The sequence below is a fragment of the Caenispirillum bisanense genome (genome assembly GCF_039523075.1).
Taxonomy (GTDB): Bacteria; Pseudomonadota; Alphaproteobacteria; order Rhodospirillales; family Rhodospirillaceae; genus Caenispirillum; species Caenispirillum bisanense.
Window position 1 is genome coordinate 1 of record NZ_BAAAEP010000012.1, and the last position, 57,044, is coordinate 57,044.

General features: G+C 69.8%; 53 protein-coding genes and 1 tRNA gene (1 of these 54 running past the window's edge). 33 read left to right on the forward strand and 21 right to left on the reverse strand.

The features are described 5' to 3' along the window. The 6 genes from ABD056_RS07450 to ABD056_RS07475 form a co-directional block, all read left to right on the forward strand. Positions 1-912, forward strand: a 912-nt coding sequence (locus tag ABD056_RS07450) for an OmpA family protein (RefSeq protein WP_343865899.1), incomplete at its 5' end; no start/stop codon positions are given. 210 nt (positions 913-1,122) lie between these two features. After that, positions 1,123-2,349 carry an LL-diaminopimelate aminotransferase gene (locus ABD056_RS07455; RefSeq protein WP_343865901.1) on the forward strand — a complete coding sequence of 409 codons (1,227 nt, stop codon included), beginning with the start codon at positions 1,123-1,125 and terminating at the stop codon, positions 2,347-2,349. Further along, positions 2,346-3,638, forward strand: a complete 1,293-nt coding sequence (locus ABD056_RS07460; protein ID WP_343865903.1) for a homoserine dehydrogenase — start codon at positions 2,346-2,348, stop codon at positions 3,636-3,638. The genes ABD056_RS07455 and ABD056_RS07460 overlap by 4 nt, the downstream gene beginning before the upstream one ends. A gap of 65 nt (positions 3,639-3,703) precedes the next feature. Then, on the forward strand, positions 3,704-4,708 hold the full coding sequence (glpX, locus tag ABD056_RS07465; RefSeq protein WP_343865905.1) for a class II fructose-bisphosphatase: 1,005 nt from the start codon (positions 3,704-3,706) through the stop codon (positions 4,706-4,708). 165 nt (positions 4,709-4,873) lie between these two features. Beyond that, positions 4,874-6,655 carry a single-stranded-DNA-specific exonuclease RecJ gene (recJ, locus tag ABD056_RS07470; RefSeq protein WP_343865907.1) on the forward strand — a complete coding sequence of 594 codons (1,782 nt, stop codon included), beginning with the start codon at positions 4,874-4,876 and terminating at the stop codon, positions 6,653-6,655. 82 nt (positions 6,656-6,737) lie between these two features. Next, entirely contained in the window at positions 6,738-7,370 is a 633-nt protein-coding gene (locus tag ABD056_RS07475; RefSeq protein WP_343865909.1) for a glutathione S-transferase family protein, read from the forward strand. A gap of 52 nt (positions 7,371-7,422) precedes the next feature. On the opposite strand, the gene ABD056_RS07480 is transcribed toward ABD056_RS07475, so the two are convergent. After that, a complete protein-coding gene (locus tag ABD056_RS07480; RefSeq protein WP_343865911.1) occupies positions 7,423-7,914 on the reverse strand; it encodes a L,D-transpeptidase family protein in 492 nt (163 codons plus the stop codon). A 234-nt stretch (positions 7,915-8,148) separates the two neighbouring features. Between ABD056_RS07480 and ABD056_RS07485 the strand changes: the two genes are divergently transcribed. The 5 genes from ABD056_RS07485 (at position 8,149) to ABD056_RS07505 (ending at position 12,201) form a co-directional block, all read left to right on the forward strand. Further along, positions 8,149-9,702 carry a replicative DNA helicase gene (locus tag ABD056_RS07485; protein ID WP_343865913.1) on the forward strand — a complete coding sequence of 518 codons (1,554 nt, stop codon included), beginning with the start codon at positions 8,149-8,151 and terminating at the stop codon, positions 9,700-9,702. A 107-nt stretch (positions 9,703-9,809) separates the two neighbouring features. Beyond that, entirely contained in the window at positions 9,810-10,676 is an 867-nt protein-coding gene (locus tag ABD056_RS07490) for a PRC-barrel domain-containing protein (RefSeq protein WP_343865914.1), read from the forward strand. Positions 10,677-10,780: 104 nt separating this feature from the next. Then, a complete protein-coding gene (locus ABD056_RS07495) occupies positions 10,781-11,554 on the forward strand; it encodes a PRC-barrel domain-containing protein (RefSeq protein WP_343865915.1) in 774 nt (257 codons plus the stop codon). 63 nt (positions 11,555-11,617) lie between these two features. Beyond that, entirely contained in the window at positions 11,618-11,818 is a 201-nt protein-coding gene (locus ABD056_RS07500) for a CsbD family protein (protein ID WP_343865917.1), read from the forward strand. A 14-nt stretch (positions 11,819-11,832) separates the two neighbouring features. Beyond that, on the forward strand, positions 11,833-12,201 hold the full coding sequence (locus ABD056_RS07505; RefSeq protein ID WP_343865919.1) for a DUF4112 domain-containing protein: 369 nt from the start codon (positions 11,833-11,835) through the stop codon (positions 12,199-12,201). Here ABD056_RS07505 and ABD056_RS07510 read toward each other — a convergent pair. The 5 genes from ABD056_RS07510 to ABD056_RS07530 all read right to left on the reverse strand — a co-directional run bounded on the left by ABD056_RS07510 (position 12,182) and on the right by ABD056_RS07530 (position 15,986). Continuing rightward, positions 12,182-13,525: a lipid kinase gene (locus ABD056_RS07510; RefSeq protein ID WP_343865921.1), complete on the reverse strand. Its 1,344-nt coding sequence runs from the start codon at positions 13,523-13,525 to the stop codon at positions 12,182-12,184. The two genes, ABD056_RS07505 and ABD056_RS07510, sit on opposite strands and share 20 nt — an antisense overlap. A gap of 4 nt (positions 13,526-13,529) precedes the next feature. Further along, on the reverse strand, positions 13,530-13,694 hold the full coding sequence (locus ABD056_RS07515; RefSeq protein ID WP_343865923.1) for a hypothetical protein: 165 nt from the start codon (positions 13,692-13,694) through the stop codon (positions 13,530-13,532). A 266-nt stretch (positions 13,695-13,960) separates the two neighbouring features. Further along, complete coding sequence (locus ABD056_RS07520) at positions 13,961-14,749, reverse strand: response regulator (RefSeq protein WP_425545019.1); 789 nt, start codon at positions 14,747-14,749, stop codon at positions 13,961-13,963. A gap of 509 nt (positions 14,750-15,258) precedes the next feature. Further along, positions 15,259-15,501 carry an anti-sigma factor family protein gene (locus ABD056_RS07525; protein WP_343865925.1) on the reverse strand — a complete coding sequence of 81 codons (243 nt, stop codon included), beginning with the start codon at positions 15,499-15,501 and terminating at the stop codon, positions 15,259-15,261. A 17-nt stretch (positions 15,502-15,518) separates the two neighbouring features. Then, a complete protein-coding gene (locus tag ABD056_RS07530) occupies positions 15,519-15,986 on the reverse strand; it encodes a sigma-70 family RNA polymerase sigma factor (protein WP_425545020.1) in 468 nt (155 codons plus the stop codon). 270 nt (positions 15,987-16,256) lie between these two features. Here ABD056_RS07530 and ABD056_RS07535 point away from each other — a divergent pair, with 270 nt between their 5' ends. The 4 genes from ABD056_RS07535 (at position 16,257) to ABD056_RS07550 (ending at position 21,019) form a co-directional block, all read left to right on the forward strand. After that, positions 16,257-16,637 (forward strand): hypothetical protein, encoded by a 381-nt coding sequence (locus tag ABD056_RS07535; protein WP_343865929.1) that lies wholly within the window; start codon positions 16,257-16,259, stop codon positions 16,635-16,637. Between the two features lie 77 nt (positions 16,638-16,714). Further along, on the forward strand, positions 16,715-17,716 hold the full coding sequence (msrP, locus tag ABD056_RS07540; protein WP_343865931.1) for a protein-methionine-sulfoxide reductase catalytic subunit MsrP: 1,002 nt from the start codon (positions 16,715-16,717) through the stop codon (positions 17,714-17,716). Continuing rightward, positions 17,707-18,396, forward strand: coding sequence for a protein-methionine-sulfoxide reductase heme-binding subunit MsrQ (locus ABD056_RS07545; protein WP_425545021.1), 690 nt, complete (start codon positions 17,707-17,709; stop codon positions 18,394-18,396). Before msrP ends, ABD056_RS07545 begins: the two co-directional genes overlap by 10 nt. 121 nt (positions 18,397-18,517) lie before the next feature. Further along, the gene (locus ABD056_RS07550; RefSeq protein WP_343865933.1) at positions 18,518-21,019 is read left to right on the forward strand and encodes a sensor domain-containing protein; all 2,502 of its coding nucleotides are present in this window, start codon (positions 18,518-18,520) and stop codon (positions 21,017-21,019) included. A gap of 238 nt (positions 21,020-21,257) precedes the next feature. Here ABD056_RS07550 and rpe read toward each other — a convergent pair whose 3' ends face one another. The 6 genes from rpe to ABD056_RS07580 form a co-directional block, all read right to left on the reverse strand. Beyond that, positions 21,258-21,905, reverse strand: coding sequence for a ribulose-phosphate 3-epimerase (rpe, locus tag ABD056_RS07555; RefSeq protein ID WP_343865935.1), 648 nt, complete (start codon positions 21,903-21,905; stop codon positions 21,258-21,260). 228 nt (positions 21,906-22,133) lie between these two features. Continuing rightward, positions 22,134-23,219, reverse strand: coding sequence for a class II fructose-bisphosphate aldolase (gene fba / locus ABD056_RS07560; protein WP_343865936.1), 1,086 nt, complete (start codon positions 23,217-23,219; stop codon positions 22,134-22,136). 46 nt (positions 23,220-23,265) lie between these two features. Continuing rightward, positions 23,266-25,272, reverse strand: a complete 2,007-nt coding sequence (gene tkt / locus ABD056_RS07565) for a transketolase (RefSeq protein ID WP_343865937.1) — start codon at positions 25,270-25,272, stop codon at positions 23,266-23,268. 74 nt (positions 25,273-25,346) lie between these two features. Next, positions 25,347-26,342: a phosphoribulokinase gene (locus tag ABD056_RS07570; protein ID WP_343865939.1), complete on the reverse strand. Its 996-nt coding sequence runs from the start codon at positions 26,340-26,342 to the stop codon at positions 25,347-25,349. Beyond that, positions 26,339-27,322, reverse strand: a complete 984-nt coding sequence (locus ABD056_RS07575; protein WP_343865941.1) for a class II fructose-bisphosphatase family protein — start codon at positions 27,320-27,322, stop codon at positions 26,339-26,341. Before ABD056_RS07575 ends, ABD056_RS07570 begins: the two co-directional genes overlap by 4 nt. Before the next feature lie 178 nt (positions 27,323-27,500). Continuing rightward, positions 27,501-28,136, reverse strand: a complete 636-nt coding sequence (locus ABD056_RS07580) for a response regulator transcription factor (protein WP_343865943.1) — start codon at positions 28,134-28,136, stop codon at positions 27,501-27,503. Between the two features lie 529 nt (positions 28,137-28,665). Here ABD056_RS07580 and ABD056_RS07585 point away from each other — a divergent pair. The 7 genes from ABD056_RS07585 (at position 28,666) to ABD056_RS07615 (ending at position 37,274) form a co-directional block, all read left to right on the forward strand. Beyond that, entirely contained in the window at positions 28,666-29,712 is a 1,047-nt protein-coding gene (locus tag ABD056_RS07585) for a PstS family phosphate ABC transporter substrate-binding protein (protein WP_343865945.1), read from the forward strand. A gap of 185 nt (positions 29,713-29,897) precedes the next feature. Further along, on the forward strand, positions 29,898-31,295 hold the full coding sequence (gene pstC / locus ABD056_RS07590) for a phosphate ABC transporter permease subunit PstC (RefSeq protein WP_343865947.1): 1,398 nt from the start codon (positions 29,898-29,900) through the stop codon (positions 31,293-31,295). A gap of 75 nt (positions 31,296-31,370) precedes the next feature. Then, on the forward strand, positions 31,371-32,654 hold the full coding sequence (gene pstA / locus ABD056_RS07595; RefSeq protein ID WP_343865948.1) for a phosphate ABC transporter permease PstA: 1,284 nt from the start codon (positions 31,371-31,373) through the stop codon (positions 32,652-32,654). A gap of 8 nt (positions 32,655-32,662) precedes the next feature. Continuing rightward, on the forward strand, positions 32,663-33,514 hold the full coding sequence (gene pstB, locus ABD056_RS07600; protein WP_343865949.1) for a phosphate ABC transporter ATP-binding protein PstB: 852 nt from the start codon (positions 32,663-32,665) through the stop codon (positions 33,512-33,514). Positions 33,515-33,564: 50 nt separating this feature from the next. Continuing rightward, positions 33,565-34,314, forward strand: coding sequence for a phosphate signaling complex protein PhoU (gene phoU, locus ABD056_RS07605; RefSeq protein ID WP_343865951.1), 750 nt, complete (start codon positions 33,565-33,567; stop codon positions 34,312-34,314). Between the two features lie 8 nt (positions 34,315-34,322). Then, complete coding sequence (phoB, locus tag ABD056_RS07610) at positions 34,323-35,024, forward strand: phosphate regulon transcriptional regulator PhoB (protein WP_343865953.1); 702 nt, start codon at positions 34,323-34,325, stop codon at positions 35,022-35,024. A gap of 129 nt (positions 35,025-35,153) precedes the next feature. After that, complete coding sequence (locus ABD056_RS07615) at positions 35,154-37,274, forward strand: catalase (protein ID WP_343865954.1); 2,121 nt, start codon at positions 35,154-35,156, stop codon at positions 37,272-37,274. Positions 37,275-37,353: 79 nt separating this feature from the next. On the opposite strand, the gene ABD056_RS07620 is transcribed toward ABD056_RS07615, so the two are convergent. Next, entirely contained in the window at positions 37,354-37,995 is a 642-nt protein-coding gene (locus ABD056_RS07620; protein WP_343865955.1) for an alpha/beta hydrolase, read from the reverse strand. Positions 37,996-38,273: 278 nt separating this feature from the next. Between ABD056_RS07620 and cysE the strand changes: the two genes are divergently transcribed. The 5 genes from cysE (at position 38,274) to mnmA (ending at position 42,620) form a co-directional block, all read left to right on the forward strand. Continuing rightward, positions 38,274-39,209: a serine O-acetyltransferase gene (gene cysE / locus ABD056_RS07625; protein ID WP_343866001.1), complete on the forward strand. Its 936-nt coding sequence runs from the start codon at positions 38,274-38,276 to the stop codon at positions 39,207-39,209. Between the two features lie 70 nt (positions 39,210-39,279). Then, positions 39,280-39,744: an Rrf2 family transcriptional regulator gene (locus ABD056_RS07630; protein ID WP_343865956.1), complete on the forward strand. Its 465-nt coding sequence runs from the start codon at positions 39,280-39,282 to the stop codon at positions 39,742-39,744. Between the two features lie 98 nt (positions 39,745-39,842). After that, positions 39,843-40,955: a cysteine desulfurase family protein gene (locus ABD056_RS07635; RefSeq protein WP_343865957.1), complete on the forward strand. Its 1,113-nt coding sequence runs from the start codon at positions 39,843-39,845 to the stop codon at positions 40,953-40,955. Positions 40,956-41,046: 91 nt separating this feature from the next. Then, positions 41,047-41,379, forward strand: coding sequence for a ferredoxin family 2Fe-2S iron-sulfur cluster binding protein (locus ABD056_RS07640; RefSeq protein ID WP_343865958.1), 333 nt, complete (start codon positions 41,047-41,049; stop codon positions 41,377-41,379). A gap of 68 nt (positions 41,380-41,447) precedes the next feature. Continuing rightward, positions 41,448-42,620 carry a tRNA 2-thiouridine(34) synthase MnmA gene (gene mnmA / locus ABD056_RS07645; protein ID WP_343865959.1) on the forward strand — a complete coding sequence of 391 codons (1,173 nt, stop codon included), beginning with the start codon at positions 41,448-41,450 and terminating at the stop codon, positions 42,618-42,620. 181 nt (positions 42,621-42,801) lie between these two features. Here the strand turns inward: mnmA and ABD056_RS07650 are convergent, their stop codons facing one another. After that, positions 42,802-43,761: a YihY/virulence factor BrkB family protein gene (locus tag ABD056_RS07650; RefSeq protein WP_343865960.1), complete on the reverse strand. Its 960-nt coding sequence runs from the start codon at positions 43,759-43,761 to the stop codon at positions 42,802-42,804. A 105-nt stretch (positions 43,762-43,866) separates the two neighbouring features. Beyond that, on the reverse strand, positions 43,867-45,162 hold the full coding sequence (locus ABD056_RS07655; RefSeq protein WP_343865961.1) for a patatin-like phospholipase family protein: 1,296 nt from the start codon (positions 45,160-45,162) through the stop codon (positions 43,867-43,869). Between the two features lie 146 nt (positions 45,163-45,308). Between ABD056_RS07655 and ABD056_RS07660 the strand changes: the two genes are divergently transcribed. Next, positions 45,309-45,385: transfer RNA gene (locus ABD056_RS07660), tRNA-Met, on the forward strand. Positions 45,386-45,441: 56 nt separating this feature from the next. On the opposite strand, the gene ABD056_RS07665 is transcribed toward ABD056_RS07660, so the two are convergent. Further along, entirely contained in the window at positions 45,442-46,764 is a 1,323-nt protein-coding gene (locus ABD056_RS07665) for a methyl-accepting chemotaxis protein (RefSeq protein WP_343865962.1), read from the reverse strand. Between the two features lie 459 nt (positions 46,765-47,223). Between ABD056_RS07665 and ABD056_RS07670 the strand changes: the two genes are divergently transcribed. Further along, complete coding sequence (locus ABD056_RS07670; RefSeq protein ID WP_343865963.1) at positions 47,224-47,652, forward strand: DUF4383 domain-containing protein; 429 nt, start codon at positions 47,224-47,226, stop codon at positions 47,650-47,652. 36 nt (positions 47,653-47,688) lie between these two features. Here the strand turns inward: ABD056_RS07670 and ABD056_RS07675 are convergent, their stop codons facing one another. The 4 genes from ABD056_RS07675 to ABD056_RS07690 form a co-directional block, all read right to left on the reverse strand. Beyond that, positions 47,689-49,404, reverse strand: coding sequence for an ATP-binding protein (locus ABD056_RS07675; protein WP_343865964.1), 1,716 nt, complete (start codon positions 49,402-49,404; stop codon positions 47,689-47,691). Positions 49,405-49,496: 92 nt separating this feature from the next. Continuing rightward, positions 49,497-50,735, reverse strand: coding sequence for a multidrug effflux MFS transporter (locus ABD056_RS07680; protein WP_343865965.1), 1,239 nt, complete (start codon positions 50,733-50,735; stop codon positions 49,497-49,499). Between the two features lie 227 nt (positions 50,736-50,962). Continuing rightward, positions 50,963-51,436: a VOC family protein gene (locus ABD056_RS07685; protein WP_343865966.1), complete on the reverse strand. Its 474-nt coding sequence runs from the start codon at positions 51,434-51,436 to the stop codon at positions 50,963-50,965. A 100-nt stretch (positions 51,437-51,536) separates the two neighbouring features. Next, positions 51,537-52,721, reverse strand: a complete 1,185-nt coding sequence (locus tag ABD056_RS07690) for a benzoate/H(+) symporter BenE family transporter (protein WP_343865967.1) — start codon at positions 52,719-52,721, stop codon at positions 51,537-51,539. Between the two features lie 82 nt (positions 52,722-52,803). Here ABD056_RS07690 and ABD056_RS07695 point away from each other — a divergent pair, with 82 nt between their 5' ends. The 3 genes from ABD056_RS07695 (at position 52,804) to ABD056_RS07705 (ending at position 56,303) form a co-directional block, all read left to right on the forward strand. Then, positions 52,804-53,505 (forward strand): GntR family transcriptional regulator, encoded by a 702-nt coding sequence (locus tag ABD056_RS07695; RefSeq protein WP_343865968.1) that lies wholly within the window; start codon positions 52,804-52,806, stop codon positions 53,503-53,505. Positions 53,506-53,638: 133 nt separating this feature from the next. Continuing rightward, positions 53,639-55,963 carry an NADP-dependent malic enzyme gene (locus ABD056_RS07700; protein WP_343865969.1) on the forward strand — a complete coding sequence of 775 codons (2,325 nt, stop codon included), beginning with the start codon at positions 53,639-53,641 and terminating at the stop codon, positions 55,961-55,963. Positions 55,964-56,018: 55 nt separating this feature from the next. After that, positions 56,019-56,303, forward strand: coding sequence for an acylphosphatase (locus tag ABD056_RS07705; RefSeq protein WP_343865970.1), 285 nt, complete (start codon positions 56,019-56,021; stop codon positions 56,301-56,303). Between the two features lie 13 nt (positions 56,304-56,316). Here the strand turns inward: ABD056_RS07705 and ABD056_RS07710 are convergent, their stop codons facing one another. Next, a complete protein-coding gene (locus tag ABD056_RS07710; RefSeq protein ID WP_343865971.1) occupies positions 56,317-56,553 on the reverse strand; it encodes a hypothetical protein in 237 nt (78 codons plus the stop codon). 221 nt (positions 56,554-56,774) lie between these two features. Between ABD056_RS07710 and ABD056_RS07715 the strand changes: the two genes are divergently transcribed. Further along, positions 56,775-57,044 carry the start of a LysE family translocator gene (locus ABD056_RS07715; RefSeq protein WP_343865972.1) on the forward strand. The gene runs 360 nt beyond the window's last position, so 270 of the gene's 630 nt are visible here — the first part of the coding sequence; the start codon lies at positions 56,775-56,777; its stop codon lies off the right edge, out of view.

Consider the following 57,044-nt stretch of genomic DNA (forward strand, 5'->3'; position numbering starts at 1 on the left):
GCCGCCGCTCCGGCCCCGGCGCCGCAGCCGGTGGTGACCGCCCGGCCGTCCGGCACCTCGCCGGTGATCGCCGAATCGAAGCCGGCGCCCCTGGTGGCGACGGCGGCGGCGGCCGAGGCGGTGGAGGGCTCCGACCTCGAACCCGGTCCGGCCGATGCCCCCGGCGCCGTGACGGCGGCGGTGGCCGCCGCGCCGGCTGTCGTTGCCGCCCCCGTTCCCGCACCGGAGCCGCTGGTGAGCGTGCAGCCGGCCCAGCCGCAGCTGCTGGTGGCCGACACCAGCCGCCTGGATGCGGCGGTGGCGCAGGCCTACGGCGGCCGCGCCGCGCCGCGCCCGGTGGAGGTCAACCCGGTGGCCATGACCGGCGCCGTCGGCGTTGCTGCCGGCGGTGGCTATGGCGCCGGCCCGGTGGTCATCGGCGGCGGCCGCGCCCAGCCGGCCATGCAGCCGGCGGTGATGAGCCAGGGCGGCACCGTGGTGGTCGGCGGCATCCAGCCGGCGGTGGTGATCGGCGGCCATGGCGGCGCCGCCGGCGGCACCGCCGTCGCCCTGCCGTCCGGCGACCCGGTGGCGGTGATCCACTTCGAGTTCGGCTCCCGCGCGCTGGATGCCCGCGACCGCCAGGTGATCCGCCAGGTGGCGGACCTGCAGGCGCGCCAGGGCGGCTTCATCAAGGTGGTCGGCCATTCGTCCCGCTTCACCGCCGACATGCCGCAGCAGCGCCACATGCTGGTGAACTTCGAAACCTCCGTCGCCCGCGCCGATGCCGTCGCCGCCGCCCTGGTGCGCGAAGGCGTGCCGTCCGAAGTGGTGGAGGTGGCGGCGCTCGGCGCCAGCGAGCCGCGCTATCAGGAGGTCATGCCCTCCGGCCAGGTGGGCAATCAGCGGGTGGAGATCTTCCTGATCCGCTGACCATCCGGTCAGCATCGGCGGGCGCAAGAATATGTCGCGCATCGCCGTCGCTTCCTTACAGAAACCAGTCGCGCCGATGCGGGCGAGGCTGTAGAAAGGCTCCGGGGGCAGGCGGCCGTTCCGGCCTCGGCGCGTCATCCCCCGCGCGCCCGCGTCCGCGGGCCGGTTCCCCATCTGCAAGGCCGTCGACGTCTTTTTGGACCAAGTGCCATGATCGACCAGGAGTTCCACCGGATTAAGCGGCTGCCGCCTTACGTCTTCGCTGAAGTGAACGCGATGAAGGCCCGAGCTCGCGCCGCCGGTGAGGACATCATCGATTTCGGCATGGGCAACCCTGACCAGCCCACCCCCGCCCACATCGTCGACAAGCTGTGCGAGGCCGCCCGCAACCCGCGCGCCCACCGCTATTCGACCTCCAAGGGCATTCCCGGCCTGCGCCGCGCCCAGGCGGCCTATTACGAGCGCCGCTTCGGCGTCCAGCTGGACCCGGAGACGGAGGTGATCGCCACCCTCGGCTCCAAGGAAGGGCTTGCCAACCTGGCGTCGGCGATCACCAGCCCGGGCGACGTCATCCTGTCGCCGAACCCGAGCTACCCGATCCACGCCTTCGGCTTCATCATCGTCGGCGGCTCCATCCGCTCGCTGCCGGCGGAGCCGGGGCCGGAGTTCCTGGCCGCGCTCGACCGCGCCGTGCGCCATTCGGTGCCGAAGCCGGTGGCGCTGGTCATCAACTACCCGTCGAACCCGACCGCCTACGTCGCCGACCTGGACTTCTACGGCCAGGTGGTGGACTTCTGCCGCCACCACGGCATCTGGATCCTGTCGGACATCGCCTATTCCGAGATCTACTTCGACGACAACCCGCCGCCGTCGATCCTGCAGATCCCCGGCGCGCGCGAGGTGGCGATCGAGTTCACCTCCATGTCCAAGACCTACAACATGCCCGGCTGGCGCATCGGCTTCGCCTGCGGTAACCGCAAGCTGGTGGCGGCCCTGGCGCGGGTGAAGAGCTACCTCGACTACGGCGCCTTCACGCCGGTGCAGGTGGCGGCCACGGCGGCGCTGAACGGCCCGCAGGACTGCGTGGAGGAAATCCGCCAGCTCTACAAGGAACGCCGCGACGTGCTGATCGAGGGCCTGCAGGGCGCCGGCTGGAACGTGCCGTCGCCGCCGGCCACCATGTTCTGCTGGGCGCCCATTCCGCCGGCCTTCGTGCACCTCGGCTCGGTCGAGTTCTCCAAGCTGCTGCTGACCGAGGCCAAGGTGGCGGTCGCCCCCGGCCTCGGCTTCGGCGAGCACGGCGACAGCCATGTGCGCATCGGCCTGGTGGAGAACAAGCACCGCGTCCGCCAGGCGGTACGCAACATCAAGATGTTCCTGTCCAACTACGACAAGGTCCTTGAGGACTCTGAGAAGAAACGGGCGAGCGCAACGTGAAAGAACCGCTGAAAGTCGCCATCGCCGGCCTTGGTACGGTCGGCGCCGGCACCGTCAAGCTCCTGCAGGAGCAGTCCGACCTCATCGCCCGCCGCTGCGGCCGGCCCGTCACCGTCACCGCCGTCTCGGCCCGCACCGCGGGCCGGGATCGCGGCTTCGACATGACCGGCATCACCTGGTTTGACGATGCGGTCGAAATGGCCGACACCGCCGATGCCGACGTGGTGGTGGAGCTGATCGGCGGCGCCGACGGCATCGCCAAGCGCACCGTGCAGACGGCCATCGCCCGCGGCCGCCATGTGGTGACCGCCAACAAGGCCATGCTCGCCCACCACGGCACCCAGCTGGCGCAGGAAGCCGAGGCGGCCGGCGTCGCCCTGGCCTACGAGGCGGCGGTGGCCGGTGGCATCCCGGTCATCAAGACCCTGCGCGAGGGCCTGGCGGGCAACCGCATCACCTCGCTCTACGGCATCCTCAACGGCACCTGCAACTACATCCTCACCACCATGCGCGAGACGGGGCGTGACTTCTCCGACGTGCTGGAGGAGGCGCAGGCGCTCGGTTACGCCGAGGCCGACCCGAGCTTCGACATCGACGGCGTCGATGCCGCCCACAAGCTGTCCATCCTCGCCAGCCTGGCGTTCGGCAGCCCGGTGGACTTCAGCGCCGTCACCGTGCAGGGCATCCGCAACGTCAGCGCCCTTGATATCGAGTATGCCGAGCTGCTCGGCTACCGCATCAAGCTGCTCGGCATCGCGCGGGAGACCGAATTCGGGCTGGAACAGCGCGTCCACCCGACCATGGTGCCCATCGCCAGCCCCATCGCCCATGTGGACGGCGTGTTCAACGCCGTGGTGACGGAAGGCGATTTCGTCGGCCGCACGGTGCTGGAAGGCCGTGGCGCCGGTGCCGGCCCGACCGCCTCGGCGGTGGTGGCCGACATCATCGACCTCGCCTGCGGCCGCCGCGGCTTCACCTTCGGGGTGCCGGCCGGCGATCTGAAGGCGCACCCCGTCGGGTCCATCGAGAAGTTGACCGGCGCCTATTACATTCGCCTCCAGGTGCTGGACGTGCCCGGCGTGTTCGCCGACATCGCCGCCGCCCTGCGCGACGCCCAGGTGTCCATGGAGCAGATCCTCCAGCGCGGCCGCGCCCCCGGCGAGATCGTGCCGGTGGTGATGACCGTCTACGAGACCGAAGCCGCGGCCCTGCGGCAGGCGCTGGAGCGGATCGAGGCCATGGAAGCCGTGGTCGAGCCGCCGCACGTCATCCGCATCGAGGAACTCTGAGGCTCGCCGCAGCTTTCCTTTACCGCATACCAAACCGCCATTGGTTCAAGCCATTAGAGGTCCCCATGTCGGAGCAGAACAGCAGCTTCAACAACGTTCTCGAGCGCAACCTGGCGCTTGAGGTGGTGCGCGTCACCGAGGCGGCGGCGCTGTCGGCCTCGCGCCTGATGGGCCGCGGCGACGAGAAGGCGGCCGACCAGGCCGCCGTCGACGCCATGCGCCGCGCCCTCAACAGCCTCAACATCGACGGCACCGTGGTCATCGGCGAGGGCGAGCGCGACGAGGCGCCGATGCTCTACATCGGTGAAAAGGTCGGCTCCGGCCAGGGCCAGAAGGTGGACATCGCCCTCGACCCGCTGGAAGGCACCACCATCACCGCCAAGGGCGGCCCCAATGCCCTGGCCGTCATCGCCATGGCGGAAGAAGGCGGCTTCCTCAACGCGCCCGACGTCTACATGGACAAGATCGCCGTCGGCCCCGGCCTGCCGGACGACGTGGTCGACCTGGACGCCACCCCGGAAGAGAACCTGCGCGAACTGGCCAAGGCCAAGAAGAGCGACATCGACGACCTGCTGGTCTGCATCCTCGACCGTCCGCGCCATGAAGACCTGATCGCCCGCGTGCGCGCCACCGGCGCCCGCATCATGCTGATCGGCGACGGCGACGTTTCCGGCGTCATCGCCACCACCCAGCCGGAATCGGGCGTCGACATCTACATGGGCTCGGGCGGGGCGCCGGAAGGCGTGCTGGCGGCGGCGGCGCTGCGCTGCATCGGCGGCCAGATGCAGGGCCGCCTGCTGTTCCGCAACGACGACGAGCGCGGCCGCGCCAAGCGCTGGGGCATCAGCGACCTCAACCGCAAGTACAAGCTGCTCGACCTCGCCTCGGGCAACGTCATGTTCGCCGCCACCGGCGTCACCACCGGCGCCATGCTGCGCGGCGTGCGCCGCTGGCACGGCGGCGCCGTGACCCACTCCATGGTCATGCGCTCCAAGTCGGGCACCGTGCGCTACATCGAGGCCCACCACAACTTCGACCGCAAGACCGGCTTCGACCCCGTCGACGGCTGAGACGCGGACCCTTGATCAGGGCAGCACCAGGGCCCGCCGGCAGCCGCCGGCGGGCCCTTTGCCTGTGCGGCGCCGGTGGACGGCGGCGGCCCGGCTGCCTATGATACGACCGGCCCGGCGCCGGCCTCCTCCCGTTCCCGCGTGCGTATCCAGAGAGTGTCCCGCATGACCGCCCTGCCTTTCCTCGGTATCGACCGCTCCGTCAACGGCCGGCGGTGGACCCTGCGGCAGGGGGACGAGCGCATGGCCCTGGCCATCAGCCAGCGGCTGGCCCTGCCGGAGGTGGTGGGGCGGGTGCTGGCGGCGCGCGGCGTCAGCCTGGATGCCGCCCAGAGCTTCCTCCATCCCACCTTGCGCGACCTCATCCCCAACCCCTCCGTCTTCGCCGGCATGGACGAGGCGGCGGAGCGGGTGGCGGTGGCGGTGGAAGGGGCGGAGAAGATCGCCGTGTTCGGCGACTACGACGTCGACGGCGCCACGTCGTCGGCGCTGCTGCTGCGCTTCCTGCGGGCGGTCGGGGCGGACGTGCGCGCCTACATCCCCGACCGCATGGCCGAAGGCTACGGTCCCAATGCGGCGGCGCTGCTGAAGCTGCGGGCCGGCGGCTGCTCGCTGGTGCTGACGGTGGACTGCGGCATCACCGCCTTCGAGCCGCTGCAGGCGGCCCAGGACGCCGGCCTGGACGTGGTGGTGGTGGACCATCACCAGGCCGAGCCGCGCCTGCCGGCGGCGGTGGCGGTGGTCAACCCGAAGCGGCTCGACTGCACCTCCGGCCAGGGGCATCTGGCGGCGGTGGGGGTGGCGTTCCTGCTGTGCGTCGCCGTCAACCGCGCCCTGCGCAACAGCGGCTGGTACGCCGGCGGCCGGCGGGAGCCGGACCTGCGCCAGTGGCTCGACATCGTGGCGCTGGGCACCGTCTGCGACGTGGTGCCGCTCACCGGCCTCAACCGGGCGCTGGTCACCCAGGGCCTGAAGGTGGCGGCCAAGCGCGGCAACGCCGGCATCGCCGCCCTGGCCGACGTGGCAGGGGTGAAGGACCGGCTGGACGCCTATCACCTCGGCTTCATCCTGGGGCCGCGGGTCAATGCCGGCGGCCGGGTCGGCGAGTCCGACCTCGGCACCCGCCTGCTGGCCACCGACGACCGCGACGAGGCGGTGGCGCTCGCCCTGCGCCTGCACGAATACAATGCCCAGCGCCAGGAGATCGAGGCCGCCTGCCTGCTGGAAGCCATCGAGATGGCCGAAGGCACCGCCGCCGCCAGCGACGATCCGCTGGTCTTCGTCCACGGGCAGGGCTGGCATCCCGGCGTCGTCGGCATCGTCGCCAGCCGGCTGAAGGAACGCTACGCCATGCCGGCCTGCGTGCTGGCGGTGGAGGGTGGTCTCTGCAAGGGCTCCGGCCGCTCGGTGCCGGGGCTGGACCTCGGCCGCGCCGTCATTGCGGCGCGCGAGGCGGGGCTGCTGATGGCCGGCGGCGGCCATGCCATGGCGGCCGGCTTCACCCTGGCGGAAGACAAGCTGCCCGCCTTCCGCGCCTTCCTGGCCGAGCGGCTGCGGGCCCAGCTGGACGCCGGCGGCATCGTGCCGACGCTGGAACTGGACGGCGCCATCGACGTCGGCGCCGCCTCGCCCGATCTGGTGGCGACGCTGGCCCAGTGCGGTCCCTACGGCGCCGGCAACGAGGAACCGCGCTTCGTGGTCGCCAACTGCCGGGTGGCGCGGGCCGATGTGGTCGGCTCCGGCCATGTCCGCATGTTCCTGTCCGGGGCCGGCGGCATGGGGCGGCTGAAGGCCATCGCCTTCCGCTGCGTCGACGGCGACCTGGGGCAGGCGCTGCTCAATTCCGCCGGGCGGGTGTTCCACATCGCCGGCACCCTGCGCGCCGACACCTGGCAGGGCCGCACCGAGGCGCAGCTGGTGGTGGACGACGCCGCACCGGCCACCTGAGCCGGCGCCAGACCGGCCCTTACTCCCTTCGGCCCGGTCGGATACTGTGGTGGCATCGTTCACGATCCGCGAGAGCCGATCCATGACCCTGCGCTTCTTCTACTCGCCTGCCGCCTGCTCGCTGGCGCCGCACATCGTGCTGGAGGAAACCGGCGCCGCCTACGAGCCGGTGCGTGTCGCCCTGGCCGAAGGGCAGCAGTATTCCGACGAGTACCGCCGCATCAACCCGCGCAGCAAGGTGCCGGCGCTGCAGCTTGATGACGGGCAGGTGCTGACGGAAACCCACGCCATCATGGCCTATCTGGCCGACACCCACCCGGACAAGGGGCTGATCCCGACCGATCCGCTCGGCCGGGCGCGGGCGCATGAGTGGATGAACCATCTGGCCGGCGGCGTGCATCCGCATTTCACCCGCTTCTTCCGGCCGGAGCGCTTCGTGACCGAGGGCTCCGACCCGGCGCCGGTGCGCGATGCCGGCCTCGCCGCCTTCCGCGCCGCCCTGGCGGAGGTGGAAAGCCGTCTGCCGGAGGAGGGGTTCGCCCTTGGCGCCTACAGCGTCGTCGACGCTCACCTGACGGTGTTCCTGCGCTGGGGCGGCCGCGCCGGCTTTGACCTGGCGGCGGAATTCCCGCGCTATCTGGCGCTGGTGCGGCGGGTGCAGCAGCGCCCGGCCACCCAGCGGGCGCTGGCCATGGAAGACCTGCCGCTGCTGTGACCGGCAGCCCTGGGGCGATGCGGCCGGGCGCCATGGCCCGGCCGCGCCGTCGTCAGGGCAGGATCTCGATGGGGGTGCCGAGGTCGACCAGCCGCCAGATCTCGTCCATGGCGTCGTTGGAAACGGCGACGCAGCCGGCGGTCCAGTCCTTCATGGTCTTGGCCCGCAGGGAGCTTTTGATGGTGGTCGGCTGGCCGTGGATGTAGATGTCGCCGCCCGGGCTCTTGCCGATGGCGGCGGCGGCGGCGCGGTCCTGCGGGTTGGGATAGCTGATGCGCAGCGAGCGGTAGTAGATGCTGTCCGGGTTGCGGAAGTCGATGACGTACCAGCCCTCCGGCGTGCGGCCGTCGCCTTCGTAGCGCTTGTGGCCTTCCGGTTCCCAGCCGAGGGCGATGGGCCAGGTGCGCACCGGCCGCCCCTCCGACAGCAGGGTCAGGCGGCGTTCCGTCTTCTCGACGATGATCTTGTCGATGATCATGGCTGTCGGATTGACCGCGGCCAGGGCCTCGCCGGCCATGGCAGGGCGGGGGGTGGAAACGGTCACGGCTGCGACCGCCGCGCAGGCGCAGACGGCTAGGGTCAGCGTCGCAAGAAAGCGCCGCATGGGCCCGGACTCCCTCGTTTTTTTGAACCTCTCTCTCAGCCGCCGACCATACCGGAAACCGAGTCGTCCGTCATCATCCACATGCGCAGCGGCTGCGACCTTTTCCCTGATTTCCCCGCTATCCACAGGCGGAAGACTGGCCCCGCCGCGGCCAAGGTCTGATAGAGTGGCGCCATGAGCACCAGCCCCCTTCATCTGACCGCCATTGCCGGCGGCGAGGATCTGCACGCCCCGGCCGCCACCCCGGCCCGCGTGCCGCCCCACAATTACGAGGCGGAGCAGGCGCTGCTCGGGGCCATTCTGGTCAACAACCGCGCCTTTGAAAAGGTGTCGGAATACCTGCGGGCGGAGCATTTCGCCCACCCCGCCCACGCCGCCATCTACCGCGCCTGCGGCAAGCTGATCGAGGCCGGCCACACGGTCACGCCGGTGACGCTGAAGACCTACCTGGAGCGCGACAGCGCGGTGCAGGAGGTGGGCGGCATGGACTATCTGGCGACGCTGGTGAACAGCGTCGTCACCATCGTCAACGCGGCGGAATACGGCCGCCAGATCTATGACCTGCACCTGCGGCGGGAACTGATCGACCTGGGCGAGCGGCTGGTCAACGACGCCTATACGGTCGACTTCGAAACCACCGCCCGCACCCATATCGAGACGGCGGAGCAGTCGCTCTACGACCTCGCCACCACCGGCGAGTCCGACAAGGGCTTCGTGGATTTCGCCTCCGCCCTGGCCGGCGCCATCGAAATGGCGCAGAACGCCCACCGCCGGGCGGGGTCGCTGGCCGGCTGCACCACCGGCCTCATCGACCTCGACCGCAAGCTGGGCGGCCTGCACAAGTCCGACCTGCTGATCCTGGCCGGCCGCCCGTCCATGGGCAAGACGTCGCTGGCGACCAACATCGCCTTCAACGCCGCCAAGGCCTTCCGCGAGGAGGTCGACGACAACGGCACCCGCAAGGTGGTGGAAGGCGCCCGCGTCGCCTTCTTCTCGCTGGAAATGTCGGCGGAGCAGCTGGCGACCCGTATCCTTGCCGAACAGGCGGAAATCTCCAGCCACAAGCTGCGCACCGGCGATCTGGACGACGCCGACTTCCAGCGCATGATCCAGGTCAGCCAGGAACTGCAGAGCCTGCCGCTCTTCATCGACGACACGCCGGCGCTGACCGTCTCCGCCCTGCGCACCCGCTGCCGGCGTCTGGCGCGGCAGAACGGCGGCCAGGGCCTCGGCCTCATCATCATCGACTACCTGCAGCTGCTGTCCGGCGGCGGCGGCAAGGGTGGCAGCGCCGAGAACCGCGTGCAGGAAGTGTCGGCCATCACCCGCGGCCTGAAGGCGCTGGCGAAGGAAATGAACGTGCCGGTCATGGCGCTGTCGCAGCTGTCGCGCGCCGTGGAACAGCGCGACGACAAGAAGCCGCAGCTGTCGGACCTGCGCGAATCCGGCTCCATCGAGCAGGACGCCGACGTCGTCATGTTCGTCTACCGCGAGGAATATTACCTCGCCCGCGCCGAGCCCGGCCGCAAGCCGGAGGAAGCGGAGGACAAGTTCCTGGAACGCTACACCGGCTGGCAGGAACGGCTCGCCAAGGCCGCCAACATCGGCGAGGTCATCATCGGCAAGCAGCGTCACGGCCCCATCGGCACCGTGCGCCTGTTCTTCGACGGCAACTACACCAAGTTCGGCAACCTGGTGACGCAGGAGCAGTACGACGACGACGAGTGATCGCCGTGTCGTTTCCGCGGTTCCGGGAAACCCCTGTTCGCGCAAGGACGTTGGTTGGGAAACGAACGCCTGACCCTGGTCGCCAGGGCAGCCCGGAGGTATTTCCCATGCTGCGTACCCTTCTGCTGGCCGGCGCCGTCGCCGTGCCTTTCGCCGCCGGCCCGGCGCTGGCCCAGGTCGGCACCCACGACGCCCCGGCGCCGTCCACCCGCAACCTGCCCGACGAGCGCATCGGCCCCGACGGCAAGAGCTACGGCCAGACGGCGGCCGAGAACCAGCCGCAATCGGTGGACGAGATCGCCAACACCAACCGGTCGGAGGAAGCCGTCACCCACATGGGCGGCGCCATCGGCGCCCGCGGCGACGCCACCTTCGCCCTGCCGGTCAGCGAACTGGTGGGCGATGAGCTGTGGTACGGCCGCGACCTGCCGGCCGGCACGGTGGCCGAGGTCTACTTCGGCGAGGACGGCGCGGTGCAGGTGGCCATCGACGTGCGCGGCGGCGATACCGTGCTGCTGCCGCTGACCGAACTGGAGGTGCAGACCGGCCGCGGTCCTTCCGACTGGCTGCTGGTGACGCCGCAGACACGCGAGGACATCGCCGCCCTGCCGGCCTTCGACCCCGATGACGAAGGCGCCCGCCGCGGCGCCGGCATCGCCCTCTCCGACGAACTGACCGGCGCCGACGTGCGGGTCGGTGACGACGATGAGCTGGGCGAGGTCAAGGACGTGGTGGTCCACAGCCAGCGCGGCCTGGACGGCGTGGTGGTCGATCACGACGGCCGCAGCGTCATGATCCCCGCCGACCAGCTGTCCATCGGCCGCGACGGCGACGACGTGGTGATCGTCAGCCGCCTGGGCAGCCAGGAGGTCGCCACCCTGCCGGAGTTCGCCTTCGGCGACGTGTCGGAAGAGATCACCGCCCCCGATTCCCCCGCCGCCGAAATGGCACGCGAACGTGAAGACGCCAAGTAACACCGCACGTTGAGGCTGTGGCAACGGTGGGGCAGGCTGAACCGGCAGCCTGCCCCTGCCGTTTCCACTGCAGCCGTAGTTTTTTTTCAGAGGAGCCTGCCGCCATGTTGAAGACCCTTCTTCTCGCCTCCGCCCTCGCCCTGCCGGCGGCGCCGGTGCTGGCGCAGCAGGCGGCCCCCGATGCCCCGCCCGAACAGGCCGCCGTGCCCTCGGTGCAGCAGGCGTCGCCCTCGGCCGACGACCTTTATGCCCGCGTCGGCGAACCCGTCTATTCCGCCGACGGGGAGAAGCTGGGCGACCTGGAAGACGTGCGCCGCGGCGCAAGCGGCGAGGTGGAGCACGTGGTGGTTTCCTACGGCGGCCTGCTCGGGATCGGCACGCGGCAGGTGTCGGTGCCGCCGGAGGCCTTCTCCATCCAGACCGGTGGCGACGGCGGCGAGCCGCGTCTGGTGGTGGCCATGGGGCGCGATCAGCTGGAGGCGCAGCCCGAGTTCGACCCCCGCGACGCCCAGAGCCGCGGCAGCCTGCCCGGTCCGACCGAGGGCACCGCCGGCCGCGTGGTGCAGCCGTCGGCGGGCGGCGCGTCCGGCGCCCTGACCCAGCGGGTGGAGCCCGAGCCCGGGCCCGAGGCCGGCACGGCGGCGACGGCGGAAACGGCGGCGACGGCGGAAACGGAGGGCCTCGACACCAACGGCGAGCGCGCCATGACCGACGCCATGGATCGGGTGCAGGATGCCTGGGCGCAGGTGGAAAGCGCCACCGCCGACGGCTGGCAGGCGGCCAAGGAGAATTTCCAGCAGGCGGTCGCCGACCTGGAGCGCACCTGGCAGGACGTGACCGCCGGCGAACAGCAGGCCCAGCAGCCGGAAGGCGATTAAAAAGAACCTCTGCCCCGTTTCAAGTGTTTGTAGAGTAGAGTCTGACAGACACAGGAGTAAGCCATGAACTGGGAACAGGTGCGCGGCAACTGGAACCAGATGAAGGGTAAGGCGAAGCAGCGGTGGGGCGATCTCACCGACGACGACCTGACCCGCATCGAGGGCAACCGCGATGTGCTGGTGGGCCGCCTGCAGGAACGCTATGGCTACGCCAAGGAGCGCGCCGAAGAGGAGGCGGATGCCTTCACCCGCGACCTCAACTGAGCGGACCTCCCCGCGTGACGGAGCATGACGAAGCCGCCGACGCCGACAGGCGCCGGCGGCTTCTGCGTCTGGCCCGCGTAGCCTGGTGGCTGGACGACCGCTTCCGGGTGCCCATCCTCGGCCGCGTCGGGCTGGATGGTCTGGTCGGGCTGGTGCCGGTGGTGGGGGATACGGCGACGGCGCTGACAGCGGCATGGATCGTGGTGGAGGCCCGCCGGCTCGGCATGCCCCGCCGCAAGGTGGCCCTGATGGCAATGACGGTGGGGTTCGACTGGCTGCTCGGCCTGACGCCGCTGGTCGGCGACCTGCTGGACATCCGCTACAAGGCGAACCGCCGCAACATCCGCCGCATCTTCCGCCACTTCAACGAGCCGCTGCCGTGATCTCCTGCCGCGCCGCCGCCACGTCGGCCTGCAGGTCGCGCAGGGCGGCGGTGGCCTCCGCCGGCAGGTCGGCCTGCAGCGCCACGGAGAGCGCCGCCGTCAGGTCGTCCTCGTCGGTCAGCGCCGCCTCCGCCAGGGTGCCGGCCTGATCGCCGCTCAGCAGCGCCTTGAGGCGCAGGGTGAGGTGGGAGAAGGTCTGGCGGTCGGGATCGGGGGCGGAGGGCAGGTCGCCGAGGCCGCGCAAGGCGTCCTCCAGGCGCTCCACCAGCCGGCCGCGACGGTCGGCGATGGCCTCCAGCGCCGCCGACAGGCGGTCGGGCGGGTCGGGGGTGGCGGCGGCGTCGCGCATGTCCTGCACGGATCGCTTCACCGCCACGATGACATCGTCGAGCAGCACCGCCCGGTCGTCGCGCAGCATCATCCTGGTCACTCCTTCCCCCTCGCCCTCGGCCGGCACCAGGACCGGCAGGGCGGCCGGCAGAACCTCGAACACCGCCGGGGTACATGTGGTGACTTCGCCGTCGGTGGCAACATCCATGGGCTCGGCGGTGGTGACGGTGAAGCGGCGGCCCTGGAGGGACAGCGAGCCCTCCAACTGCTCATGCCGCCCGGCCCGCAGCGACGGCAGCGCCAGCACCAGCCGCCACAGGCTCTGCGGCTCCAGGCTGTAGAGGTCGAGGCGGCCGTCGTCGATGGCGCTGTCCTCCGCCACCCGCATGCCGCCGCCGTAGCAGCGGCCGTTGCCGACGGCGATCTGGATGGAGCGCACGCGGGTGATGGCGCCGTCGTCGCCCCGGATCTCGGCGTCGAAGGCCTCGCTGTCGCCGATCAGCTCGCGCACCCGCAGCGGGTAGCTGAGCACCCCCCAGCGGGCCTTCAGGTCGCGGTCCAGCCGGTGCGACAGCCGCGCCGCCACGCCCACCGAGGCGGCGTTGAAGAACAGCTTGCCGTTGACGCGGCCGAGGTCGATGCGGTGCAGCCGCCCCTGCGCGATGGTGCGGCAGGCGGCTTCCGGGTCGGCCGGGATGCCGAGGGTGCGGGCGAGGTCGTTGGCGGTGCCGAGCGGCAGCACGCCGAGGGGCAGGCCGCGGGCGTGCAGGCAATCCACCGCCGCGTTCATGGTGCCGTCGCCGCCGCCCATGATCACCATGTCGACGTCGTGGCCGTACTCGGCCACGATCTCCGCCACATGGTCGCGGGACCGGCTGGTGTGGACGGCGGTGTCGATGTCGCCGCTGTCGCGCAGGATGTCGAGCAGCGGCTGCAGGTCGCCGCGCCCCCGGGAACTGTTCTCGTTGACGATGAGCAGGGCGCGGCGGGCCATGGGGTCACTCCACCGTCGGCGGCTTTCCCTTGGACTGGGCGCCGTCCTCATAGGCGGCGATCTCCCGCCGCAGCGACTCCATGCGCTGCCGCGCTTCCTCGTCGGGCTGGGCGATGTCTTCCAGGCGTTTCAGTTCGCCGCGGGCGGCGTGGTACTGGGTGCTGTCCATCGGGTTCCTCGTGAGCCTGTCACTGAGGAGAAACGGACCGCAGGGCAGCGCCGTTGCCGCCGGATGAGGATGATGAGGCCGGGCAAGAAAAATGCGGCGGTCCGCAGACCGCCGCCAAGGTCGAGGGAATTGGCCTGTCGGAGAGTGTGACGTGATGGGATGCCGTACACGTCGAAACAGAGCCAATGCCATTAGAACAGCGGGGAGGGGATGTTGTTCCGCAAAAAAATTCATCCCTTCTACAAAAATGCCATCCGGGGCGGCGGTCAGGCCGCCGGCACCTGCAGGCTGCGGCGCACCATGGTCTTCAGGGCGTGCGGGCTGAACGGCTTCTGCAGCACCCGGTCGGCCGGCACCGACGGATCGGCCAGGGCCATTTCGGGGAAGGCGGTGACGAACACCACCGGCGCCTTGGACCGGCCGCGCAGGTTGCGGGCCACCTCGATGCCGCAGGGGCCGTCGGACAGCACCACGTCGGCGATGATCAGGTCGGGCTCGCCGCCGCCGAAGGCTTCCATGGCCTCGCTGCCGCTGGTGGCGTAGACGCAGTCGTCATAGCCCATCTCATAGAGGCTCTCGGCGATGTCCATGCCGATGATCTGGTCGTCCTCGATGATCATGGCGCGCAGGCGGCGCTGCGGCTGGACCATGCGGCTGCGGGCGCCCATCAGGGCGCCGGCGGCACGGCCGCGCTGGATGCACAGGATGGCGGCGGCGTCGGCGATGGTGAACCCCTCCAGCGACACCAGCAGCAGCACGCGGCGTTCCAGCGGCGGCAGCGCGAACAGGCGGTCGCGCGTTTCCGCCAGGTCGGCGTCCGCCTCGCAGGCGGCATCGGGGCCGGCAATGGGCTCGGTGGGGGCCAGAACGGCGGAATGGAAGGTGCGGAACAGCGCCACCTCGTCGGCGGCAAAGGGCTTGCCGGCGGCATCGCGCGGCAGCGCCGCCAAGCATGCGGCCACCGCTTCGTCGGCGGCGTGCCGGTTGCCGGTCAAAAGGTAACCATGGCGACGCAGGCGTGGGAGCCTCTCTCGCAAATCAACCGTAGTGAGCATACTCTCAACTCCCCGAGTGACACGTCCCCCGACGTCAGCATCGCCACCGTGATTATGCCGTCCGTTATACGACCCCGCTAACCGGACGGATAGTACCTCCGCGTGGTGGCGTGCTCTACACCCCTTGCCCTGATAGTGTCACCTTCTAACGATCCCTGTCAACGCCGCAAAAATCCTTGGGTTACTGCGGTGCAACATTACACCTTTCGAGGCAGGACGGAGGCCGCTAGGCTACCTGGACGAAAGTCATAGGACTCCAAGGGGTTGGGCGCCTGTCTCACCAGATTGGCGAATTGGAACTGATATAAAGTGCGCATCTGGATAAATGTGATGACGGACATCCGTCGACAGGCGACACTGCATTGCACCATGATCCCGCCCGATGATCCGCAAACGAATCGCGCCCGCCTGCGGGGCAGACGGGCGCGGCACGGAGCGACTCGGGTAGGGCCGGAAGGAGGGCGGAGCAGACGGGTGGGCCGTGGGGCGGCCCGATCGGGTAAGGGCTGCTACTCGTCCAGGCCGAGGGCGGCGAGCAGACGGTCGGGCACCGGCTCGTCCAGGATGTCGGAGCCGAGGTGGCGCAGGGCCTCCTCCTGCGCTCGCAGCACATCCACCCGCTGGCGCACCGCCGGGTCCTGCTCGATCAGCCGTTCCAGCCGCGAGCGATCGGTATCCGACAGGCGTCCCGTCAGATAGTCGTCGATTGTGGCGTCAAGCGCCACGGTGCCCTGAATGATCTGCGAGGTCATCGGTATCCAGCCGTTGTTTATCCTCCCTCCTTGTTTTTCGCGGGGTTGAGGAAGTCCCTTATGTCCTGCCGTGCGCGCGACAGCCGCGACTTCACGGTGCCCACCGGCACGCCGAGCACGGCGGCGGCATCTTCATATTCCAGGCCTTCGACCGCCACCAGCAGGACCACCTCTTTCTGGATGTCCGGCAGGCTGTCGAAGGCACGCTGTACGTCCCGCATGGCCAGCGCTTCTTCCTGACCGCCGGAAATGGCCGAAACCGGCTCCTCGGTCTGCTCTACCATGCGGCGAGCGCGCTTGGTCTCGTTGTACAGCGTGTTTCGCAAAATCGTAAACAGCCACGCACGCATGTTTGTTCCCGGCTGGAAACTCGCCAATGCGCCAATGGCGCGAACGAGACATTCCTGCACCAGATCGTCGGCCCGTGCTTGGTCGCGCACAAGCATCCGGGCGTACCGTCGGAGCCTGGGCAGCTCCTCCAGCATCAGTCGTCTTCGCTCTTCCATCTGTGTGTCCTGATCGGGCCCCATACAGTCGACAGCCGCCGCCCGAACCGGCGGCCCCCGACCGCACCAGCCGGCGCTGCTCGGCCGCGCCGGTGCCAGTCATACTGCACCTTCAGTCTGACGTTCCCCTGACCGAAGGCCAAGCAAAACAGCCTGCCAGGCACCATAATTCAAGCGCTTTGGGAATCAGGGGCTTCATACGGGGTGCAGGAGCGCGTAAGACGTACAACGGACGGAGGGAGATCGACCATGACCGCATCCGCGACGCCAGACCTGCAGGCTGCTCTCGCGCTGGTTGACGATCACGATACCTGGCAGGCCCTGCGGGCGGCGCTGGAGGAACGCCAGCTGGCGGCGCGCATCGGGGCGGGCGGGCTGGAGCAGGTGCTGGCCGCCTGGCAGGCCCGCGCCGCCTGGCGGCTGACCGACGGCCAGCTGGCGCAGGAACTGGGCCATTGGGCGGGCGGCGGCTCCTACGCCGACCACCTGCACGGCTTCAACGCGGTGGCGCCGGCGGTGCTGGTGGCGGAGGCGGAGCGGCGCGGCTGGTTCGTCCGCCGCCTCGGCCCCAAGGCGCTGGTCAACCCGCCGGAGGGCAAGCCGCTGGCGGTGCCGCTCACCACCCTGTGACAGGCGTCACGCGGCTGTGACTCGCGGCGGCGGCGCGGCCGTATCTATATCGGCACAGAGACAGCAGGAGTCGCGCCATGCTCATCCGCCGCCGCCGCCCGTGGGATCTGCCCGCCGACAGCGTCACGCCGAAGGACGTCTACCTCAGCCGCCGCCGCTTCATGGCCGGCGCCGCCGCCGGAGCGGTCGCGGCCGGGGCGGCGCTGCCGGCCGGCCCTGCCGCCGCGGCGGTGGAGCGGCCGGGCCAGCGCCCGGCCCTGGCGCCGCTGCAGGACACCGCCTGGAGCACCCTCGACCGGGCCGACAAGCTCACCCCCTACGACGATGTCACCGGCTACAACAATTTCTATGAACTGGGCACCGACAAGGGCGATCCCAAGCGCCACGCCGGCCGGCTGGTGACGCAGCCGTGGACGGTGACGGTGGACGGCGCCTGCGCCAGGCCGGGGCAGATCGCCTACGACGACTTCATCCGCCCGCACCCGCTGGAGGAGCGCATCTATCGCCTGCGCTGCGTCGAGGCGTGGTCCATGGTCGTTCCCTGGGTCGGCTTCCCGCTCGGCGCCGCGCTGCAACGGTTCGAGCCGACCTCGGCGGCGAAGTACGTGCGCTTCGAGACCATCCACGACCCCGAGATGCTGCCGGCCCAGCGCAGCCGGTCGGTGCTGGACTGGCCCTATGTGGAGGGCCTGCGCCTGGACGAGGCCATGCACCCGCTGACCCTGCTGGCGGTCGGCCTCTACGGCGAGGAACTGCCGGCCCAGAACGGCGCGCCGCTGCGGCTGGTGGTGCCGTGGAAGTACGGCTTCAAGTCGATCAAGTCCATCGTCCGCATCTCCTTCGTCGAGGAGATGCCGCAGACCACCTGGGCGGCCTATGGCGGCGGCAGCGAGTACGGCTTCTACGCCAACGTCAACCCGACCGTCGATCATCCGCGCTGGAGCCAGGCGACCGAACGGCGGCTGGAGGGCGGATCGGTGTTCACCGCCTTCACCCGCCGCCGCGACACGCTGCTGTTCAACGGCTACGACGACGTGGCGCCGCTCTACGCCGGCATGGACCTCGCCAAGTGGTTCTGACCCCCGCCCGGCGCGATGCCCTCGGCCGCTCGCCGCTGCTGAAGCCGCTGGTGTTCGCCGCCGCCCTGCTGCCGCTGGCGGAACTGCTGCTGCGCCTGGGCGGGCTCGGCCTGTGGGGCAGCCTGGGCGCCAACCCGGTGGAGGCCATGGTGCGCTTCAGCGGCGACTGGGCGTTGCGGATGCTGCTGGTGGCCCTGGCGGTGACGCCCCTGCGGCTGCTCACCGGCCTCGGCTGGCTGGCGCGGCTGCGGCGGATGCTCGGGCTGTTCGCCTTCTTCTATGCCGCCCTGCACCTGCTGCTTTATGCCGGGCTCGACCAGGGCTTCGACCTCGGCCGCATCTGGGCCGATGTGGTCAAGCGCACCTACATCACCGTCGGCATGGCCGCCTTCGTGGTGCTGGCGGCCCTGGCGGCGACCTCGCCCAAGGCCATGGTGCGGCGGCTGGGCGGCGCCCGTTGGCAGGCCCTGCACCGGCTGGTCTACCCCGCCGCCGTGCTGGCGGTGGCCCATCATGCGCTGATGGTGAAGGCCGACTATGCGCAGCCGATTCTGCATGGCGTCGTGCTCGCCGCGCTGCTGGCGGCCCGGCCGCTGCTGAAGGGGTGGCGCCGCCGCAGGGTGGAAGGCTCGCCCCCAGGTCTGAACCCTAAGCGCCAGCGCCTATCGCATAGGTCATAACCCGTCCATTCGGCAGTTGTGCGGCGATGGCGGAAGCCTCATCATGCCAACCGGCCGGCCGCGCGTGCTGGGAGCGGCGGGCCGCCTGTTCGTCCGCGGCCTGGGGGTTTAAGAGCGCGGAATGGGATCGTCGTCGCTCATCGGGGAATGGAGCCGCCAGTTCGCTGAACTGGTGGACGACCTCGTCTGCGTCTGCCGCGAAGGCCGCATCGTGTGGATCAACACGGCGGGCCACCGGCTGATGGCCGGCACCACCCCGGATCGGTCGCTGCTGATCGGGCGGCCGTTCCGCGATCTGGTGCACGGCGATTACCGCGACATCGTCGACATGGGCCTCGGCGTGCTGGCCGACGACGGCGGCGCCATGCCGCTGCTGCTGTCGACCCTCGACGGCACGGTGGTCGAGGTGGAACTGAAGGCCAGCCGCGTCGCCCCCAGCCCGCCGTCGATCCTGTCCGGCGACGAGGACGGCGAGGCGGTGCTCATCCACGCCCGCGACGTCACCGAACGGGTGCGGTCCGTCGCCAACCTGCTGGAGAGCGAGCACCGCTACCGCAATCTGGTGGAGATGTCGCTCAACCTCATCGTGGTGGTGCAGGACGACCGGCTGGTGGTGGCCAATGCGGCCGCCCGCACCCTGCTGGGCGGCAGCTGCGCCGACGACCTGCTCAGCCACCGCTTCGCCGAGCTGGTACACGCCGACTATCGCGACATCATCGACCTCGGCCTCGATACCCTGGCCGGCGAGCCGGGCGTGCTGCCGCTGAAGATGGTCGGCCTGGACGGCGCCGTGCATGACGTGGAGGTGCGCGTCATCCCCTTCGGCGCCCGCGGCTACATGATCGAAGGCCGCGACATCTCCGACCGCATGCGCTCCGCCGAGGCCCTGCGCGAGCGCGAGGCAAGGCTGCAGGGCGTGCTGGACACGGTGGCGGAAGGCATCGTCACCGCCGACGAACGCGGCCTCATCCAGTCGGTCAACCCGGCCGCCGAGCGGCTGTTCGGCTGGAAGCGCAACGAACTGGTGGGCCGCAACCTGTCAGTGTTGATGCCGACCCGCTATGCCGCCTATCACGACGGCCATCTGGCGGCCTACCACGGCGGCGGCCAGTCCAAGGCCTTCGCCCGCTCGCGCGAGCTGGAGGGCATGCGCAAGGACGGCACGGTGTTCCCCATCGAGCTGTCGCTGGCGGAAATGCGCATCGGCCGCTCCCGCCTCTACACCGGCGTCATCCGCGACATCACCGAGCGCAAGCGTGCCGAAGCGGCGCTCAAGCGCTACAACGAACAGCTGGAAGCCCATGTCCGCGAGCGCACCGAGGAACTGCGGGCGCTGTCGCGGCAGAGCGAGTCCATCCTGGAAAGCGCCGGCGATGGCATCGTGGCGCTCGACAACACCGGCATGATCACCGTCGCCAACCCGGCGGCGGCGGAGATGCTGGGCTGGGGTCGGGCGGCCCTGGTCGGCAAGGATGCCGCCAACGTCTTCCGTTACGGCGACACCCGCCGCATCGGTCGGGCGGTGCCGGTGCGGGCGGCCCTGCGCCGCGGCATGTTCCACGACCGCACCGAACTGACCCTGCTGCGCCGCGACGGCTCCAGCTTCGAGGCCGAATACGCCTCCGCCCCCATCGAGGACAACGGCATCCGCTCCGGCGCCGTGGTGCTGTTCCGCGACATCAGCGAGCGCAAGAAGGCCGAGGACCGCCTGCGCGTCGCCGCCACGGTGTTCGAGACCACCGCCGAGGGCATCGCCGTCTGTTCCGCCGACGGCACCGTCACCACCGCCAACCCGGCCTTCGCCACCATCACCGGCCATCCGGTGCGGGAGGTGATCGGCTGTTCCGTCGGCGCGGTGTTCGGCTGCGGCGAGTTCGACATGGCGACCATGCTCGCCGGGCTGCACGCCACCGGCCACTGGGTCGGCGAGCAGTGGTCGTGCCGGCCGGGCGGCGACGAATACGCCTCCCGCATCGCCGCCTCGGCGGTGCCGGAGGAAGACGGCGCCGGCATGCATCAGTTCGTGGTGGTGGTCAACGACATCACCCAGCGCAAGCGCGACGAGGAACGCATCCGCTACCAGGCCAACTACGACGCCCTCACCGGCCTGCCCAACCGGGCGCTGTTCCTCGACCGGCTGGAGCACGGCGTGGCGGCGGCGCGGCGCAGCGGGGCGACCGTCGGCCTCATGTTCATCGACCTGGACGGCTTCAAGGCGGTCAACGACACCCTCGGCCACGAGGCGGGCGACGAGCTTCTGAAGGGCGCCGCCGACCGCCTGCGCAACTGCGTGCGCGAAAGCGACACGGTGGCCCGCCTGGGCGGCGACGAGTTCACGGTGATCATGGACAACGTGGAAGGCCGCGCCGGCGCCGCCATCGTCGCCCAGCGCATCATCCGCACCCTGGAAGTGCCCTTCGACCTCGGCGGCCGCGAGGGCCGGGTGTCGGCCTCCATCGGCATCGCCCTGTTCCCCGCCGACGCCGCCGACTGCGAGGAACTGCTGCGCAACGCCGACACCGCCATGTACGCCGCCAAGGCCCAGGGCAAGAAGAACCACCAGTTCTACGAACCCGGCACGGCGGTCGAGGCGGAAACGGTGCAGGCTCCGGCGCCGGCGTGACGGCGGCGGGTTTTCACCACCAAGACACCAAGACACCAAGACACCAAGACACCAAGGATGCGAGGGAGGCGGGGGCCTCCCTCGCGCACCCTCCATTAGTTTTTCGTCTTCAAGCCGGCGGCCACAGCGCACCGCACCGACGAGAAAAGCAATTGGAGGGAGCGAGGGAGGGCCTCCCCTCCCTCGCATCCTTCTTGGTGTCTTTGTGTCTTGGTGGTTCAAAAACTGCCGCGGCGCCTCAGCCCCGCAGCGCCGCGATGTTGGCGGCGTAGGCGTCCGGGCCGCCCTTGAAGACGGCGGAGCCGGCGACCAGGGCCGTGGCGCCGGCGGCGATGCAGCGCTTCGCCGTTTCCGGGTTGACGCCGCCGTCCACTTCCAGCTCGATCGGGCGGGTGCCGATCAGGGCCTTGATGCGGCGGATCTTCTCCACCTGGCTCTCGATGAAGGCCTGGCCGCCGAAGCCGGGGTTGACGCTCATGACCAGCACCAGGTCGAGGTCGTCGAGCACGTATTCCAGCACGCTTTCCGGCGTCGACGGGTTGAGCGACACGCCGGCCTTCTTGCCGAGCGACCGGATCAGCTGCAGCGAGCGGTGCAGGTGGGCGCCGGCTTCGGCGTGGACGGTGATGATGTCCGACCCGGCGGCGGCGAACTCGGGAATGTAGGGGTCCACCGGCTCGATCATCAGGTGGACGTCGAAGGTCTTGGCGGTGTGCGGCCGGATGGCCTTCACGACGCCGGGGCCGATGGTGATGTTGGGCACGAAGTGGCCGTCCATGACGTCCACATGCACCCAGTCGCAGCCGGCGGCGTCGATGGCGCGGACTTCCTCGCCCAGCTTGGCGAAATCGGCGGACAGGATGCTGGGGGCGATCTTGACGGTCATGGCTCTGGCTCTTGGGAAAAGGGTCGGGTGCCGTTTTGAACCACAAAGACACCAAGACACCAAGAGCGTCGGCGCTTGCGGCGTCCGCCACCGCCTTACCGGCGGGGGGCGGGCGGGGCCGCGGCCGCCGGGCCTGGGCGCTCCCTTGGTGTCTTGGTGTCTTGGTGGTTCACCAAAACAGTCCCGCCCCCGGAGCAAAAACCCCGGGGGCGGTGGATACTTGCTAAGTTACTGCGCAGCGACGGCGGCGGCGACGACCTTGGGGTCGAGGTCGCCCTTGGCGTAGCGCTTGGCCATTTCGGACAGCGGGATCGCCTTGATCTTGCTGGCCATGCCGGTGGCGCCGAACTGTTCGTAGCGCTGCTCGCACACCTTCTGCATGGCTTCCTGGGCCGGCTTCAGGTACTTGCGCGGGTCGAACTCGGCCGGGGCCTCGGCGAAGACCTTGCGGATCTGGCCGGTGATGGCCATGCGGCAGTCGGTGTCGATGTTGATCTTGCGGACGCCGTGCTTGATGCCTTCGACGATTTCCTCGACCGGCACGCCGTAGGTCTGCGGCATGGCGCCGCCGTACTGGTTGATGATGTCCTGCAGGTCCTGCGGCACCGAGGACGAGCCGTGCATCACCAGGTGGGTGTCCGGCAGCTTGGCATGGATCTTCTTGATGGTGTCCATGGCCAGGATGTCGCCGGTCGGCTTGCGCGAGAACTTGTAGGCGCCGTGGCTGGTGCCGATGGCGACGGCCAGGGCGTCGACCTTGGTGCGGGCGACGAAGTCGGCGGCCTGGTCGGGGTCGGTGACCAGCATTTCCTTGTCGAGCTTGCCTTCGAAGCCGTGGCCGTCTTCCTTCTCGCCCATGCCGGTTTCCAGCGAGCCGAGCACGCCCAGCTCACCTTCCACCGACACGCCGACCATGTGGGCCATCTCGGTCACCTTGCGGGTGACCTCCACATTGTAGTCGTAGGAGGCGGGGGACTTGGCGTCCTCCTCCAGCGAGCCGTCCATCATGACCGAGGTGAAGTTGGCGGTGATGGCCGACAGGCAGGTCGCCGGGCTGTTGCCGTGGTCCTGGTGCATGCACACCGGAATGTCCGGGTACATTTCGGCCACCGCCATGATCATGTGCTTGATCATGATGTCGCCGGCGTAGGACCGGGCGCCGCGGCTGGCCTGCAGGATGACCGGCGCGTCGCACTTCTTGGCGGCCTTCATGATCGCCAGCACCTGCTCCATGTTGTTCACGTTGAACGCCGGCATGCCGTAGCTGTGCTCGGCGGCGTGATCGAGCAGCTGACGCAGCGAAATCAGAGCCATGGTTGTTACTCCCCGATGAGACTTGGGCCGTTGTCGTGATGTGGCTTCAGCGCCCGAGACGGGCGAGGACGGCATCGGCCACCGCCTGGGCGGTGATGCCGAAGAATTCGTACAGTTCTTCCGCCGGGCCGCTGGCACCGAACTGGCGCATGCCGATGACGGCACCTTCCAGGCCGACGTACTTCTCCCAGCCGAAGGCCGCGCCGGCTTCCACCGCGACGCGCAGAACGCCCTTGCCCAGCACCGCGATGCGATAGTCGGTCGGCTGTTCGTCGAACAGTTCCCAGCACGGCATGGAAACAACGGCGGCCTTCACGCCGACGTTGGCGAGCATCACCTGGGCGGTCAGCGCCAGCTGCACTTCCGAGCCGGTGGCGATGAGGGTGACGTCACGCTTGCCGTCCTCCGGCTCCGACAGCACATAGGCGCCGCGGGCCGACAGGTTCTCGGCGGTGTACTGGCGCACCGTCGGCAGGTTCTGGCGCGACAGGGCGAGCACGCTCGGCGCATCGTCGGTATGCAGGGCGATCTGCCAGCACTCGGCGGTTTCGATGGGGTCGCAGGGGCGCAGCACCAGCACGTTCGGCATGGCGCGCAAGGACGCCAGGTGCTCCACCGGCTGGTGGGTCGGGCCGTCCTCGCCGAGGCCGATGGAGTCATGGGTGCCGACGTAGATCACCCGCTGGTTCATGATCGCCGACATGCGCAGGGCCGGGCGCAGGTAATCGGTGAACACCAGGAAGGTGCCGCCGTAGGGGATGAAGCCGCCGTGCAGGGCGAGGCCGTTCATCATGGCGGCCATGCCGTGTTCGCGCACGCCCCAGTGGATGTAGTTGCCGGCCGCGTGGCCCGGCTCCACCGCACTCATCTGCTTTGTGATGGTGAGGTTGGAGTGGGTGAGGTCGGCGGAGCCGCCGACGATCTGCGGCAGGGCCGGCACGATGTGCTCCAGGCACTGCTGGCTGGCCTTGCGGGTGGCGACCTTCGGCTGTTCCTCGGCGCACTTCTTCTTGAAGTCGTCGAGCGCCCGTTCCCAGCCCAGCGGCAGCTTGCCGGCGACGAAGTCGAAGAAGGCCTCGCGCTTGTCGGCGGGCTCGGCCTGCATCTTGGCTTCCCAGGCGCGGCGGGCTTCGGTGCCGCGGGCGCCGGCGGCGCGCCAGGCGGACAGAACCTCGTCCGGCACCTCGAACGGCGCATGCGGCCAGCCGAGGGCCTCGCGGGTCTTGGCGATCTCGGCCTCGCCCAGGGGCGCGCCGTGAGTCTTCTCCGACCCGGCCAGCGACGGCGAGCCGTAGCCGATGACGGTGCGGCAGGCGATCAGGCTGGGGCGCGGGTCGGCCTTGGCCTTGGTGATGGCGGCGGCGACGGCTTCGGCATCATGGCCGTCGACCGCCTGCACGTGCCACTGGCTGGCCTCAAAGCGCTTCAGCTGGTCGTCGCTGGTGGCCTTGGAGGTGTCGCCGTCGATGCAGATGCGGTTGTCGTCCCACAGCACCACCAGCTTGCCGAGCTTCTGGTGGCCGGCGAAGGAGATCACTTCCTGGCTGATGCCTTCCATCAGGCAGCCGTCGCCGGCGATGCACCAGGTGTAGTGGTCGACCACGTCGTTGCCGAAGCGGGCCGCCATCATGCGCTCGCCCAGCGCCAGGCCGACGGCATTGGCGATGCCCTGGCCGAGCGGGCCGGTGGTGGTTTCCGCGAAGTCGACGTGGCCGTATTCCGGGTGGCCGGCGGTCTTGGCGCCCAGCTGGCGGAAGTTCTGCAGCTGCTCGATGTCGGTGTCGGCATAGCCGAGCAGGTAGGACAGGCTGTAGAGCAGCATGGAGCCATGGCCGGCCGACAGCACGAAGCGGTCACGGTCCGGCCAGCGCGGGCTGGTGGGGTCGACCGTGGCGAAGCGGGTGAACAGCACGGTGGCGACATCGGCCATGCCCATGGGCATGCCGGGGTGGCCGCTGTTGGCCTTCTGCACGGCGTCGATGGCCAGGAACCGGATGGCGTTGGCCATCTTCCGGGTGTCGACGGGGGCGGTGGCGGTGACGGGTTCGGTCATTGGCTGGGTATCCGTGGTGCTGTTCCGTTGGCGGCGCTGGGTTCGTGCGGTGGGGGCTTCTATAGCGCGGATCGTCAGATCGCGTAATGGCCCATGGCGGCCTTCACCAGATGATAGGTGGTGAGCAGCTGCGACAGGGCGAGCGGATGGCTCATCTTGGCGCGGTGTTCGCGGTCGTCCATGAACTGGCCCAGGTCGGCCCGGAGGTGGCCGGTCTCCGGGATCAGGTTCCACAACAGGTCTTCGATGGCCTTGGCCCGCTTGTCGTCGAGATCGGCGGCGATTTCAAGCACGTCCACCGGCTTGCCGTCGATGTCGCGGGCGAGCGTCAGCGAGACCTTGTCCTTGGAGCCTTCCAGGATGGGCGACAGGTCGGGGTGGGGCAGGGTGGGGCGCAGGGTGTGGCGCACCACCAGGTTCGGCCCCACTTCCTCGCGCCGGCCGGCGGGGCGGACGAACTGCACCACCATGTCGGCGAAGGTGCGCTGCGGGCGGATGAACTGCTCGCTCAGCTCGCCGCGGGTGAGCAGCGACTCGCGCACTTCCGATTCCTGGTAGCCGCGCTGGTGGGTGTCGCGGGTGATCTTCCAGTAGACCCGCAGGTCTTCCTCCGGCTCCAGATAGACCTTGACGTCGTAACAGTCGCGCATGGCCCGCGTGGTGTAGCCGTGCAGCCCCTCGACGATCACGTAGTCGCGCGGCTGCACGTAGACCGGCGGCCGCAGGGTGCCGTCGGAATGGTCGTAGACCGGCTTGAGGATGGGCTGGCCCTCGCGCAGCAGCCGGATGTGCTGCTCCATGATGTCCATGTGGTTGGCGCGCGGGTCGAGCGCCGACAGGCCGAGGCGCTTGCGCTCCGCCCGGGCGTGCTTGTGGTAGTCGTCGAGGGCGATGAGGGTGACGCGGTGCTCGCCCAGGATCTGCGCCACGCCGGCGGCGAAGGTGCTCTTGCCGGCGGCGCTGTCGCCGACGATGCCGAGGATGATCGGCCGGTCGGCGATCCGCTTCAGGGTCACCGGCGAGGCCGCCGGAGCGGCGGCGCGGGAGGCGGAGGTCAGCGGCATGGTCATGCCCGCCGCCACGAGGTGACCACCTGCCGGCCGGGGCCGCCGCCGGCGATGAGCAGGCTCTGGGTGCGCATCCCCTCGGCGGTGGCGGTGACGCCGTCCAGCAGCAGGCCGTCGGCGATGCCGGTGGCGCAGAAGTGGATGTCGTCGCTGCCCACCAGGTCGGCGGTGCCGAGCCAGCGGGCGGTGTCCATGCCGGCGGCCTGGACGGCCATGCGTTCGGTGTTGAGCTGGGGGTTGATGCGGCCGAGGAACTCGCCGCCCAGCGCCCGCACGGCGCAGGCGGCCAGCACCCCTTCGGGCGTGCCGCCGGTGCCCATCATGGCGTCGACGCCGGAGTCGGGGATGGCCGCCATCAGGGCGCCGGCGACGTCGCCGGCGGCGTGCAGGGCGACGCGGGCGCCGGTGCGCTGGATGGCATCCACCAGCGCCCGGTGGCGCGGCTTTTCCAGCACGTAGATGGTCAGGGCGGCGACCGGCTTGTCCAGGCAGTCGGCCAGCACCCGCAGCTTCTCCGCCACCGGCGCCGCCGGGTCGATGCGGCCGCGGGCGGCCGGCGGGGCGGCGAACTTCTCCATGTAGAAGGCGGGGCCGGGGCGGAACAGGGTGCCGCGCGGGGCCACCACCAGCACCGACAGGGCATTGTTGACGCCGCTGTCGGTCATGTAGGTGGTGCCTTCCGCCGGATCGACGGCGATGTCCACGGCATCGGCCGAGTCGGCATTGCCCAGGCGCAGGCCGGGCGGCAGCCGGGCGCCGGGGGCGTCGGCGCTTTCGCCGGCCACCACCTCGCCGTTGAGGCCAAGGCCGGTCAGGGCGGCGCGCATGGCCTTGGCGGCGGCGCGGGCGGCGGCCACGCGGTCACCCCGGCGCAGGCCGGCATGGCAGGCCAGCGCCGCCGCCTCGGTGGCGGCGCGCAGGGCGTAGGTGAAGGCCAGCGGCGACGGCTCGCACTCCACGGCAGCGGACGGCCCTTGATCCATCGTCCTTCCTTCCCCGCCGGAGCGTCGTGCGCCCCGGCACCGGGTGGGAGCCCGCCACCCGGCGGAGTGGTCCGCGCGGGCGGGAGGCGATGCGGCGGGACATAGACCTCCGCCCCGCCGAATGCAACACGAAACACCCGCCCGCCGCACGCGCGGCGACAGGCGGCGGGGCGCCCGGTCAGGTGCGCTCGCGGCCCTTCAGGAAGAAGGCGACCGCCTGGGCGCGGTTGCTGACGCCCAGCTTGTCGTAGAGGTTCTTCAGGTGGAACTTCACCGTGTTGAGCGAGATGTCGAGCTTCTCGGCGATCTGCTGGTTGGTGAAGCCGCTGGCCAGCGAGGCCAGCAGTTCGCGCTCGCGCCGGGTCAGGCCGGCAAGCGGATCGGCGCCCAACTGGCTGACATCGACGAAGGGGAACATCATGCGCCCGTCGGCAACGGCGGCCACCGTTTCCAGCAGCTGCGCCGGCGGATCGGACTTGGAGCAGAACCCGGCCGCCCGCAAGGCCATGGCCTGGCGCGGAATATCGGGATTGCCGGAGCCGGTGTAGACGATGACGCGCGGGCTGTCCTGCCGGGTCGACAGCGCTTCCAGCACGCCGCGGCCGTCAAGGTAGGGCATTTCCCACCCGATGATGCCGACGTCGAACTTCATGCGGTCGCAGGCGGCGAGGAAGCGCTCGCCGTCCGGGCACATGTGAAGCAGAGTGAACCGCTCGTCCCCGGCGAACAGCTTGATGAGGCTGCTCTGCAGAAGCGGGTTCTTCTCTGCGATGACGATTTCGATGGGGCGCTTGGATTTCTTGTCGTTGGGCATTCGCCGGCCGCCTGGTTGTGGTCGTGCCTGCCCGAACCCCCTGGTGCGGGCGCCCTTAGGCTACAGCATGAATCCCCGAAGGCAAATGCCGTTATGGACCGAAAGTGCAGGGTCCGCCCGCCCGGAGGGGCAGGAGAGGCGGCGCGCCGAGGCCGGAACGTCGCGTCCGCCGCGGCCTGGCGGGCGGCCGGGGCCGGTCCGATTGCCCGACCGGCGGCGACTCAACGGCCTGCCTTTTCCTCCGGCCTCACCCGATTGTGACAGCGATCCCCGCCGGAGCCGGCGGTGGCGGCGCGGCGGCCCGGCCGGCGGCCCCCAGACAACCGGCGGCTGTTGTCTAACCCGTTGGTCTTGTTGGCATTTTTAAAACGATGGGCGTTGTCACATAAGTTTAAAAGTTCTGTCACAAAGGCGACTCCAATCCTGACTACAGTCTGCCCCACGCCGAGGATCGGTGGCCGCCAGGCCGCATCCCACGGCCCGGCTTCATTAGAGCCCCCTATGCTCGACTGACCAATTGGAGGTCCCTGTGCTCAAGAAGACCCTCGCCCTGGCCGCCGTTGCCACCGTCGCCGTCGCCGGCGCCGCGGAAGCCCGCGACCAGATCCGCATCGTCGGCTCGTCCACCGTCTATCCGTTCACCACGACGGTTGCCGAGAACTTCGGCAAGGCCACCGGCAACAAGACCCCGATCGTCGAGTCCACCGGTACCGGCGGCGGCTTCAAGCTGTTCTGCGCCGGCGTCGGCACCGAGCACCCGGACTTCACCAACGCCTCGCGCCGCATGAAGGCGTCGGAGCTGGAGCAGTGCCAGGCTAACGGCGTCAACGACGTGGTCGAGATGAAGGTCGGCTATGACGGCATCGTCATCGCCAACTCCAAGTCCGGCCCCGATGCCGACCTGACCCGCAAGGACATCTTCCTGGCGCTGGCCAAGCAGGTGCCGGTCGACGGCAAGATCGTCGCCAACCCCTACACCACCTGGAACCAGATCAACCCGGCCCTGCCGGCCGAGAAGATCGAAGTCCTGGGCCCGCCGCCGACCTCCGGCACCCGCGACGCCTTCGTCGAGATGGTGATGGACGTTGGCTGCGAAGCCGCCCTGAAGGCCACCGGCGTCGAAGTCGGCAAGGACGACAAGAAGGCCGTGTGCCAGCAGGTGCGTGAAGACGGCGCCTACATCGAAGCCGGCGAGAACGACAACCTGATCGTCCAGAAGCTCGAGTCCAACCCCAAGGCCTTCGGCATCTTCGGCTACTCGTTCCTTGACCAGAACGCCGGCCAGATCAAGGGCCACAAGGTGGACGGCCAGGAGCCGACCTACGACAACATCGCCAACGGCGCCTACCCGGTGTCGCGTCCGCTGTTCGTCTACGCCAAGGGCGCCCACGTCGGCACCATCCCCGGCATGAAGGAATTCATCGCCGAGTACACCAGCGAGCGCGCCTGGAGCGCCGACGGCTACCTCGCCGACAAGGGCCTGATCGCCATGCCGCAGGCCGAGCGCGAGCAGTTCCGCGCCTCCGCCGAGGGCCTGCAGGCCGTCAGCCTGGAGCAGCTGAAGGCGTCGCACTGATCCGCGACGGAATGGACGCGGTGGCCGGCCGATCTGGCCGGCCACCGTTGCCATGTTCCGGCGGTCCGCCGGCCGCCTGCCGCCCCGGCAGTAATGACTCGACAAGTCGTTCATTGATCCATACTCGTCGCCGAGCCGCATTACCGGCACCCGATCTTACCCCTACACCGGTGTAGCGAGAGGCCATGCAAGCGTTCACCCTCATCGTCGTCCTGCTGGTGCTGACCGTGGTCGGCTTCCGCATGGGACGCGGACGTGCCGTTGCCGTCGTCGGCGGCGAGACGCGCAAGCTTCACTCCCTGCCGAGCTATCACGGCATGTACGTCGCCCTGTGGTGCGGCGTGCCGTCGTTCGTGCTGCTTGGCCTGTGGATGCTGTTCGAGCCCACCATCGCGACGCAGCTGACCCTCGCCAGCCTGCCGCCGCAGGCCTTCGTCGGCGCCGACGGGCAGCCGCTGTCGGAGGCGCGCATCGGCCTTCTGCTCACCGACATCCGCAACACCGCCACCGGCAACATCGCCGGCAGCAGCGATCCGCTGGTGCGCCAGGCGGCGGAATACTACGCCGGCATCCGCTCCACCGGGTCGTGGCTGCTCACCACCGTGGCGCTGTCGCTGGCGGTGGCCGGGGCCGGCTGGGGCTGGAAGCGGGTGTCGCCCGACCTGCGGGCCCGCAACGACGTCGAGCTGGCGGTGAAGGTCTTCATGATCGTCTGCTCGACCATCGCCGTCTTCACCACCATCGGCATCATCCTGTCGCTGCTGTTCGAAAGCGTCCGCTTCTTCGCCCGCGTGTCGCCGGTGGAGTTCCTGTTCGGCACCCACTGGAGCCCGCAGATCTCCATCCGCGCCGACCAGGTGGGCTCGTCGGGCGGCTTCGGCGCCATCCCGCTGTTCGCCGGCACGCTGCTGATCTCGTTCATCGCCATGTCGGTGGCGGTGCCCATCGGCCTGCTGTCGGCCATCTACATGGCCGAATACGCCCCCCGCAAGGTGCGCTCGGTGATCAAGCCGGTGCTGGAAATCCTGGCCGGCATCCCGACCGTGGTCTACGGCTTCTTCGCCGCCCTGACCGTGGCGCCGTTCTTCCGCGACACCGGCGGCCTGTTCGGCCTGTCCATCAGCTCGGAAAGCGCCCTGGCGGCCGGCATCGTCATGGGCATCATGATCATCCCCTTCGTCAGCTCGCTGTCGGACGACGTGATCACCGCCGTGCCCAATGCCATGCGCGAAGGCTCCTACGGCCTCGGCGCCACCAAGAGCGAGACCATCAAGCGGGTCATCCTGCCGGCGGCGCTGCCGGGCGTGGTGGGCGGCATCCTGCTCGCCGTGTCGCGCGCCATCGGCGAGACCATGATCGTGGTCATGGCGGCCGGCCTGTCCGCCAACCTGACGGCCAATCCCTTCGAGGCGGTCACCACCGTCACCGTGCAGATCGTCACCCTGCTGGTCGGCGACCAGGAGTTCGACAGCCCGAAGACCCTGGCGGCCTTCGCCCTTGGCCTGGTGCTGTTCGTGGTGACGCTGGTGCTGAACGTCATCGCCCTCCATGTGGTGCGCAAGTACCGCGAGCAGTACGAGTAAGGAGCCTGGAGCATGGCACCCCGTTCTCCTAAAGCCTATGATCCAGCCGCCACCGTGGCTGCCGAGGGACCGACCGTGAGCCGCAACATCACCGACGTCGTCAACGCCGGGCTCGCCGCCCGTTACCGCGCGGAGAAGCGCTTCCGCGCCTATGGCATCATCGCCATCCTGATCGCGCTCAGCATGCTTGCGACGCTGTTCGCGACCATCATCGCCAAGGGCTACCCCGCCTTCACCACCACCGTGCTGGAACTGCCGGTGACGGTGGAGCGCGAGCTGGTCGCCAATGCCCAGGGCGAGGTGACGCCGGAAAGCATCGCCTTCGCCAACTTCGCCACGCCGCTGCGCGCCGCCCTGGACGCCCAGTTCCCCGACGTGGAAGGCCGGGCGGAGAAGCGCCAGCTCTATGCCATCCTGTCGGACGGCGCCACCTTCGCCCTGCAGGCCATGATCCGCGAGAACCCGGAACTGGTCGGCCGCGAGGTGATCGTCGAGGCGCCGGTGTCGTCGGACTTCGACCTGCTCTACAAGGGCCAGATCGACATCGCGCTGCCGGAAAGCCAGCGCCGCGTCAACGACCGGCAGGTGGCGTGGTTCCAGGCCCTGCAGGACCGCGGCCTGGTCGACTCGGAATTCAACACCATCCTGTTCACCAACGGCGACTCCCGCCAGCCGGAACTGGCCGGCATTTGGGGCGCGGTGGTCGGCAGCTTCTACACCCTGATGGTGACGCTGGCGCTGTCCTTCCCCATCGGCGTGGCGGCGGCGGTGTACCTTGAGGAATTCGCGCCCAAGAACAAGTGGACCGACCTGATCGAGGTGAACATCAACAACCTCGCCGCGGTGCCGTCCATCGTGTTCGGTCTGCTCGGCCTGGCGGTGTTCCTGCAGCTGTTCGGCCTGCCGCGATCGGCGCCGCTGGTGGGCGGCCTGGTGCTGACGCTCATGACCCTGCCGACCATCATCATCGCCAGCCGCGCGGCGCTGAAGTCGGTGCCGCCCTCCATCCGCGAGGCGGCGCTGGGGGTCGGGGCCTCCAAGCTGCAGATGATCACCCACCACGTGCTGCCGCTGGCCATGCCCGGCATGCTCACCGGCACCATCATCGGCATGGCCCAGGCCCTGGGCGAGACGGCGCCGCTGCTGATGATCGGCATGGTGGCTTTCGTGGTCGACATTCCCGGCGGCCCCATGGACCCGGCGACCGTTCTGCCGGTGCAGATCTTCCTGTGGGCCGACAGCCCGGAACGTGCCTTCGTTGCCCGCACCTCGGCGGCCATCATGGTTCTTCTCGCCTTCCTGGTGGTGATGAACGCGGCTGCCGTCCTTCTCCGCAAGAAGTTCGAACGCCGCTGGTAGGACCCGCCATGAACAGCCAAGCCACCGCCGCCCAGGTCCAGACCGACGCCGCCGCCGCCGCGCCGCAGGGCACCGCCGGGTCGCCGCTCGTCGGTCCGGGCGAGAAGGCCAAGGTCTCCGCCCGCAAGGCCAACGTCTATTACGGCGACAAGCACGCCATCAAGGACGTCGCCCTGGACATCAAGCAGAACGAGGTGACCGCCTTCATCGGTCCGTCGGGCTGCGGCAAGTCGACGTTCCTGCGCTGCCTGAACCGCATGAACGACACCATCGACAGCGCCCGCGTCACCGGCACCATCACGCTCGACGGCGACGACATCTACGACCGCCGGGTGGACGTGGTGCAGCTGCGCGCCCGCGTCGGCATGGTGTTCCAGAAGCCGAACCCGTTCCCGAAGTCCATCTTCGAGAACATCGCCTACGGCCCGCGCATCCACGGCATCGCCCGCCACAAGGACGAGCTGGAAGAGATCGTCATGACCAGCCTGGAACGGGCCGGTCTGCTGGCCGAGGTGAAGGACCGCCTGGACCAGCCCGGCACCGGCCTGTCGGGCGGCCAGCAGCAGCGCCTGTGCATCGCCCGCGCCATCGCCGTCAGCCCGGAAGTGATCCTGATGGACGAGCCGTGCTCGGCGCTGGACCCCATCGCCACGGCCAAGATCGAGGAACTGATCGACGAGCTGCGGCAGAACTACACCATCGTCATCGTCACCCACTCCATGCAGCAGGCGGCCCGCGTCTCGCAGCGCACCGCCTTCTTCCACCTGGGCAACCTGGTGGAGTGCGGCGACACCGAACAGATCTTCACCAACCCGCAGCACCGCCTGACGCAGGGCTACATCACCGGCCGCTTCGGCTGAGCCGGTAACCCCCGCCCCGCCGCAGCAGCGGTCGAAGCAGGAGAGGCACCGTGGAACAGCGTCCTTCAGAGCACACGGTCAGCGCCTTCGGCGAGGAGCTGCGCGACCTGGGCGACATGATCGTCCGCATGGGCGGCCTGGCCGAGGCGCAGCTTGCCTCGGCCCTGCAGGCCCTGTCGCGGCGCGACAGCGACCTCGCCGCCCGCGTCGTCACCGCCGACGCCAAGGTCGACGAGATGGAGCAGGAGGTGCACGCCTGCGTCGTGCGCCTCATCGCCCTGCGCCAGCCGGTGGCCGACGACCTGCGCAACGCCGTCGGCGCCCTCAAGATCGCCGCCGACGTCGAGCGCATCGGCGACTATGCCGCCAACGTCGCCAAGCGGGTGCTGGTGCTCAACCAGCTGCCGCTGGTGCGGCCGGTGGCGGCGGTGCCCAGCATGGGGCGCATCGTGCAGGAACTGATCAACGACGTGCTCGACGCCTATGTCGAACGCGACGTGCGCAAGGCCATCGACGTCTGGCAGCGGGACGAGGAAGTGGACGAGCTGCACACCAGCCTGTTCCGCGAACTGGTCACCGACATGATGGAGGATGCGCGCAACATCACCGCCTGCACGCACCTCATGTTCATCGCCAAGAACATCGAGCGCATCGGCGACCACGCCACCAACATTGCGGAAACCATCCATTTCCTGGTCCAGGGCACGCCCCTGCGCGGCCAGCGGCCCAAGGGGGCCGACCAGGACTACAGCCTGCCGGCGCAGGACGCACCGGCCAGGGCCAAGGACGCGACGGAGTAGACGCAGAGATGAAGCCGCTTGTCATGATCGTCGAGGACGAAATCGCCCTCGTCACCATGCTCCGCTACAACCTGGAGAAGGAAGGCTATCGCGTCGTCGAGGCCACCGACGGCGAGGAAGCGCTGACGGTCGCCGCCGAGAACACGCCCAACCTCATCCTGCTCGACTGGATGCTGCCGATGATGTCGGGCATCGAGGTCTGCCGCCAGCTGCGCCGCAAGCCGGCGACCCGCGACGTGCCCATCATCATGGTCACCGCCCGCGGCGAGGAAAGCGACAAGGTGCGCGGCCTCAACACCGGTGCCGACGACTACATCACCAAGCCGTTCTCCATGCCCGAGCTGATGGCCCGCATCGGTGCCCTGCTGCGGCGCTCGCAGCCGGTGGCGCAGAGCAAGGGCGTGCTCACCTACGAAGACATCACCATGGACCTGTCGGCCCACCGCGTCACCCGCGCCGGCCGCTACGTCCACCTGGGCCCGACCGAGTTCCGCCTGCTGCAGTTCCTGATGGAGCATCCCGGCTGCGTGTTCTCGCGCGAGGAACTGCTGAACGCCGTGTGGGGGCCGGACATCTATGTCGAGCCGCGCACCGTCGACGTCCACATCCGCCGCCTGCGCAAGGCGCTGAACGGCGAGACGGAGCAGGACGTCATCCGCACCGTGCGCGCCGCCGGCTACGCCCTGGACGCCAACGCCGTCATCGCCTGAAACGTCGGGCCGGCGGGTGGCCGGCCCGACTTTCGATGTACAACCGTAGTAAGAAAGAGCCGCCGAACCGTCGCGCCGCTCCTGTCGTTGACGCCCTGATTTAGAACTTTTCTGAAAAGGGCTTCAGCGATGGCATCCACCGGCGACAACGGCGGCTACCAGCCGCGCACCTATGGCGATCAGCAGCATCTGGCGGGGCGCGGCGGCGAGACCCACCAGACGGCGGAGGGCACCGGCGGGCCGGCGCTCACCACCAACCAGGGCGTGCCCATCGCCGACGACCAGAACTCGCTGAAGGTGGGCGGCCGCGGCCCCATGCTGATGGAAGACTTCGTCTTCCGCGAGAAGCTGTTCCACTTCGACCACGAGCGTATCCCCGAGCGGGTGGTCCACGCCCGCGGCTACGGCGCCCACGGCTTCTTCGAGCCCTACCGGTCGCTGGCCGATCTCACCTGCGCCGACCTGTTCCAGCGGCAGGGGGAGCGCACGCCGGTGTTTGTGCGCTTTTCCACCGTCGCCGGCAACAAGGGCTCGGCCGACCTGGCGCGAGACGTGCGCGGCTTCGCGGTGAAGTTCTACACCAAGGAAGGCAACTGGGATCTGGTCGGCAACAACATCCCGGTCTTCTTCATCCAGGACGGCATCAAGTTCCCCGACGTCGTCCACGCCGCCAAGGACGAGCCCGACCGCGGCTTCCCGCAGGCGCAGACGGCCCATGACAACTTCTGGGACTTCATCTCGCTGACGCCGGAAAGCATCCACATGGCGCTGTGGATCATGTCCGACCGCACCATCCCGCGCAGCTTCCGCATGATGGAAGGGTTCGGCGTCCATACCTTCCGGCTGGTCAATGCCGAGGGCGTCTCCCACTTCGTCAAGTTCCACTGGAAGCCCAAGCTCGGCATGCAGTCGGTGGTGTGGAACGAGGCGCTGAAGATCAACGGCGCCGACCCCGATTTCCACCGCCGCGACCTGTGGGATGCCATCCAGGCCGGCGACTACCCGGAATGGGAACTGGGCCTGCAGGTGTTCACCGAGGAGCAGGCGGAAGCCTTCTGGTACGACGTGCTCGACCCGACCAAGATCGTGCCCGAGGAAGAGGTGCCGGTGGAGCCGGTGGGGCGGCTGGTGCTCGACCGCATGGTGGACAACTTCTTCGCCGAGACGGAGCAGGTGGCCTTCTGCACCCAGAACATCGTCCGCGGCATCGACTTTTCCGACGATCCGCTGCTGCACGGGCGCAACTTCTCCTACCTCGACACCCAGCTGAAGCGCCTGGGCAGCCCCAACTTCACCCACCTGCCCATCAACGCGCCCAAGTGTCCGTGGCACAACCTGCAGCAGGATGGCCACATGGCCATGTTCAACCCACGCGGCCGGGTGAACTACGAGCCCAACTCGTGGAGCGGCGACATCCCGCGCGAGACCCACGAGCGCGGCTTCCGCACCTATCCGGCCCCGGTGGAGGGGCGCAAGCTGCGCGAACGGTCGGAAACCTTCGCCGACCATTACTCGCAGGCGCGGCAGTTTTACATCAGCCAGACCAAGGTGGAGCAGGGCCACATCATCGATGCCTTCACCTTCGAGCTGAGCAAGGTGGAAACGCCGGCCATCCGCGCCCGCGTCGTCAGCCACCTGCGCAACGTCGACGAGGGGCTGGCCAAGGCGGTGGCGGAGCGCCTGCGCCTGCGCGACCTGCCGGAAAAGGCGCCGGCCGCTATGCCGACCCGCATGGACCTGCCGCCGTCGCCGGCGCTGTCCATCCTGGAGCGGCAGATGAAGACGCTGAAGGGCCGCAAGGTGGGGGTGCTGGTGACCGACGGGGTGGATGCCGCCGTCCTCGGCGCCCTGCGCAGCGCCCTGACAGCGGAAGGCGCCATGATGAAGGTGGTGGTGCCCCACATCGGCGGCGTCGAGGCCTCCGACCGGAGCTGGATCGAGGGCGACGAGAAGATCGACGGCGGCCCCTCCGTCGTATTCGATGCGGTGGTGGTGGCGCCGGGGCCGCAGGGCGCCGACCTGCTGGCGCGGGAGGCGACGGCGCGCGATTTCGTCACCGACGCCTTCGCCCACATGAAGATCATCGGCTGGCTGCCGCCGGCGCAGGCGCTGCTGGAGAAGGCGGGCATCTTCGCCGACCTGGACGACGGCTGCGTGCGCCTGGACGGGGCGGCCGACGTGGCGCAGTTCGTCGCGGCGGCCAAGCAGGTGCGCTACTGGCCCCGGGAACCGAAGGTGAAACAGGTCTGAAAGACCTGAAGCTCCTTGTGATGCAAGCAAAACGGCGGCCCCATCAGGGGCCGCCGTCAGCGCGACTCGAAGGGGCCAATCAGGCGCCGATGGCCCTGGCCAGATAGGCGTCGATCACCTTCACCAGCGCTTCCTGGTGGTCGGTGAAGCTGTGGTTGGCGCCCTCGATGGCGGTGTAGTCGATGGTGATGTTCTTCTGCTGCTGCAGCTTGGCCGCCAGCTTGGCGGCGGCGGCTTCCGGCACGCGCTCGTCCTTGCTGCCGTGGACGATCAGGCCCGACGACGGGCAGGGGGCCAGGAAGGTGAAATCGTACTGGTTGGCCGGCGGCGCCACCGACACGAACCCCTCGATCTCCGGCCGGCGCATCAGCAACTGCATGCCGATCCAGGCGCCGAAGGCAAAGCCGGCGACCCAGCAGGCGCCGGCGTTGTGGTTGATCTGCTGCATCCAGTCGAGCGCCGAGGCGGCATCCGACAGCTCCCCCTGACCGGCGTCATAGACCCCCTGCGACCGGCCGACCCCGCGGAAATTGAAGCGCAGCACCGAAAAGCCGCGGCGGGCGAAGGTGTGATAGGTGTTGTAGACGACCCGGTTGTTCATGCTGCCGCCCTGCTGCGGATCGTGGTGCAGAACCAGGGCGATGGGGGCATTCGGCCGCTTCGAGTGGTGATAACGGCCTTCCAGGCGGCCTTCCGGCCCGTTGAAGATCACTTCAGGCATGGGTGCGGTGAGCCTTGGCTTCTGGCGCGGCGGAAGGGATCGGAACAGGGCGCGCGACGGGATGGGAAAGCCCCCGGTGAAGTGTCCCGCCGGCCGTCGCGGAAAGGGGCGTCAGTGGCCCCAGGCAAACTTGACCGGCATGGTCGGGGATCATATATTCAACTCCACAGGGGCCATGGCCTCTGTTATCTACTGTTGCGCGGCGGGTCGCGAAGGTGCGACCCGGCCGTGTAAAACGGGGCGCATATTAGCACACTCGACGCAGCAATTTTCAACAGATTTCGAAGATGTTCGCACGACTCAAGGAAGACATGGACGCCATTCTGGCCCGCGATCCGGCCGCCCGCTCGCGGCTGGAGGTCTTCCTCTGTTATCCGGGCTTCCATGCCATCGCCATGCACCGGCTGACCCATTGGCTGTGGGGCAAGGGCGTGCGGCTGCCGGCCCGGTTCCTGTCGCATGTGGCGAAGATGTTCACCGGCGTCGAGATCCATCCGGGTGCCAGGATCGGCCGTCGCGTCTTCATTGATCATGCCACCGGCGTGGTCATCGGCGAGACCGCCGAGGTGGGTGATGACGTGACGCTGTACCAGGGCGTGACCCTGGGCGGCACCTCGCTGCACAAGGGCAAGCGCCACCCGACCCTGGGTGCCGGCGTCATCGTCGGCTCCGGCGCGCAGATCCTCGGCCCCCACACGGTGGGGGAGGGGGCGCGCGTGGGTGCCAACGCGGTGGTGCTGGACGAGGTTCCGCCGGGCGTCACCGTGGTCGGCATTCCCGCCCGCATGGTGATGCGCAAGCCCAAGGGGATCGAGGAAGACTTCTGCGCCTACGGCCTGCCGTCGGAACACCTGCCGGACCCGGTCGTGCGCACCATGGATGCCCTGCGGGCCCAGATCAGCGCCCTGATGGACCGGGTGGAAACCCTGGAGCGCGAGCGCGACCAGGCCGCCGGCCAGCCGGGCACCCCGGCCGCCGCCCCGGTGCCGCCGGTCACCGTGCGGGCGCCCCGTCTGCCGCAGGTGGTGGCCGACAACAGCGACGTGCTGCGGTCCGGCGACGCGGCGGACGGCCCGGAGATGGAGGCGATCCGCCTGCCGGATGCTTCCCCCGCCGCCGGCGATGCCGCCTCTCCCCTCGCGGGCGGGCCCACCGCGGGCGTGGACGAAGAAGAAGACGCGCGCCGCGCGGCCTCCGGCGGGAGGCCGGCGTGATTACGGTGCACAAGGGATCGGGAACGGTCGGAACCGCTGCCGCGGCACCGGCCCAGAGGGAGTACGGACCGTGAGACTGAGTACGAAAGGCCGCTACGCGGTGATGGCGATGGGGGACCTTGCCTCGCACTCGCAGGGCAAGCCGGTGGCCTTGGCGGATATCGCCGAGCGGCAGGAAATCAGCCTGTCCTACCTTGAGCAGCTGTTCGGCAAGCTGCGCAAGGGCGGTCTGGTGCGCAGCGTGCGCGGTCCCGGCGGCGGCTACCTGCTGTCGCGCCCGGCGGGCGAGATGCGCATCTCCGACATCATCCTGGCGGTGGACGAGCCGATCCAGACCACCCGCTGCACCCCGGGCACTCCGGCCGGCTGCCACAACAACAAGGGCCGCTGCCTGACCCATGACCTGTGGGAAGAGCTGGGCAACCAGATCTACCTCTACCTGTCCAGCGTGACCCTGGAGCAGGTGGTGCAGCGCAAGGTTCTGGGTACCAGCGGCCTGTTCGGCGACCCGGCCATCAGCGCCGCTGCCCAGTAACGCCGCGCAGCCCTCAGGCCGCCGTGCGGCCGAGGCGGGAGACGGTCCCGCCCCGGCCCGCTGGCGGTCTTTCCATGTCTGATCCAGATGATCCGCCCATGACCCGGCCGGTGCACTACCTCGACCACAACGCCACCGCCCCCATCCGCCCCGAGGCGGCGGCGGCGGTGATGCGCGCCCTGACCGACGGCGGCAATCCGTCGTCGGTCCATGCCGTCGGTCGCCGCGCCCGAGCGGTGGTGGACGATGCCCGCGAGGCGGTGGCGGCGCTGGTCAACGCCCGGCCGGAGCAGGTGATCTTCACCTCCGGCGGCACCGAATCCGACGTGCTGGCCTTACGCGGCTGCGGCCGGCCGCGCGCCATCGTCTCGGCGGTGGAGCATCAGGCGGTGCTGAAGGCCCATCCCGATGCCGCCGTCTGCCCCGTCACCGCCGATGGCCTCATCGATCTGGCGGCGCTGGAAACCCTGCTGGCGGAGGCCCAGGCCGACGGGCAGGTGGTGGTGTCGGTCATGCTCGCCAACAACGAGACGGGCGTCATCCAGCCGGTGAAGGACGTGGTGCGGCTGGCGCGCGCCCATGGCGCCCTGGTGCATTGCGACGCCGTGCAGGGGCCGGGCCGCATCTTCACCGACGTTCACGCCCTGCGCGTCGACCTGCTCAGCCTGTCGGCCCACAAGATCGGCGGCCCGCCGGGCGTCGGGGCGCTGATCGCCACCGACCCGGCGGCGCTGCAGCCGCTGTTCCCCGGCGGGCAGGAGCGCGGCAAGCGGGCGGGGACGGAGAACGTGCCCGGCCTCGCCGGTTTCGCCGCCGCCGCCCGCGTCGTGGCGGAGCGCTGGCGGGAGGAGGCGGCGGTCCTGGGCACCCTGCGCCGCCGGCTGGAAGAGGGCATCCTCGCCGCGCAGCCGCAGGCGGTGATCTGGGGCGGCGGTGCGGCCCGGCTGCCCAACACCGTCTGTGTCGGCCTGCCCGGCGTGGCGGCCCAGGGGCAGCTGATGACCCTCGACCTGGCCGGCGTCTGCGTCAGCGCCGGCGCCGCCTGTTCGTCCGGCAAGGTGGGGCCGAGCCACGTGCTGCAGGCCATGGGCGCCACCGACACGGCGGCGCGCGAGGCCATCCGCGTCAGCCTCGGCTGGTCGTCCACCGCCGCCGACGTCGAGGCCTTCCTGCGGGCGTGGCAGCCGTTGGCGGCGCGGGCGGTCGCCTGACGGTCTACCCCCTTGCCGAGAGGCGGCGGGGACGCTATGCAGTCAGCCCGAAGCGTTTCACCCCCAGAAAGCGGTTACAAGGGAGCGGCGAATGCCCAAGATCACCTTCATCGACAAGGACGGCGAGGCCCAGACCTTCGACGCCCCGGAAGGGCTGTCGGTGCTGGAAGTGGCGCACCGTCACAGCATCGATATCGAGGGTGCCTGCGAAGGGTCGCTCGCCTGTTCCACCTGCCATGTGGTGGTGGACCCGGAATGGTACGACAAGCTGCCGGAAGCCTCGGAAGACGAGGAAGACATGCTTGACCTCGCCTTCGGCCTGACCAAGACGTCGCGCCTCGGCTGCCAGATCATCATGAGCGGCGACCTCGACGGTCTGGTCGTCCGCCTGCCGACCGGCAGCCGCAACGCCCTGAGCGACTGAGGCCGAGCCGAAAAAGGGGGAGCGGCGGCCCCTTCCCAAGCGACCCGCCGCCCCCTATCTGACGCGCCATGACGACGCTCGCCGACCTGCCCGCCGCGGCGCCCGACGTGGCCGCCATCGACCTCGACCTTGATCCTGCCCGCCCGCCGGCGGAAACGCGGGTGGTCGTCGCCATGTCCGGCGGTGTCGACAGTTCCGTCACCGCCGCCCTGCTGGCCGAGCGCGGCTATGACGTGGTCGGCATCACCATGCAGCTTTACGACCACGGCGCCGCCATCGCGCGCGCCAATTCGTGCTGCGCCGGCAAGGACATCCACGATGCCCGCCGGGTGGCGGCGGCCATCGGCATCCCCCATTACGTGGTCGACTACGAGGGCACCTTCCTCGGCGACGTGATGGAAAAGTTCGCCGACAGCTACGTGTCGGGCGAAACTCCGGTGCCCTGCGTGCTGTGCAACCAGACGGTCAAGTTCCGCGACCTGCTGACGGCGGCCCGCGAGCTTGGTGCCGCTGCCCTCGCCACCGGCCATTACGTCCGCCGCCGGCGCGGTACCGACGGCGGGGCGGAACTGTGGCGTGGCGCCGACCCGGCCAAGGACCAGAGCTATTTCCTGTTCGCCACCACCCGCGAGCAGATGGAGTTCGTGCGCTTCCCCCTCGGCGGCCTGAGCAAGGACGAAACCCGCGCGCTCGCCCGCCGCTACGCCCTGCCCACCGCCGACAAGGCGGAAAGCCAGGACATCTGCTTCGTGCCCGACGGCGATTACGCCCGCGTGGTGGAAAAGCTGCGCCCCGGCGCCACCCGCCCCGGCGACATCGTGCACGTGGACGGCCGGGTGATCGGGCGCCACGAGGGCATCATCCACTACACCGTCGGCCAGCGCCGCGGCCTCGACATCGGCGGCCTGGCGGAGCGGCTGTACGTGGTGCGGGTGGAGGCCTCCACCAACCGCGTCATCGCCGGCCCGCGCGAGGCGCTGGGCCGCGACTCCTTCCGCATCCGCGACGTCAACTGGCTGGGCCAGGGCGACGGCCCGGCGGCCGGCGGCGTGCGCTGCGTGGTGAAGATCCGCAACAGCTTCCGCCCCGCCGCGGCGACGGTGCTGCCCCACCCGGACGGCGGCGCCGAGGTGCGGCTGGACGAGCCGGTCCACGGCGTGGCGCCGGGTCAGGCCTGCGTGCTCTACGACGGCGACCGGGTGCTGGGCGGCGGCTGGATCGTGCGCGACGGGCGCGGCTGATCTTTCTGCGCCGTCCTCCTTCGTTTGGAGGATGTGATCGCCGTCACACCGCCTTAAGATGGCGCCGTCATGGGCGTTGCGAGCCGCCGGGCCTCAGTTGACCCCCGAGGCGCGGCGGCATCCCGAGTCGCGGACTTCCATCACACCGGCGCGCCTCCGTCCTGGGGGCGCGCCGTCCTTTTCACCGCCGGGTGCGGCCCAAGGTGTCGGCGGCATGGGCATCGCGCTGGCCCATGGGCTTGCGGTGGCCCTGGGTGGTGTCGTGACGGGTCTGGCGTTCCATCTCGCAGTTCACCTCCGCCCCCAGCAGCACCACGAAGGCCGACAGGTAGAGCCACAGCAGCAGCATGACCACCCCGGCCAGGGCGCCGTAGCTTTCGTTGTAGCTGCCGAAGTTGCGCACATAGAGCGAGAACAGGATGGAGCCGACGATCCACAGCACCGCCGCCAGGGCGGAGCCGGGCGTCACCCAGCGCCATTGCGGCTCGTCGCGGTCCGGCGCCACCCGGTAGACCACCGCCAGCGCCAGCATCACCAGCACCACCAGCAGCGGCCAGCGGCCGAGCAGCACCGCCCATTCCACCGTCGCCGGCAGGCCGAGCGCCGCCACCACCGCCGGCACCACGGTGATGACGCCCAGTGCCACGATGACGAAGACGATGGCCCCCAGCGTCAGCCCCAGCACCACCAGGGTGCGCTTGACGAAGCCGCGTTCCTCGCGCTCGTCGTAGGCGATGTCGATGCCGGTGACCAGCGCCTTCATGCCCTTGGAGGCACTCCACAACGCCGCCAGCAGGCCGACGATGGCCCCGAAGCCGAGCGCCCCGCCGGAGGCCGAGGCCACCCGCTGCAACTGGTCCTGGATGATCTGCTGCACGTCCGGCGGCAGCATGCCGGCCACCGTCTGGATCTGGCCGGTGACGTCCTGTGGGCTGGCGACCAGGCCGTAGAGGGTCAGCAGCGCCGCCAGGGCGGGGAAGATGGACAGGATGCCGAAGAAGGCGATGCCGGCGGCGACGATGCTGATGTTGTCGTCGCCGATCTGGTCCTTCACCCGCAGGGCCACGTCGCGCAGGCCGCGCTTCGGGATGTCGGTCGGCTTGCTGGCCTGCCGGCCATGGCGGTCGCTGTGCCGCGTCACGCATCACCTCGATGGCTGCGGTGCCCCTGGTATCGGAGCACCTTCAGCCTGTGAACGGACGCCGCCGGGGGCGGGTTCGGTCGCCTCGCCGCGCCTCCGCTCCGGTCAGCCGCCGCCGGTGGCGGCAGGGGCGGGCGGGGCAGGGGCGGCCAGCAGCCACGGCGGCACCGCGTCGGTCTCGCCGGCGCCGAGGAAGGTGCGGCCGATGTCGACAGTGCTCTGCCGTCCGACGCTGGCGGCGTGGGCCTCCATCCACCCCCGCGCCTTGGCGGCGCCCAGGTCGCGCAGCCAGCACAGGAATTCCCACTCGGTGTTGAACTTGCTGGAGGCGGACAGGGCGTCCATCTCCTGCTCGCCGCTGATCATGTGGATGAACATGCGCTTGTAGTCCTGCGGGTCCAGCTTGCCTTGCTCCAGCAGGCGGTCGACGAAGGCGATGGCGCGCATCTCGCGGTACAGGCTGGCGTTGAAGGTGATCTCGTTCAGGCGGTTGATGATCTCGCGCGCCGTGCGCGGCACCGCCTGGCGGCGCAGCGGGTTGATCTGCACCAGCACGATGTCGCGGCTGCCGCCGCGGTAGATGAACGGCCACAGCGCCGGATTGCCCATGTAGCCGCCATCCCAATAGGCGTCGCCGTCGATCTCCACCGCCTGATACAGGTGGGGCAGGCAGGCTGAGGCCATGATGTGGCGGGCGGTCAGCTCGTCATGGCGGAACACCCGCGGCCGGCCGGTGGTGACGCTGGTGGCGGTGACGAACACCTGCACCCGGTCGCAGCGCCGCACCCGCTCGAAATCCACCGCCGCCTCGACGATGCCCTGCAGCGGGTTGTAGTTGGAGGGGTTGAACTCATAGGGGCTGTAGAGCCGCTGCATCAGGTCGGCCCAGATGAACCACGGGTTGCCGTCCAGGCTCCAGCTGCCGGTCAGCCAGCCGTGCGGGCCGCGTTTCCAGGGGGTGAAGCGGCCGGCATCGGCGACCTTGCGCCAGAATGCCTCCAGCCCCTCGCGCGCCGCCTGCTTGCCGCCGCGCGACAGCCCGTCGGCCAGCACCACGGCATTCATGGCACCGGCGGAGGTGCCGGAGACGCTTTCGATCTCCAGCCGGTCGTCGGCCAGGATGGCGTCGAGCACGCCCCAGGTGAAGGCGCCATGGGCGCCGCCGCCCTGCAGGGCGAGGTTGACCGGCTTGCCCTTGCCCTCCAGCCGCACGTTGGGCGGCCGGAAGCGGAACACCTTGCCGAGCGCCGCCTTGACACCGGCGGCAAACCCGCCGCCGCGCCGGGGCTCCGCCGGCTCGCGGCAGGGGGTGTCGGCGCCGGCGGGCGGTATGTCTTCTGCATTCACCGCCGGAGCGGTGGTGTCTGTGGTGGCGGGCTTGGGCGTCGGATGATCGGTCACGACCGTCCTCCTGTCTCTCCATGCTGCATTGCACAATGGTGGGGTCCGGGGGCGGCGAATGCAAGGACAGGTCTGTTTCCGAACCGTGAAAACAAGGTGTTGACGACCGCCCGCGCGGCCGTTATATACGGGCCTCCCAGCGCGATGGCGGAGTAGCTCAGCTGGTTAGAGCAGCGGAATCATAATCCGCGTGTCGGGGGTTCGAGTCCCTCCTCCGCTACCATCAAGGACAAGGGGTTGCCGACCGGGCGGTCAGCAACCCCTTTTTCCTTGCCCGCGTCACGCCACCCGCTGGACGCCGGCGATGAAGGTGTGGACGCTGGTGGTCACCGTGCCGGCGCGGGAGGTGAGCGAGGCGGCGGCGCCGTGCACCTGCGTCACCGCGCCTTCCGCCCCCAGGGCGGCGACGTCCACCCGGGCCACCACGTCGTCCACCGACCGGGCATTGTCGGCGGCTTCGGCGGCGTTGCGGGCGATCTCGTCGGTGGCGGCGCACTGCTGCACCACGGCGCTGGCAATGGCGCCGGTGATCTCCCCGAGGGTGCCGATGATGGTCGACAGGTCGGCCATGGCGGCGGCGGACTCGCCCACCGTGCCCTGCATGGTCTCGATCAGGTCGCCGATCTCGCCGGTGGCGCGGGTGGTCTGGTTGGCGAGGCTTTTCACCTCGTTGGCGACCACGGCGAAGCCCTTGCCGGCGCTGCCGGCGCGTGCCGCCTCGATAGTGGCGTTCAGCGCCAGCAGGTTGGTCTGGCTGGCGATGGTCTCGATCAGGCCGAGGATCTTGCCGATGTCGGCCGCCGCCGTCTGCAGGCGCTCCACCACCCGGGTGGCATCGTGGATGCGGCTGCCGGCCGCCTGGGTGGTCTCGGCGATGACGTGGACCTGGCGCTCGATCTCGCGGATGGAGGACGCCATCTGCTCCGACGCCGCCGACACCGCCTGCACGTTTTCGGTGGCGCGCACGGCGGCATCGCGGGCGACCAGGGATTCCTTGCGCACCGTCTCGGTGGCGCTGGCCATGTGGGCGGCGGCGGCCCCCAGCTGGGTGGAGGCGGCGGTGATGTCGGCCACCAGCATCTCGGCCGTCGACTGGAAGCCGCAGCCTTCCTCCTCCACCGCCTTGCGGGTGCGGGTGCGGACCAGCTCGAAATAGACCGTCAGGCTCATGGACAGGTCCATGAAGATGGCGGCGTGGACGGCCTGCAGGATGTCGGCGGTCTGCTCGGGCTTCCACTTGTTGGCGCGGGTCACCAGCCGGGTCAGGCCGTCGAGGAAGAACGAGTAGCCGGCGAAGTACGTGTTGGGATGGATGTCGTGGCGGGCATGGGCGGCCCCGATGCGGCGGCAGTTTTCCTCGTACTCGGCGCCCCAGTTGCCGGAGAACAGGAACTGCATCCAGTGCCGCCGCTGCGCCTGCTTCACGTGGTCGAGGGCGGCATGGCTGCGGAACGGCTCGCGCAGGCCTTCGGTCGCCATGACGAAGCGGTAGAAGTCGTCGATGATGGTGTCGATGTGGCGCTCCAGCAGCGGGCGAGCAAGCTGGAGGCCCTTCAGGGTGTTGGCGTCGATCCGCAGGGCCGCATTCAACCGCGCATCCATCTGGGCTTCTCCCGGTGGTAAGGGGTGAGGATAGTTCTTTCGGGCAAAGAAACCAGTACCATCACCTTACCCTTGGGGTGAAGGCGTCTCTTACCCCCAGGTCTCACACCAGAAAGTAGGTATTGTCTCAATTCCAAAGCGGGAATGGGCGGCGCAGACGGCGGAAACGTTGGTCGCGAAGACCGACAGGACTGGATGGTTACTTGCTGCCTCTGCAGACCGCGTGACCTGGCTTTATACCTTTTCGCCCTGCAGCCGACGGCTATGACCATTGGTGGATGCTTTCGGCGCTTTGTTGCTGGGTCGGCCACCTTTGCTCCAGCCGCGCGGTCGCCACGGCGGCGGCACGCGCAGCAATAATACCAAGGCATGAAATTTTTGAACCCACGGCACCGCGCGCCGTTGGTGGCCGAGTTCGTTGCCGATCCTCAGCAGCGACATGAGCGGAGAGTGGTTCCGATGACCCCTGCAGCAGTCCGAACCTTCGCCCTGATCCTGGGCATCGTGTTCGTGGTGGTCGGCATTGCCGGCTTCATCCCCGCCTTCGTGGTTGCACCGGCCACCGATGCCGGTCTGGCGCTCGACCACGGCCACGGCCGCCTGTTCGGGCTGTTCCCGGTCAACTGGCTGCACAACCTGGTGCACCTGGCGTTCGGCGTCTGGGGGCTGGTGGCGTCGCGCGGCTTCGGCGGCGCCCGCGGCTATGCGCGGGCGGTGGCGGTGATCTATGCCGTGCTGGCGGTGATGGGGCTGATCCCGGTCCTGCGCACCACCTTCGGCCTCATCCCGCTGTACGGTCACGACATCTGGCTGCACTTCGCCATTGCCGCGGTGGCCGCCGTGTTCGGGTTCATGCGGGTGTCGAACGGCACCACGGCGCGCCCGTAAGGCGTCCAGCCGCTGCTGCCGTCGAGGGCGTCCGCCTCAGGAGGCGAGGGCGGTGGGCGGCGGGTCGGCGGCGGCGGTGACCGGGTCTTCAGCGTCGGCGGCGGCGGGCAGGGTGAAGCGGAAAACCGAGCCCTGGCCGGGCACAGACTCAACCCAGATCTCGCCGCCGTACTGGTGGACGATGCGCTTGCACACCGCCAGCCCGACCCCCGATCCGCCGTCGTGATTGCTGCCGTCCAGGCGCTGGAACAGGCCGAAGATGCGCTCGAAGTATTGCGGCTCGATGCCGATGCCGTTGTCGGCCACCGACAGCACCCAGTGCGCCGGCTGGCCGCTGCCGGGGGCGGCGCTGACCTGGATGCGCGGCGTCACGCCGGGGCGGGCGTAGCGCAGGGCGTTGCCGAGCAGGTTCTGGAACACGCTGGTCAGGCGGGCGTCGGTCAGCAGCGGCGGCATGGGCGCCACCTCGACCACGGCGCCGCTGTCGGCGATGTCGTGTTCCAGGTTGCGCAGCGCCTCCTGCACCGCCGTCGCCACCGGCATCACCGCCTGCACGGCCGCCGGGTTGGACAGGCGGGAGTAGTTCAGCAGGTCGCGCACCAGTGCCGACAGCCGCCGGGCATTGCCGACCAGGAAGGCGAGATAGTCGTCGGCGTCGGCATCCAGCCGGCCGCGGTAGCGGCGGTCCAGCAGCTGGGCATAGCTGACGATGTTGCGCAGCGGCGTCTGCAGGTCGTGGGAGGTGGCGTAGGCGAAGCTTTCCAGGTCGGCGTTGGACCGTTCCAGCTCGCTGTTGGACCGCTCCAGCTCCAGGGTCTTGGCCAGCAGCGCCCGTTCGGCGGCGGCGCGGCGGGTGACGTGGCGGGCGGTGCCGAAGGCGATGGTGGCCATCAGCAGGAACACCACGATGCCGAGCACGCGGGTGGTGGTCAGGGTCTGTTCCACCGCCTCCCAGCCGCCCACCGGGGCGCCGGCGAGCGCCCAGGCGCCGTCGGGCAGCTGCACGTCGACCACCACCGGGCGGTCGGTGAACACGACGTCGTCCCCCCACACCAGCGGCCCGCCGAGGCCGCCGCCGTCGCGGCCGCGGATGGCGACATGGAACCAGCGGCCGGGCGAATCGACGCCCGTTTCACTGAACACCTTGGGGATGTCGAGCACCACGTTGACCATGCCGAAGAACGGCCCCGGCTCGCCGTTCTCGCCGGGCAGGAACACCGGCGTGCGGGCGATCAGCCCGATGCCGCCCTGGATCAGCGGCACCGGCCCCTGCAGCTGCGAGGCGCGGCTCTCGATGGCCTTCTGTACGTTGGCAAGCTGCTCCGGCACCCGCGAGAAGGGGGCGCCGATGACCGCCTCGTTGCCCTCCAGCGGGTAGGTCATGGCGATCACCATGCCGCGGCTGACCACGATGTTGCGCACGGCGCTGTGGCCGTCCAGCAGCATGGCGGCGACGCGGTTGAATTCTTCCTCGGTGATGTCGCCGCGCGCGACGATGAAGGCGGCCATGCCGCGCGCCCGCAGCAGCGGGGCGCTGATGCTGGCTTCCAGCTTGGCGCGCATGATGTCGAGCTGGCTGCGGATGGCGGCGCGGGCGTCGGTGTGCAGGGTCTGGCGCTCGACCATGTCGAGGCGCACCAGGGCCATCAGCGACAGCAGCGTCACCAGGGCGGCCAGCAGCCACGGCAGCACCGTTGCGCCGGCGGCCTCCCTTCCCGCACCTGTCCTGCGCGTCACCGGCTGCTCGGCCATGGATCGCGTCCCCTCCGTCCCCCACGACAGAGGATAGACCACTGCCGGCCCCGGCGGAAGGGGGCGCAATGACCCCGCCGCCGGCCGGCGGGTCAGTGGGAGGCGTGCAGCAGCCGGCCGCGCTCGGTCACCAGCACGCAGACCAGGGCGGCGAGGCCGTAGACGGTGAAGGCGATCACCAGCGGCCGCACGGTGCCGTCGTAGGCCTGGCCCGCCAGCCAGCCGAGTCCGGCGCCGGCGGCGGTGGTGTAGAAGCCGGTCAGCGACGATCCCATGCCGGCGATGTGGCCCAGCGGCTCCATGGACAGGGCGCCGAAGTTGGGGGCGATGAGGCCGAAGCAGAAGAACGACGCCATCAGCAGCACCACCAGCACCGTCAGCGACGGCGGCTCGCCACCGAGGCCGACCACCGCCATCAGCAGCCCGGCGGCGACATAGCCGATCAGCGCCGCATGGGACAGCCGCCGCATGCCCAGCCGGACCACCAGCCGGGTGTTGAGCAGCGACGCCACCGCCATCACCGAGGCGACGATGCCGAACACCACCGGGAAGGACTCGGTGGTCAGGCCGTAGACCTCCATGAACACCTGCTGGGCGCTGCCGATGTAGGTCATCAGCGACCCGAACAGGAACCCCATGCCGACGGTGTAGCCGACCGTCGGCCGCGACCGCACCACCGTCAGCGCCGCCTCGGCCAGCGGGCCGGGCGACAGCGAGCGGCGATGCTCGGGCGTCAGCGTCTCGGGCAGGCGCAGGGCGGTCCAGCCGGCCAGCAGCCCGCCCACCGCCAGCAGGGTGCCGAAGATCCACTGCCACGGCCCGAGGGCCAGCACCGCCGCACCGATGAACGGGGCGACGATGGGCACGATGATGAAGATCATCATGGCGAAGGACATCACCCGCGCCATGCCGCGCCCGGCGAAACGGTCGCGCACGATGGAGACGGCCATGATGCGCGGCGCCGCCGCCCCCAGGCCCATCAGCGCCCGCGCCCACAGCATGGTGGCGAACGTCGGCGCGATGATCGCCAGCACGACGCCAAGGGCGAAGATGGCGATGCCCGCCGCCACCACCGGCTTGCGGCCGAACCGGTCCGACAGCGGCCCGCACAGCGGCTGCCCGGCGGCAAAGCCGAGCAGGTAAGCGGTGATGACCAGCTGGCGGTCGTTGGGATCGGCCAGCGCGAAGGTGGCGGCGATGTCCGGCAGCGCCACCAGCATGATGTCGATGGACAGCGCCGTCAGCGCCATCATCAGGGCAATGATCGCGACGAACTCGCCGAACCGCAGGTCGGAACGCGGAAGGGCGGCATCGCTGGACGGGGTGGCCATGCAGGCTCCTGGCGGGTGAGGGGCGGCGGCGGGGCCGGAGGGCGGCCGCAGTTCAGGCGGGAGATAGTACAGGCGGGAGAAACGGCAGCGCCCGGCCGGCGGTTCTGCCGACCGGGCATGCGTTGCGGTCATGGCTTCACGTCACTATAGCAGCCCGCCGCCGCCGGGCAGAGCCGTTCCCGCCGCGCCGGACGGGGCCTCTGCCCGCCGCGGGCGGCGGCTTCCGGTCAGCCGGCGTCCTGGAAGGCGGCCTTGCTGCGGCGCTCCAGCTCGTCGGGCGGCACGTCCTCCACATGGGTGGCGACGTACCAGCGGTGGCCGAAGGGGTCCACCAGGGTGCCCATGCGATCGCCGTAGAACTGGTCCTTCACCGGGCTTTCCACCGTGGCGCCGGCCTCCACCGCCTGCGCCGTCACGGCGTCGACATCGGGCACGTAGAGCAGCAACGACACCGGCGAGCCGCGGTAGTGGCGGGGGCCGTGGGCCTTCATGTCGGGGAATTCGTCGCACAGCATGATCATGGAGCCGCCGACGCGCATTTCGGCATGGCCGACGCGGCCGTCGGGCATGGCCATGCGCATGACTTCCTCGGCCCCGAAGGCGCGGCGGTAGAACTCCAGCGCCGCGGCGGCGTCGTGGACCACCATGTAGGGGGTGACGGCGCCATAGCCGGCGGGGACGGGGTCGACCTTGGTGCTCATGACGGAACCTCCGTTCAAGTCTGGAAGGGCCGGCATCATAGCACCAGTGTTCGCGTTGTGTTCGCGCAAACCGCGCCCCTACGCCATCAAGACAGGGGTGCTACGCCGTCTGCCGCCGGCGATGCAGCAGCACCAGCCCGCCGCCCAGCACCAGCCCCCAGAACGCCGAGCCGATGCCCCCCAGGCTGAGGCCGGAGGCAGTGGTGAGCAGGGTCATCAGGGCCGGCAGGCGGTGTTCCTCGTCCTGCACCGCGCCCTGCACGGCGCCGCCGAAGGCATTGACCAGGGCAAGCCCGGCCACCGCCTCGATCAGGATCGGCGGCGAGCGCAGCACCAGCGTCGCCGTCACCGCCGCCAGGGCAGCGAGCGCGATGTAGCCGAGGCCGCCGACGAAGGCCGCCTGCCAGCGCCGGCCGGGGTCGGGCTCGGCATCGGGGCCGGCGCACAGGGCGGCGGTGATGGCGGCCAGGTTCACGGTCGGGGCGCCGAAGGGGGCGGTCAGCGCCGACAGGGCGCCGGTGGTCAGGAACGCCGGCGGCACCGGCGGGGCATAGCCGTAGGTGTGCAGCACCGCCAGGCCGGGGATGTTCTGCGACGCCATGGTCACCACGAACAGCGGCAGAGCGATGCCCACCAGCGCCTCGACGGTGAAGGCCGGCATCACCGCCGTCAGCTGCGGCCAGGCGAAGGCGGCGGCGGTGGCGCCATCGAGCGGCGTCTGCAGCACCATGGCGGCCAGCGCCACCGTCACCGCCGCTGGCACGGCATACAGGCGGGCGAAGCGGCCGACGACGATCCACGTTCCCAGCACCGCCAGCGCCACCACCGGCGCCTGACCGATGGCGATGAAGGGCGCCAGGCACAGCTTCAGCAGGATGCCGGCCAGCATGGCATTGGCCAGCGGCTTGGGGATCGCCGCCACCCAGCGGCCGAGCGGCGTCCACAGCCCGGCCAGCATGATCAGCAGGCCGGTGACCATGAAGGCGCCGACGGCGGCGGCGAAGCCGCCCTCCACCGCGCCGGTGCCGGCCAGCAGGGCCATGCCGGGGGTGGTCCAGGCGACGCTCACCGGCATGCGGGTCCAGCGGCTGAGGGCCATGGCGCTCAAGCCCATGGCGAAGCCCACCGCCGCCAGCCCCGACACCACCTGCGCCGGGCTCGCCCCCATGGCAGTCAGGCCCTGGATCACCACGGCGACCGAACTGGAGTAGCCGACCAGCGCCACCAGCAGGCCGGTACCGGCCGCCCGGGTGGACAGGAAGGGCGATGCTGTCGATGATGTCATGGTGCGGCCTCCGGGGGATCGGAGGCACGACAGTATATTGGATCCAATATCCACGCAAGGGCCGCCGCCGGACCATGACGCCATGACTCTGTCCCCCGACCTCAGTGCCTTTGTCGACCGCCACCGGCCGCGCTTCCGCACGGCGACGGAGTTCATCGAGGCGGCGCTGCGCGATGCCATCCTGTCCGGCGCCGTGGCCGGCGGCACGCCGCTGCGGCAGGAGGATCTGGCGGCCGCCTTCGGGGTCAGCCGCATGCCGGTGCGCGAGGCGCTGCGCCAGCTGGAGGCGCGGGCGCTGGTGGAGTTCCATCCCCATCGCGGCGCCGTGGTGGCCGAGATTTCCGCCACCGACGCCGCCGACATCAGCGCCATCCGCGCCGCGCTGGAGCCGGCGGCGCTGCGGGCCTCGGTGCCGCAGCTGACGGCGGCGGACCTCGACCTTGCCGCCGACCTGCTGGCCGAGATGGAGGCCGAGACGGACCCCGGCCGCATGGGCGAGCTGAACCGCCGCTTCCACATGACCCTCTACGCCCGCTGCGGCCTGCCGCGCCTGCTGGCGCTGGTGGAGCAGCATCTGGCGGCGGGTGACCGCTACCTGCGGTTCCAGTTCGATGCCCTGGCCTACCGCGCCCCGTCGCAGCGCGAGCACGTCGCCCTGCTGGACGCCTGCCGCGCCGGCGATACCGAAGCCGCCTGCCGGGTGCTGGCCGACCATGTGGAACAGGGCCGCCGCCATCTGGCGGATTACCTGCAGCAGCGAGAGGTGGCGGTGCCTCCCGACTGATCGTTCGGCAGCGCGGAGGCGCCATGTTGCACCGCACGGCTGGGGCATGGGCAACGGGCGCCGAACGCGCTATAAACCCGCCAGGGAAGCCCGCGCAGCGCGCGATTAACTGAAACATGGTTAAGGCAGGCCGATGACCCGCGATTTCAAGGACTTGGCGCTCACCTACCACCGCTGGCCGACGCCCGGCAAGCTCGCCATCACGCCGACCAAGCCGATGGCCAACCAGCGCGACCTGGCGCTGGCCTACAGCCCCGGCGTGGCGGCGGCCTGCGAGGCCATCGTCGAAGACCCGGCGCAGGTGGCGGAAGTCACGGCCCGCGGCAACCTGGTGGCGGTCATCTCCAACGGCACGGCGGTGCTCGGCCTCGGCGACATCGGGCCGCTGGCGTCCAAGCCGGTGATGGAGGGCAAGGCGGTCCTGTTCAAGAAGTTCGCCGGCATCGACGTGTTCGACATCGAGCTGAACGAGAAGGACCCCGACAAGCTCGTCGACATCATCACGGCGCTGGAACCCACCTTCGGCGCCATCAACCTGGAAGACATCCGGGCGCCGGAGTGCTTCGAGGTGGAGCGCCGCTGCCGGGAGAAGATGTCCATCCCGGTGTTCCACGACGACCAGCACGGCACCGCCATCGTGGTTGCCGCCGCCGTGCGCAACGGCCTGCGGGTGGCCGGCAAGGCCATCGGCGAGGTCAAGGTGGTCTCCACCGGCGGCGGCGCGGCCGGCATCGCCTGCCTGGACCTGCTGGTGGAAATGGGCGTGAAGCGGGAGAACGTCTGGCTCGCCGACCGCGACGGGCTGGTCTACAAGGGCCGCCAGATCGGCATGAACGGCTTCAAGGACGCCTACGCCCAGGACACCGCCGCCCGGACGCTGGACGAGGTGATCGACGGCGCCGACATCTTCCTCGGCCTGTCCGGCCCCGGCGTGCTGACCGGCGCCCAGGTCGCCCGCATGGCCGACAAGCCGCTGATCCTGGCGCTCGCCAACCCGACGCCGGAGATCATGCCGGAAGAGGCCAAGGCCGCCCGTCCCGACGCCATCATCGCCACCGGCCGGTCGGACTACCCGAACCAGGTCAACAACGTGCTGTGCTTCCCCTTCATCTTCCGCGGCGCGCTGGACGTCGGCGCGACGACCATCAACGAGGAGATGAAGCTGGCCTGCGTCGAGGCCATCGCCCATCTCGCCATGGCGGAGCCGTCGGACGTGGTGTCGTCGGCCTATGTGGGCGAGTCGCTGCGCTTCGGCGCCGACTACATCCTGCCCAAGCCGTTCGACCCGCGCCTGATCGTCGAGATTGCCCCCGCCGTCGCCAAGGCGGCCATGGACAGCGGCGTCGCCACCCGCCCCATCGCCGACTTCCGCGAATACCGCGAGAAGCTGGAGCAGTACGTGTTCCGCTCCGGTCTGGTCATGAAGCCGGTGTTCGAGCGCGCCCAGGCGGCGCCGAAGCGCATCGCCTATGCCGAAGGCGAGGACGAGCGCGTGCTGCGCGCCGCCCAGACGGTGCTGGACGAAGGGGTGGCGAAGCCCATCCTCATCGGCCGCCTGGACGTCATCACCGAACGCATCCGCAATCTCGGCCTGCGCATGACGCCGGAGGTGGACGTGGAGGTGATCGAGCCGCTGCGCGACATCCGCTATCATACGTATTCGGATGCCTATCACCGCCTCATGCGCCGGCGCGGCGTGTCGCCTGACTATGCCCGCACCATCGTGCGCAGCCGCAACACGGTGTTCGCCGCCCTCATGGTGCTGCGGGGCGAGGCCGACGGCCTGATCTGCGGCTCCACCGGCCGCTATGCCCAGCACCTGCAGCACATTCTTGACGTTCTGGGCGTGCAGCCGGGGGTGAACACCATCGCCGCCATGAACCTGCTCATCATGCAGAAGGGCACGTTCTTCATCACCGACACCTACGTCAACCCCGACCCCGACGCCGAGCAGCTGACCGAGATTGCTCTGCTGGCGGCGGAGGAAGTGCGGCGCTTCGGCATCGAGCCGCGGGCGGCGCTGCTGTCCCATTCCAACTTCGGCAGCCACGACGACACCTCCGCCGCCAAGATGCGCAAGGCGGTGGAAGCCATCTGGCACCGGGCGCCGGACCTGGAGGTGGAGGGCGAGATGCACTCCGACGCCGCCCTGTCGCAGATCATCCGCGACCGCATCTTCCCCGGCAGCCGCCTGAAGGGCGAAGCCAACCTGCTGATCATGCCGAACCAGGATGCCGCCAACATCGCCTTCAACATGCTGAAGGTGCTGGGCGACGGCCTCAACATCGGGCCGATCCTGCTCGGCGTGGCGCAGCCGGCGCATATCGTGACGCCGTCGGTGACGGTGCGCGGGCTGGTGAACATGACGGCGCTGACGGTGGTCGACTCGCAGGTCCACACGCCGCTGCCCACCATTCCGCCGCACCATCAGATGCCGCCGACCCTCGATCCGGCCTGAGCAAAGCGTTAGCCTGTGCCGGGGCGGAATGGCGCCGCACAAGGAGAAGCACGGAATGAAGACGGTTCACGCGCGCATCGAAGGCCTGGTGCAGGGCGTGTGGTATCGCGGCTGGACCCGCAAGACGGCCATGGAACTGGGCCTCGCCGGCTGGGTGCGCAATCGCACCGACGGGTCGGTGGAGGCGCTGTTCCACGGCCCGGAGGCGGCGGTGGAGAACATGGTGGCGCTGTGCCGGTCAGGTCCGCCGGCGGCGCGGGTGGCGGCGGTTCACCTCCGCCCCGCCACCGCGGAGGAAGCGCCGCAGGACGGCAGCTTCGAGCAGCTGGGCACGGTGTGAGCCGCCGGGGGCGCTATGACACGCCCCAGCCCAGCGCCACCGCCACGGCGAGCACCAGCACGGCCACCAGAATGGTGACCATGCCGGCATCCCGGCCGAGTCCCTTCGCCTGCGCCCGGCTGGCGCCGCTGGCGCGGGCGCGCGACGACACCCAGTGGTCCGCCACCTGCGAAGCCACCACCACCGCCGCCACGCCGGCCGCCAGCAGTTCCGCCCGATCCCACAAGGGCTGCAACTGGTCCAGAGGCATGGTCCGCTCCCCTCCCGCACGACCTCACTCCCACACAGCCCTATGTTGGCGCAGAAGTGTGGAGAAGCAATATGGTGAGAGGACATAATACCCCGTGATGAGGATGGTGCCGGGCGGCGGCACCTTCAGCCCGGCGCGTGGCGCAAATGGCCCTTGCCGGCGGCGGCGTCGGCGGGTGAAGTAGGGGCCTGCCCCGCATCCGTCAGCGCCGGAGGAGTGTCATGAGCTGGGACATGTGGCTGGTGTTCGTGCCGGCGACCTTCCTCATCAACCTGTCGCCGGGGCCCAACAACCTGCTGGCCATGAACAACGGCGTGCGCTTCGGCTTCGCCGCCGCCATGGCGGGCGGCCTTGGCCGGCTGCCGGCCTTTGCGGCGCTGATCGGGCTGACGGTGGTGGGGCTGGGGGCGCTGCTCGCCACCTCGGTCACCGCCTTCGTGGTGCTGAAGTGGGTGGGCGCGGCATACCTGGTCTATCTCGGCGTCAAGCTG

Coding starts and splice junctions, on each gene's coding strand:
- ABD056_RS07575 (WP_343865941.1), bottom strand. CDS start 27,322: ATGGATCAAGGGCCGTCCGCTGCCGTGGAGTGCGAGCCGTCGCCGCTG.
- ABD056_RS07485 (WP_343865913.1), top strand. CDS start 8,149: ATGAGCACCAGCCCCCTTCATCTGACCGCCATTGCCGGCGGCGAGGAT.
- phoB (WP_343865953.1), top strand. CDS start 34,323: ATGAAGCCGCTTGTCATGATCGTCGAGGACGAAATCGCCCTCGTCACC.
- recJ (WP_343865907.1), top strand. CDS start 4,874: ATGACCGCCCTGCCTTTCCTCGGTATCGACCGCTCCGTCAACGGCCGG.
- ABD056_RS07675 (WP_343865964.1), bottom strand. CDS start 49,404: ATGGCCGAGCAGCCGGTGACGCGCAGGACAGGTGCGGGAAGGGAGGCC.
- ABD056_RS07700 (WP_343865969.1), top strand. CDS start 53,639: ATGACCCGCGATTTCAAGGACTTGGCGCTCACCTACCACCGCTGGCCG.
- glpX (WP_343865905.1), top strand. CDS start 3,704: ATGTCGGAGCAGAACAGCAGCTTCAACAACGTTCTCGAGCGCAACCTG.
- pstB (WP_343865949.1), top strand. CDS start 32,663: ATGAACAGCCAAGCCACCGCCGCCCAGGTCCAGACCGACGCCGCCGCC.
- fba (WP_343865936.1), bottom strand. CDS start 23,219: ATGGCTCTGATTTCGCTGCGTCAGCTGCTCGATCACGCCGCCGAGCAC.
- ABD056_RS07515 (WP_343865923.1), bottom strand. CDS start 13,694: ATGGACAGCACCCAGTACCACGCCGCCCGCGGCGAACTGAAACGCCTG.
- ABD056_RS07535 (WP_343865929.1), top strand. CDS start 16,257: ATGACCGCATCCGCGACGCCAGACCTGCAGGCTGCTCTCGCGCTGGTT.
- ABD056_RS07615 (WP_343865954.1), top strand. CDS start 35,154: ATGGCATCCACCGGCGACAACGGCGGCTACCAGCCGCGCACCTATGGC.
- ABD056_RS07695 (WP_343865968.1), top strand. CDS start 52,804: ATGACTCTGTCCCCCGACCTCAGTGCCTTTGTCGACCGCCACCGGCCG.
- ABD056_RS07665 (WP_343865962.1), bottom strand. CDS start 46,764: ATGGATGCGCGGTTGAATGCGGCCCTGCGGATCGACGCCAACACCCTG.
- ABD056_RS07500 (WP_343865917.1), top strand. CDS start 11,618: ATGAACTGGGAACAGGTGCGCGGCAACTGGAACCAGATGAAGGGTAAG.
- ABD056_RS07580 (WP_343865943.1), bottom strand. CDS start 28,136: ATGCCCAACGACAAGAAATCCAAGCGCCCCATCGAAATCGTCATCGCA.
- rpe (WP_343865935.1), bottom strand. CDS start 21,905: ATGACCGTCAAGATCGCCCCCAGCATCCTGTCCGCCGATTTCGCCAAG.
- ABD056_RS07455 (WP_343865901.1), top strand. CDS start 1,123: ATGATCGACCAGGAGTTCCACCGGATTAAGCGGCTGCCGCCTTACGTC.
- ABD056_RS07510 (WP_343865921.1), bottom strand. CDS start 13,525: ATGGCCCGCCGCGCCCTGCTCATCGTCAACGAGAACAGTTCCCGGGGG.
- ABD056_RS07680 (WP_343865965.1), bottom strand. CDS start 50,735: ATGGCCACCCCGTCCAGCGATGCCGCCCTTCCGCGTTCCGACCTGCGG.
- ABD056_RS07685 (WP_343865966.1), bottom strand. CDS start 51,436: ATGAGCACCAAGGTCGACCCCGTCCCCGCCGGCTATGGCGCCGTCACC.
- ABD056_RS07530 (WP_425545020.1), bottom strand. CDS start 15,986: ATGCTGGAGGAGCTGCCCAGGCTCCGACGGTACGCCCGGATGCTTGTG.
- mnmA (WP_343865959.1), top strand. CDS start 41,448: ATGACGACGCTCGCCGACCTGCCCGCCGCGGCGCCCGACGTGGCCGCC.
- ABD056_RS07620 (WP_343865955.1), bottom strand. CDS start 37,995: ATGCCTGAAGTGATCTTCAACGGGCCGGAAGGCCGCCTGGAAGGCCGT.
- ABD056_RS07710 (WP_343865971.1), bottom strand. CDS start 56,553: ATGCCTCTGGACCAGTTGCAGCCCTTGTGGGATCGGGCGGAACTGCTG.
- ABD056_RS07640 (WP_343865958.1), top strand. CDS start 41,047: ATGCCCAAGATCACCTTCATCGACAAGGACGGCGAGGCCCAGACCTTC.
- ABD056_RS07670 (WP_343865963.1), top strand. CDS start 47,224: ATGACCCCTGCAGCAGTCCGAACCTTCGCCCTGATCCTGGGCATCGTG.
- ABD056_RS07635 (WP_343865957.1), top strand. CDS start 39,843: ATGACCCGGCCGGTGCACTACCTCGACCACAACGCCACCGCCCCCATC.
- ABD056_RS07520 (WP_425545019.1), bottom strand. CDS start 14,749: ATGCTCACTACGGTTGATTTGCGAGAGAGGCTCCCACGCCTGCGTCGC.
- ABD056_RS07690 (WP_343865967.1), bottom strand. CDS start 52,721: ATGACATCATCGACAGCATCGCCCTTCCTGTCCACCCGGGCGGCCGGT.
- ABD056_RS07525 (WP_343865925.1), bottom strand. CDS start 15,501: ATGACCTCGCAGATCATTCAGGGCACCGTGGCGCTTGACGCCACAATC.
- ABD056_RS07570 (WP_343865939.1), bottom strand. CDS start 26,342: ATGACCATGCCGCTGACCTCCGCCTCCCGCGCCGCCGCTCCGGCGGCC.
- ABD056_RS07495 (WP_343865915.1), top strand. CDS start 10,781: ATGTTGAAGACCCTTCTTCTCGCCTCCGCCCTCGCCCTGCCGGCGGCG.
- ABD056_RS07490 (WP_343865914.1), top strand. CDS start 9,810: ATGCTGCGTACCCTTCTGCTGGCCGGCGCCGTCGCCGTGCCTTTCGCC.
- tkt (WP_343865937.1), bottom strand. CDS start 25,272: ATGACCGAACCCGTCACCGCCACCGCCCCCGTCGACACCCGGAAGATG.
- ABD056_RS07475 (WP_343865909.1), top strand. CDS start 6,738: ATGACCCTGCGCTTCTTCTACTCGCCTGCCGCCTGCTCGCTGGCGCCG.
- ABD056_RS07550 (WP_343865933.1), top strand. CDS start 18,518: ATGGGATCGTCGTCGCTCATCGGGGAATGGAGCCGCCAGTTCGCTGAA.
- ABD056_RS07705 (WP_343865970.1), top strand. CDS start 56,019: ATGAAGACGGTTCACGCGCGCATCGAAGGCCTGGTGCAGGGCGTGTGG.
- msrP (WP_343865931.1), top strand. CDS start 16,715: ATGCTCATCCGCCGCCGCCGCCCGTGGGATCTGCCCGCCGACAGCGTC.
- pstC (WP_343865947.1), top strand. CDS start 29,898: ATGCAAGCGTTCACCCTCATCGTCGTCCTGCTGGTGCTGACCGTGGTC.